The organism is Rhodobacter sp. 4.3.4 (assembly GCF_058724655.1).
In genome coordinates this window covers 1-55,477 of record NZ_JBZXDU010000004.1, presented here as the reverse complement: position 1 = coordinate 55,477, position 55,477 = coordinate 1, and the positions used below count along the sequence as shown (strand labels likewise).

General features: G+C 62.0%; 53 protein-coding genes and 1 pseudogene (1 of these 54 cut by a window edge). 19 read left to right on the top strand and 35 right to left on the bottom strand.

Annotated elements, in window-relative coordinates:
* On the bottom strand, window positions 1-498 hold the start of the coding sequence (locus AC4PTB_RS18985; protein ID WP_492192771.1) for a relaxase/mobilization nuclease domain-containing protein. 1,380 nt of this gene lie to the left of the window's left edge; 498 of the gene's 1,878 nt are visible here — the first part of the coding sequence; the start codon lies at window positions 496-498; its stop codon lies beyond the left edge, outside the window.
* A complete protein-coding gene (locus tag AC4PTB_RS18980; protein ID WP_492192770.1) occupies window positions 495-914 on the bottom strand; it encodes a plasmid mobilization protein in 420 nt (139 codons plus the stop codon). Before AC4PTB_RS18980 ends, AC4PTB_RS18985 begins: the two co-directional genes overlap by 4 nt.
* 1,276 nt (window positions 915-2,190) lie before the next feature.
* On the opposite strand from AC4PTB_RS18980, the gene AC4PTB_RS18975 reads away from it, so the two are divergent.
* Complete coding sequence (locus AC4PTB_RS18975) at window positions 2,191-2,955, top strand: nucleotide-binding protein (RefSeq protein ID WP_492192872.1); 765 nt, start codon at window positions 2,191-2,193, stop codon at window positions 2,953-2,955.
* A complete protein-coding gene (locus AC4PTB_RS18970; protein ID WP_492192871.1) occupies window positions 2,952-3,614 on the top strand; it encodes a hypothetical protein in 663 nt (220 codons plus the stop codon). Before AC4PTB_RS18975 ends, AC4PTB_RS18970 begins: the two co-directional genes overlap by 4 nt.
* Before the next feature lie 8 nt (window positions 3,615-3,622).
* Here AC4PTB_RS18970 and AC4PTB_RS18965 read toward each other — a convergent pair whose 3' ends face one another.
* Window positions 3,623-4,048 (bottom strand): hypothetical protein, encoded by a 426-nt coding sequence (locus AC4PTB_RS18965; protein ID WP_492192870.1) that lies wholly within the window; start codon window positions 4,046-4,048, stop codon window positions 3,623-3,625.
* Between the two features lie 124 nt (window positions 4,049-4,172).
* Here AC4PTB_RS18965 and AC4PTB_RS18960 point away from each other — a divergent pair, with 124 nt between their 5' ends.
* Both AC4PTB_RS18960 and AC4PTB_RS18955 read left to right on the top strand, forming a co-directional pair.
* On the top strand, window positions 4,173-4,370 hold the full coding sequence (locus AC4PTB_RS18960) for a hypothetical protein (RefSeq protein WP_492192869.1): 198 nt from the start codon (window positions 4,173-4,175) through the stop codon (window positions 4,368-4,370).
* A gap of 78 nt (window positions 4,371-4,448) precedes the next feature.
* Entirely contained in the window at window positions 4,449-4,679 is a 231-nt protein-coding gene (locus AC4PTB_RS18955; RefSeq protein ID WP_492192868.1) for a WGR domain-containing protein, read from the top strand.
* 69 nt (window positions 4,680-4,748) lie between these two features.
* On the opposite strand, the gene AC4PTB_RS18950 is transcribed toward AC4PTB_RS18955, so the two are convergent.
* Window positions 4,749-5,648 (bottom strand): LysR substrate-binding domain-containing protein, encoded by a 900-nt coding sequence (locus AC4PTB_RS18950; RefSeq protein ID WP_492192867.1) that lies wholly within the window; start codon window positions 5,646-5,648, stop codon window positions 4,749-4,751.
* Window positions 5,649-5,751: 103 nt separating this feature from the next.
* Between AC4PTB_RS18950 and AC4PTB_RS18945 the strand changes: the two genes are divergently transcribed.
* The 6 genes and pseudogenes from AC4PTB_RS18945 to AC4PTB_RS18920 all read left to right on the top strand — a co-directional run bounded on the left by AC4PTB_RS18945 (window position 5,752) and on the right by AC4PTB_RS18920 (window position 11,967).
* The gene (locus tag AC4PTB_RS18945; protein WP_492192866.1) at window positions 5,752-6,855 is read left to right on the top strand and encodes a glycine cleavage T C-terminal barrel domain-containing protein; all 1,104 of its coding nucleotides are present in this window, start codon (window positions 5,752-5,754) and stop codon (window positions 6,853-6,855) included.
* 7 nt (window positions 6,856-6,862) lie between these two features.
* Window positions 6,863-8,441 (top strand): annotated as a pseudogene (locus tag AC4PTB_RS18940) (AMP-binding protein).
* On the top strand, window positions 8,438-10,114 hold the full coding sequence (locus tag AC4PTB_RS18935; protein WP_492192865.1) for an acyl-CoA dehydrogenase family protein: 1,677 nt from the start codon (window positions 8,438-8,440) through the stop codon (window positions 10,112-10,114). The pseudogene AC4PTB_RS18940 and the gene AC4PTB_RS18935 overlap by 4 nt, the downstream one beginning before the upstream one ends.
* A gap of 9 nt (window positions 10,115-10,123) precedes the next feature.
* Complete coding sequence (locus AC4PTB_RS18930; RefSeq protein ID WP_492192864.1) at window positions 10,124-10,930, top strand: crotonase/enoyl-CoA hydratase family protein; 807 nt, start codon at window positions 10,124-10,126, stop codon at window positions 10,928-10,930.
* 366 nt (window positions 10,931-11,296) lie between these two features.
* Entirely contained in the window at window positions 11,297-11,560 is a 264-nt protein-coding gene (locus AC4PTB_RS18925; RefSeq protein WP_492192863.1) for an antitoxin, read from the top strand.
* A complete protein-coding gene (locus AC4PTB_RS18920; protein WP_492192862.1) occupies window positions 11,557-11,967 on the top strand; it encodes a type II toxin-antitoxin system VapC family toxin in 411 nt (136 codons plus the stop codon). Before AC4PTB_RS18925 ends, AC4PTB_RS18920 begins: the two co-directional genes overlap by 4 nt.
* Window positions 11,968-12,318: 351 nt before the next feature.
* Here AC4PTB_RS18920 and AC4PTB_RS18915 read toward each other — a convergent pair whose 3' ends face one another.
* The 7 genes from AC4PTB_RS18915 to AC4PTB_RS18885 form a co-directional block, all read right to left on the bottom strand.
* Window positions 12,319-13,740, bottom strand: coding sequence for an SNIPE associated domain-containing protein (locus AC4PTB_RS18915; protein ID WP_492189564.1), 1,422 nt, complete (start codon window positions 13,738-13,740; stop codon window positions 12,319-12,321).
* 145 nt (window positions 13,741-13,885) lie between these two features.
* A complete protein-coding gene (locus AC4PTB_RS18910) occupies window positions 13,886-15,805 on the bottom strand; it encodes an AAA family ATPase (protein ID WP_492189565.1) in 1,920 nt (639 codons plus the stop codon).
* Window positions 15,806-15,849: 44 nt separating this feature from the next.
* Window positions 15,850-16,311 (bottom strand): hypothetical protein, encoded by a 462-nt coding sequence (locus tag AC4PTB_RS18905; protein WP_492189566.1) that lies wholly within the window; start codon window positions 16,309-16,311, stop codon window positions 15,850-15,852.
* Window positions 16,308-16,727 carry a coiled-coil domain-containing protein gene (locus AC4PTB_RS18900; protein WP_492189567.1) on the bottom strand — a complete coding sequence of 140 codons (420 nt, stop codon included), beginning with the start codon at window positions 16,725-16,727 and terminating at the stop codon, window positions 16,308-16,310. The genes AC4PTB_RS18905 and AC4PTB_RS18900 overlap by 4 nt, the downstream gene beginning before the upstream one ends.
* 19 nt (window positions 16,728-16,746) lie before the next feature.
* The gene (locus AC4PTB_RS18895; RefSeq protein WP_492189568.1) at window positions 16,747-18,558 is read right to left on the bottom strand and encodes a hypothetical protein; all 1,812 of its coding nucleotides are present in this window, start codon (window positions 18,556-18,558) and stop codon (window positions 16,747-16,749) included.
* Complete coding sequence (locus AC4PTB_RS18890) at window positions 18,551-20,062, bottom strand: hypothetical protein (protein WP_492189569.1); 1,512 nt, start codon at window positions 20,060-20,062, stop codon at window positions 18,551-18,553. Before AC4PTB_RS18890 ends, AC4PTB_RS18895 begins: the two co-directional genes overlap by 8 nt.
* Entirely contained in the window at window positions 20,059-21,303 is a 1,245-nt protein-coding gene (locus AC4PTB_RS18885; protein ID WP_492189570.1) for a tyrosine-type recombinase/integrase, read from the bottom strand. Before AC4PTB_RS18885 ends, AC4PTB_RS18890 begins: the two co-directional genes overlap by 4 nt.
* A gap of 260 nt (window positions 21,304-21,563) precedes the next feature.
* On the opposite strand from AC4PTB_RS18885, the gene AC4PTB_RS18880 reads away from it, so the two are divergent.
* Both AC4PTB_RS18880 and AC4PTB_RS18875 read left to right on the top strand, forming a co-directional pair.
* Window positions 21,564-22,598 carry a thymidylate synthase gene (locus AC4PTB_RS18880; protein ID WP_492192861.1) on the top strand — a complete coding sequence of 345 codons (1,035 nt, stop codon included), beginning with the start codon at window positions 21,564-21,566 and terminating at the stop codon, window positions 22,596-22,598.
* A gap of 8 nt (window positions 22,599-22,606) precedes the next feature.
* Window positions 22,607-23,539 carry an alpha-glutamyl/putrescinyl thymine pyrophosphorylase clade 3 protein gene (locus AC4PTB_RS18875; protein ID WP_492192860.1) on the top strand — a complete coding sequence of 311 codons (933 nt, stop codon included), beginning with the start codon at window positions 22,607-22,609 and terminating at the stop codon, window positions 23,537-23,539.
* Here AC4PTB_RS18875 and AC4PTB_RS18870 read toward each other — a convergent pair whose 3' ends face one another.
* The 12 genes from AC4PTB_RS18870 to AC4PTB_RS18815 form a co-directional block, all read right to left on the bottom strand.
* Window positions 23,540-24,643, bottom strand: coding sequence for an ImmA/IrrE family metallo-endopeptidase (locus AC4PTB_RS18870; RefSeq protein WP_492192859.1), 1,104 nt, complete (start codon window positions 24,641-24,643; stop codon window positions 23,540-23,542).
* On the bottom strand, window positions 24,640-24,936 hold the full coding sequence (locus tag AC4PTB_RS18865) for a hypothetical protein (protein WP_492192858.1): 297 nt from the start codon (window positions 24,934-24,936) through the stop codon (window positions 24,640-24,642). Before AC4PTB_RS18865 ends, AC4PTB_RS18870 begins: the two co-directional genes overlap by 4 nt.
* A gap of 250 nt (window positions 24,937-25,186) precedes the next feature.
* Window positions 25,187-26,113, bottom strand: coding sequence for a DUF2493 domain-containing protein (locus tag AC4PTB_RS18860; RefSeq protein WP_492192857.1), 927 nt, complete (start codon window positions 26,111-26,113; stop codon window positions 25,187-25,189).
* Window positions 26,114-26,437: 324 nt separating this feature from the next.
* Window positions 26,438-27,502 (bottom strand): DUF7146 domain-containing protein, encoded by a 1,065-nt coding sequence (locus AC4PTB_RS18855; protein WP_492192856.1) that lies wholly within the window; start codon window positions 27,500-27,502, stop codon window positions 26,438-26,440.
* Window positions 27,502-31,815: a strawberry notch-like NTP hydrolase domain-containing protein gene (locus AC4PTB_RS18850; protein WP_492192855.1), complete on the bottom strand. Its 4,314-nt coding sequence runs from the start codon at window positions 31,813-31,815 to the stop codon at window positions 27,502-27,504. The genes AC4PTB_RS18855 and AC4PTB_RS18850 overlap by 1 nt, the downstream gene beginning before the upstream one ends.
* 265 nt (window positions 31,816-32,080) lie before the next feature.
* On the bottom strand, window positions 32,081-33,307 hold the full coding sequence (locus AC4PTB_RS18845; RefSeq protein WP_492192854.1) for a type II restriction endonuclease: 1,227 nt from the start codon (window positions 33,305-33,307) through the stop codon (window positions 32,081-32,083).
* A 1-nt stretch (window position 33,308) separates the two neighbouring features.
* Entirely contained in the window at window positions 33,309-33,749 is a 441-nt protein-coding gene (locus AC4PTB_RS18840; protein WP_492192853.1) for a very short patch repair endonuclease, read from the bottom strand.
* A 31-nt stretch (window positions 33,750-33,780) separates the two neighbouring features.
* Window positions 33,781-35,007 (bottom strand): DNA (cytosine-5-)-methyltransferase, encoded by a 1,227-nt coding sequence (gene dcm / locus AC4PTB_RS18835; protein ID WP_492192852.1) that lies wholly within the window; start codon window positions 35,005-35,007, stop codon window positions 33,781-33,783.
* Window positions 35,008-35,324: 317 nt separating this feature from the next.
* Window positions 35,325-35,648 (bottom strand): DUF736 domain-containing protein, encoded by a 324-nt coding sequence (locus AC4PTB_RS18830; RefSeq protein WP_492192851.1) that lies wholly within the window; start codon window positions 35,646-35,648, stop codon window positions 35,325-35,327.
* An 870-nt stretch (window positions 35,649-36,518) separates the two neighbouring features.
* Window positions 36,519-36,854: a ubiquitination-like system serine protease family protein gene (locus AC4PTB_RS18825; RefSeq protein ID WP_492192850.1), complete on the bottom strand. Its 336-nt coding sequence runs from the start codon at window positions 36,852-36,854 to the stop codon at window positions 36,519-36,521.
* Window positions 36,854-38,248 carry a ThiF family adenylyltransferase gene (locus AC4PTB_RS18820; protein WP_492192849.1) on the bottom strand — a complete coding sequence of 465 codons (1,395 nt, stop codon included), beginning with the start codon at window positions 38,246-38,248 and terminating at the stop codon, window positions 36,854-36,856. Before AC4PTB_RS18820 ends, AC4PTB_RS18825 begins: the two co-directional genes overlap by 1 nt.
* Window positions 38,245-39,426: a multiubiquitin domain-containing protein gene (locus AC4PTB_RS18815; protein ID WP_492192848.1), complete on the bottom strand. Its 1,182-nt coding sequence runs from the start codon at window positions 39,424-39,426 to the stop codon at window positions 38,245-38,247. The genes AC4PTB_RS18820 and AC4PTB_RS18815 overlap by 4 nt, the downstream gene beginning before the upstream one ends.
* An 83-nt stretch (window positions 39,427-39,509) precedes the next feature.
* On the opposite strand from AC4PTB_RS18815, the gene AC4PTB_RS18810 reads away from it, so the two are divergent.
* From AC4PTB_RS18810 to AC4PTB_RS18800, 3 genes are all read left to right on the top strand, one after another.
* On the top strand, window positions 39,510-39,890 hold the full coding sequence (locus tag AC4PTB_RS18810; protein ID WP_492192847.1) for a helix-turn-helix domain-containing protein: 381 nt from the start codon (window positions 39,510-39,512) through the stop codon (window positions 39,888-39,890).
* A 2-nt stretch (window positions 39,891-39,892) separates the two neighbouring features.
* On the top strand, window positions 39,893-40,819 hold the full coding sequence (locus AC4PTB_RS18805) for an ImmA/IrrE family metallo-endopeptidase (RefSeq protein WP_492192846.1): 927 nt from the start codon (window positions 39,893-39,895) through the stop codon (window positions 40,817-40,819).
* 171 nt (window positions 40,820-40,990) lie between these two features.
* Window positions 40,991-42,138, top strand: a protein-coding gene (locus tag AC4PTB_RS18800) for an IS3 family transposase (RefSeq protein ID WP_492192845.1) whose coding sequence is annotated in 2 segments (ribosomal slippage) — window positions 40,991-41,246 and window positions 41,246-42,138 — 1,149 coding nt in all. Because the reading frame shifts where the segments join, the coding sequence is not laid out codon by codon here.
* 59 nt (window positions 42,139-42,197) lie between these two features.
* Here AC4PTB_RS18800 and AC4PTB_RS18795 read toward each other — a convergent pair.
* Entirely contained in the window at window positions 42,198-42,620 is a 423-nt protein-coding gene (locus tag AC4PTB_RS18795; protein WP_492192844.1) for an antirestriction protein, read from the bottom strand.
* A gap of 156 nt (window positions 42,621-42,776) precedes the next feature.
* On the opposite strand from AC4PTB_RS18795, the gene AC4PTB_RS18790 reads away from it, so the two are divergent.
* The gene (locus AC4PTB_RS18790; protein WP_492192843.1) at window positions 42,777-43,412 is read left to right on the top strand and encodes a hypothetical protein; all 636 of its coding nucleotides are present in this window, start codon (window positions 42,777-42,779) and stop codon (window positions 43,410-43,412) included.
* A gap of 21 nt (window positions 43,413-43,433) precedes the next feature.
* Here the strand turns inward: AC4PTB_RS18790 and AC4PTB_RS18785 are convergent, their stop codons facing one another.
* The 6 genes from AC4PTB_RS18785 to AC4PTB_RS18760 all read right to left on the bottom strand — a co-directional run bounded on the left by AC4PTB_RS18785 (window position 43,434) and on the right by AC4PTB_RS18760 (window position 46,230).
* Window positions 43,434-44,312 (bottom strand): DUF7007 domain-containing protein, encoded by an 879-nt coding sequence (locus tag AC4PTB_RS18785; RefSeq protein WP_492192842.1) that lies wholly within the window; start codon window positions 44,310-44,312, stop codon window positions 43,434-43,436.
* Entirely contained in the window at window positions 44,309-44,746 is a 438-nt protein-coding gene (locus AC4PTB_RS18780; RefSeq protein WP_492192841.1) for a hypothetical protein, read from the bottom strand. The genes AC4PTB_RS18785 and AC4PTB_RS18780 overlap by 4 nt, the downstream gene beginning before the upstream one ends.
* Before the next feature lie 71 nt (window positions 44,747-44,817).
* Complete coding sequence (locus tag AC4PTB_RS18775; RefSeq protein WP_492192840.1) at window positions 44,818-45,024, bottom strand: hypothetical protein; 207 nt, start codon at window positions 45,022-45,024, stop codon at window positions 44,818-44,820.
* Window position 45,025: 1 nt separating this feature from the next.
* The gene (locus AC4PTB_RS18770) at window positions 45,026-45,403 is read right to left on the bottom strand and encodes a DUF6915 family protein (protein ID WP_492192839.1); all 378 of its coding nucleotides are present in this window, start codon (window positions 45,401-45,403) and stop codon (window positions 45,026-45,028) included.
* A gap of 10 nt (window positions 45,404-45,413) precedes the next feature.
* On the bottom strand, window positions 45,414-45,908 hold the full coding sequence (locus AC4PTB_RS18765; protein ID WP_492192838.1) for a DUF6878 family protein: 495 nt from the start codon (window positions 45,906-45,908) through the stop codon (window positions 45,414-45,416).
* Between the two features lie 157 nt (window positions 45,909-46,065).
* Window positions 46,066-46,230: a hypothetical protein gene (locus tag AC4PTB_RS18760; RefSeq protein WP_492192837.1), complete on the bottom strand. Its 165-nt coding sequence runs from the start codon at window positions 46,228-46,230 to the stop codon at window positions 46,066-46,068.
* Between the two features lie 785 nt (window positions 46,231-47,015).
* Between AC4PTB_RS18760 and AC4PTB_RS18755 the strand changes: the two genes are divergently transcribed.
* Both AC4PTB_RS18755 and AC4PTB_RS18750 read left to right on the top strand, forming a co-directional pair.
* Window positions 47,016-47,348, top strand: coding sequence for a helix-turn-helix transcriptional regulator (locus AC4PTB_RS18755; RefSeq protein ID WP_492192836.1), 333 nt, complete (start codon window positions 47,016-47,018; stop codon window positions 47,346-47,348).
* Window positions 47,338-48,648, top strand: coding sequence for a type II toxin-antitoxin system HipA family toxin (locus AC4PTB_RS18750; RefSeq protein ID WP_492192835.1), 1,311 nt, complete (start codon window positions 47,338-47,340; stop codon window positions 48,646-48,648). Before AC4PTB_RS18755 ends, AC4PTB_RS18750 begins: the two co-directional genes overlap by 11 nt.
* A gap of 90 nt (window positions 48,649-48,738) precedes the next feature.
* Here the strand turns inward: AC4PTB_RS18750 and AC4PTB_RS18745 are convergent, their stop codons facing one another.
* Entirely contained in the window at window positions 48,739-49,062 is a 324-nt protein-coding gene (locus tag AC4PTB_RS18745; protein WP_492192834.1) for a DUF736 domain-containing protein, read from the bottom strand.
* 739 nt (window positions 49,063-49,801) lie between these two features.
* Between AC4PTB_RS18745 and AC4PTB_RS18740 the strand changes: the two genes are divergently transcribed.
* On the top strand, window positions 49,802-50,047 hold the full coding sequence (locus AC4PTB_RS18740; RefSeq protein WP_492192833.1) for a hypothetical protein: 246 nt from the start codon (window positions 49,802-49,804) through the stop codon (window positions 50,045-50,047).
* Window positions 50,048-50,123: 76 nt separating this feature from the next.
* Here AC4PTB_RS18740 and AC4PTB_RS18735 read toward each other — a convergent pair whose 3' ends face one another.
* The 4 genes from AC4PTB_RS18735 to AC4PTB_RS18720 all read right to left on the bottom strand — a co-directional run bounded on the left by AC4PTB_RS18735 (window position 50,124) and on the right by AC4PTB_RS18720 (window position 55,477).
* Window positions 50,124-52,265 carry a ParB/RepB/Spo0J family partition protein gene (locus tag AC4PTB_RS18735; RefSeq protein ID WP_492192832.1) on the bottom strand — a complete coding sequence of 714 codons (2,142 nt, stop codon included), beginning with the start codon at window positions 52,263-52,265 and terminating at the stop codon, window positions 50,124-50,126.
* A 112-nt stretch (window positions 52,266-52,377) separates the two neighbouring features.
* Window positions 52,378-52,881, bottom strand: coding sequence for a JAB domain-containing protein (locus tag AC4PTB_RS18730; protein ID WP_492192831.1), 504 nt, complete (start codon window positions 52,879-52,881; stop codon window positions 52,378-52,380).
* Between the two features lie 141 nt (window positions 52,882-53,022).
* The gene (locus AC4PTB_RS18725) at window positions 53,023-54,222 is read right to left on the bottom strand and encodes a DUF932 domain-containing protein (protein WP_492192830.1); all 1,200 of its coding nucleotides are present in this window, start codon (window positions 54,220-54,222) and stop codon (window positions 53,023-53,025) included.
* Window positions 54,223-54,415: 193 nt separating this feature from the next.
* Window positions 54,416-55,477, bottom strand: a complete 1,062-nt coding sequence (locus tag AC4PTB_RS18720) for a RepB family plasmid replication initiator protein (RefSeq protein ID WP_492192829.1) — start codon at window positions 55,475-55,477, stop codon at window positions 54,416-54,418.

Here is a 55,477-nt window from a genome sequence, read left to right as displayed (position 1 = left end):
CGAAGCGACATAGCGCCAGACGTCGCCATAGTCGCCAGACCCGAAGACCTCTTGCCCCCATTCCCGGGCGATGGCCTCGGCCTGGCCAACTTCGACCCCGCGCGGGAAGCTCAGAACGATATGGTCGGTATGCCCGCGCTTGGGCGCCCCGCGCCATGTCGAAGACCAGCTCTGGGCCACTTGCGCCGCTTTCCGGGGATCGAAGTCGCGTTCATATCCGGCGAGGTTGCACCAGGTCGCCTCAACGCCTTCTTCCCGGGCGACATAGTCCAGAAGGCGCCTGAGCTCCTGCGGCGTCCGGGCCGAACCGCCAGCGATGCGTTTGACCACCGATTGCCAACTGCGGGGCGTGGAGGCATTGCGCAGGAGCCCGCGTGTACGACGCTCCTTGGGGGAACCAAGCCGACCAGCCGCTCCGCCGCCACCGGCACCCCGCCCACGGCGCTTCCCATCAAGCACATGGCCAAGAACGAGATCTTCGACGCTGTCGCGGGTCATCGGGCTTCCCCTTCCCGGGACTTCTGAGCAGCCGAAGCCCGAGCTTCGCCCCCAGAACCAAGACCCTCCGACCGTCCAGCGGCGGCAACCAGTCGAACAACCTGCTCTGCAAGATCATCGACCCGGCCCAACACTTTCCGCAGAAGCGCGCTGTCACCTGGGTTCCACTTAAGCTTGCCGCCAGCTCCAAGCCGGGCCAGCTGGTTCAGGTTTGTCCCGACCGAAGACAACTCCCGACGTGCTGCGGCCAAAGCCGCCTGCTCGTCTGACCGCAAAGCCAGAAGACCGCTTGCCTGTCTGACCAGATGCCGGATTGCCTCGGAAACCGTCAGACCATGTGCCTCGGCGGCCATCTGCAAGGCGGCCCGCTCCTCCAGAGCCAAGCGCACCGTCAGCGTCACGTCGAGCCGACCCATGCTCCGCCGGTCCATCGCAGCCTTGATCCGTGCCAGGGACTGACGGGACCGACCGAGGGCCGCAGCGACCTGGGCCACGCTCTCACCCGCGGCCAGACGCGCCTCTGCGGCAGTCCTCTCGGCGTTGGAGAAGCGGGATCGTGGCATTGCTTGCAATACACCTCTATTGCATTCGATGCGCCACATGTAACACACACTACCGTTCCTGCCAACCGTCCTCACCGGCCGGTTTCCGCTCCTCCGAAGAGGAGCCCGCTTGCGGAAACCGGACAGCCGTTGAGGACTCCATATGGCGACAGGGGTCGGCGGCTCGCCCGACGACTGCATCCCTGCGCCCTGGCCGAACGGCCTCAGCTGAAGGGAGCACCAATGCGCGACGGCCCTTGAAACGCTGGGGTTTTCGATGATCAGCGCGCTCAACGCGAGCGATCGAAACGGATCGGGAGCCACATGGAGAGGCGCCGAGATTTCCCGGAAAGGGGGAAGGTAAGGCGGTGGGGTCTCGGGGCCTTGGGTCAAGGCTGCTGGTGCGTTCGGCGGAGGCAGAGTTGCTGCGGCCAGGCCAGCGTGTGATAGGCGGAGGCCATTTCAGGCCCCCAACTGCGGTCCAATGCGAACACGCACATGGGCAAGCTGCCACCTGGTCACACAGGCAGACATGCAAATGGCTCGGCGATCCCTCGCGCTGACGAGCGTCCCGGCATCCTTACAAGCGGTCACTTGGCCACCTGGTCCAAGTGGCCCGCAGCCCAGTGGTCATGTTGGTGAGATGCCAAACTGGTATCTCTGCAAACGGGCGGGTGGTCGACCTTGCCCACGGTCATGCAGGCAGATCGGCGGGTAGGCAAGTGGTCCAGCCTGCAGTCCGCCATTCAGGTTTCCATGCGCCTTGTCGGTCCGGCAAATGGTCCGGCGGGCGTCCGGTCAAACAGGCAACCGGTCAGACATGCAAACAGCCAAACAGTCGGCCCGCCAGACTGTTCAGAAGGGAGACGCGGCGAAAGCCCCGACATGCTGCGCCGCAGCAACAGGCATCTCCAAATTCCTTAGGAAATATGAAGATTTGCGGACAGGCCCACAACCTCCGGCGCAACCTGTTTGACGATCACACAACCATATGCCTATTGAGCGCACCGGTCGCGCGGCAGAAATGTGAACTCTTACAGAGGGTTCGCCTTCTAACCTCACGCGACCATGGGTGCTGATTTCCCTTGCGGCAATTGGTTCGCAAGCTCGGCGCCCGTTGATGCGTGTTGCGATTGCGGGGGGTGTTTCCATGCAAGTCATTACCATCGTCCAAACCAAAGGCGGTTCGGGCAAGACCACCACGGCGATGCTGATTGCCTCGGCAGCGCTGGACGCCAGGCGTCGTGTGACGCTGATCGACGGCGACGTGAATGCCCAGTTGGGCCGCTGGCGCGACAGCTTCGATCTCGCGGCCTGGGACGGGCCGAAGAAACCCACCTGGCCCGAGGCGCTGTCGATCCTGTCGCCACCAGATAGCGTCCAGGGATTGCTCTCGCTGCTGGAGACAGAAGAGGCGGCGGGTACGGATCTCGTCATCCTCGACACACGACCCGGCACCCATGCAGACACCGAGGACTTCTGTCTGCTCTCCGACCTGGTGCTGATCCCGGCCCGTCCGGTTTATGCCGAATGGGAGATGACCCACCGCGCAGTCCTCTGGATGGATGACCTCCGCGCCAGCATCGCCGAGGGCGAGCGCTTCCCGGAGGTCCGCGTGCTTGTGATCGATGCCGGTCCGAAAATCATCGACGCCGCCACCCGGGAAGGGGGCATGAGCCTGCTGCCCAAGCGGGATCAGGACGTACTCATGGAAATCCTGCGGCTCGACCATCTCGATGTGATCGTGCCACACTCCAAGATCCTCGAGCAGTTGGGTTTCCACGGCCCACTCGGCCCGGCCGCCGCCGCCAATGCGCGGGCACCCGGTGGGCGGCTCATGGCGGAAGCCATCATGCGCCAACTTGAAGTCGCGGGGTTGGTCCTCGCTGGGATCGACGAGGTAATCCCCGGATGAGCCGCTTCAAACTGCCACCGCGCGTAGCTCCGTCACCGGCCGCTGGCGAGCCGGGCATGCAGAATGCTGCCTCTCGGCTGAGGTCCTCCCGCGAAGCGCAAGACCGGCTCCTGGCCGAACAAAGGAGGCAGGGCAGCGAGGCAGTCGGGGTTTCGCAGTCGCCCGACGTCCCGTCCGGGGCACGCAAGTCCGCGAATGGGCAGGCAAACGCTGTGCCTTCTTCTGCACCGGAAACGCTGGCGGAGCAGGCTGGAAATTTCCGGAAAGAGAAGAAGGACAAGATCGTGGTGATGTTCCGTCTGCCCAAGAAGCAGGTGGGACGTCTGTCCGGCATGCCGATGGCCGAAGGCCTGAGCGACGCCTATGTTCTGAAGGCCTTCGCCAAGGAGGGCAGGGCGGCGTTGCGCGCTATCTCCTCGGCCAATGATCTCAACCCGCTGATCGCCACTGCGAAGTCTTTCCGCGCGATCGATGTCGCGGAGATGACCGTTGGCGAAGCCATGACGGTCTATGTTCAGCCCGTCGCATTGAATGCGATGCAACTGGCCTTGGGCGATCCGCTGATGGTTCTGCCCAAGGCGACCATCGTCGGGGCCTTCTTCGCCGCGATCGTCATCGGGCTGATCGAGGCCCGGCAGGCGAAGAAGGCTTCGTCATGACCGGCGCGTCACTCGCAGGCAAGATCCGGGATCGGAGCGGTCTCGACCGACATGCTGGCTTTGCTGGTAACGATGGCGAACGACCCGCCAGCCTTCACCATCGCCACCATCTTCGACCAGTCAGCGGCGTCGGTCTGGGTCTGGAAGGCATGGCCCGCTTTGACCGGAAGGCGAGCTTGCTCGCCGGACTTCGCCAGGAACACGACCATCGTCGGATCAGTGTCATTGGCCAAGTCCACCGCCACATTGGCGTTCGAGTCCGGCCCGAAGACGCGGTCCGGGTCGCAATAGATCCGGACCTCGCCGTCCGTCGTCTTGAGGCTCAGCGCGCGCAGACCGCGCTGGACGGTGTCGGTCCAGGTGTCGAGCGCCAGCGCGGGCGTGACCGCGATGAACAGAAGAGCAGCAACAAGAATGGGGGACGGGAATTGCATAGGGGGGAGGGCCTTTCTTTGGACGTGACGCTTCTGCACTACATCACTTATGATCTCATTACATATGTTCTGCTTGTGCGCTTGTCCACCATCAGAGCGACCGGAATTGCCAGGGGTTCACACCATGAGCAATGAAGCCAAACCCATCCTCGTCGGTCGCCTGTGGCGGGACCCGGACTGCGCCGGGGAGCCGCTGGCCGAACAGCATCGGCGGCCTGACGGTCAAGTGGTAGTATCCTGGGCGGTCGACCCGGAAACCCTTCGAGGCCCGGTCTGGCTGGAGGTCATTGGCGAGGAACCCGGCGATCCATCAGGATTGTGAATCGATCAGGGCATCCGATTCACAATCCTGATTGGACGGCGGCGGTGGCGCGGCGCATCCTGGGCCAAGGAGGAGCCCATGTCTTGCCAGTTGCTGCACCGCATCGATACCGATCTCAACATGGCCCGGTTCTACCGGGTCGAAGTCACGCCAGACCTGTTTGGTCAGGTCATTGTCGAGCGACGCTGGGGGCGCATCGGAAGCAGGGGCCAGTATCGAATCGCATCCTATCCGACGACTTCTTCGGCGGAACAGGCTGCTTCTACGCTGGTCCGAGTAAAGGAGCGGCGGGGGTACAGGGCAGCCTGATGACTGACGTCTGAAGAACTCAATCCAGAACCCGTGCGGCTCGGTGTGAGATGGGGGGAAATCTATCGCTCACAACTTATGACTCCAGACTGGCCGCTCCCCTGCTGCTTGCCCAACAAGCCATTCAGTGAAGGCTTCGGCATCGCCGTGACGGGAACCGCCCGCAGGCTCGACAAGGTGGAATGCCTCGCCAATGGGCACGGATAGAGAAAACGGCTTGATCAGACGGCCCGAGACGACGGCGTGACTCGCAAGGGATGAACGGCCAAGCGCGATCCCGCCACCCTGGGCTGCCAGTTCGAAGGCCGTCAGTGAGGTATCGAGATGCAGGCCGGACCCTGCGTCCACCGCTGCAGCCCCTGCCGCTTTCAGCCAGATCCCCCAGCCTTCGTGATAGCCCAGCACATGCAACAGGCGGTGGTCGCGCAGGTCGTCTGGCGCGAGCAGCATGGTTGCGGGGGCGCAAAGCGGGGTCAGGCTTTCCCATGTCAGCCGGTGGCTGTTGCAGCCCGGCCAATCCCCCGTGCCGTATTGGATGTCGAGGTCGATATCCTCGGCATCGAAAGGCTCGTTCCAGACGCTGGACAGCAGGCGGACCGGCCGCTTTGGGTGCTGTTCCAACCAATCCGGCAGGCGGGGCATCAGCCAATTGACCGCGAAGGACACGGCACAGCGCACGGTCAATGCCTGTGTCCGGCGCTGACCAAAGACCTCTCGCGTGCCGATGGCCAGACGTTGCAGCGCGTCTTGCACCTTGGGCAGGTAGGCCGCGCCGGATTTCGTCAGCTCCAGCCCGCGCGGACGGCGGATGAACAGGGGCTGGCGCAAGTGATGTTCCAGCGATTTCACATGTTTGGAGATCGCGGCCTGGGTCAGGTGCAATTCCGCGGCAGCATGGGTGAAGCTGAGCGTGCGCGCGGCGGCCTCGAAGGCGCGCAGCCAGGTCAGGGGGGGCAGGTCAGGGGCCATGCAAAACCACGGTATAACTGTTTGTAGGGGCATTGCCCCTGAATACGTCGTTTGACCAAAACATGCCAGCGGGACCATTCAAGGGGCAACCAAGGGAGGCTCCATGTTCCAAGTATTCCCCACGGCGCGCCTGCGCCCATCGCCGTTTTACGCGTCCGCCGTGGCCGAAGGCATGACGGCGGCCAGCATCTACAACCGGATGATCATGCCGACCTCCTACGGTGACCCGGAAGGGGAATACTGGCGGCTGATCAACGGCGTCTCGCAATGGGATGTGGGGGTGGAGCGGCAGGTGCAGCTGAAGGGCCGCGATGCCGGGCGGCTGGCGCAGATCCTGTCGCCCCGCGATCTGTCCGGCTGCAAGGTGGGGCAGGGCAAATATGTGCCGCTGTGCAACCATCGCGGCACGATCATCAACGACCCGATCCTGCTGAAATTGGCGGATGATCTGTACTGGCTGTCCATCGCCGACAGCGACATCTGGTTCTGGGCCAGCGCCATTGCGGCGGAACGCGGTCTGGATGTGCAGGTTTCCGAACCCGACGTCTCGCCCATGGCGCTGCAAGGCCCCAAGGCCGAGGACGTGGTGGCGCATGTCTTGGGCGATTGGGTGCGGGGGCTGAAATACTTCTGGTTCCGTGAGACGGAAGTGGGCGGCATCCCCGTGGCTGTTCAACGCTCGGGCTGGTCGAAGCAGGGCGGGTTCGAGATTTATCTCAAGGACGGCAGCCGCGGGACGGAGCTTTGGAACATCTTCAAGGAGGCCGGTCAGCCGTGGGGCATTGGCCCCGGCGCGCCAGCCACCGCCGAGCGGACGGAAAGCGGCCTTGTCTCGGTCGGCGGCGATACGGACGATATGACCAACCCGTTCGAGGTGCGTCTGGGCAAATATGTCGATCTGGATGTTGCCGATGATGTGGTGGGCATTCAGGCGCTGCGCCGCATCAGCGCTGAAGGCGTGAAGCGTCACCAACTGGGTCTGGTATTGGAAGGTGCTGCCCCTGCACCTCTGGGCTTCCGCCGCGAAGATATCAACCGCAACGGTCAGCGCATCGGCATGATGACCAACTGTGTCTGGTCGCCGCGGATGAAGGCCAACATCGGCTACGCCCTGGTCGACGCGGGCGTGCCGGCAGGCGAAACGGTTCAGGTGCAGCGCGACACGGGCCCGGTCAACGCGCAGCTTGTCCCCTTGCCCTTCCTCTGAGGCCGTCATGCGCGCGCATTTTGAAGCCCCTTCGTGGCAACCCGCCAACCATGTCGCCCTTTCGCCTCTTTCGTTCCTGAAGCGGGCCGAGAAGGTCTATGCCGACCGCCCCGCCACCACCTGCGGAGAGATCACCCGGACGTGGGGCGAGGTCGGCACCCGCTGCCGTGCCGTCGCGGCTGCTTTGGCCCTGCGCGGCGTCAGCCTTGGGGACACGGTCGCGGTCCTTGCCGCAAATGGGCCCGAACTGTTCGAATTGCACTATGCGGTTCCCCTGCTGGGCGCTGTGCTGAACGCGATCAACACCCGATTGGATGCGGAAAGCGTCGCCTATATCCTGGACCACTCCGACGCGGTGATGGTGATCGTCGATCCGGCACTCAGCACGCTTCTGAACGATGCCTTCACCCACCTTGGCCGGACCCTGCCGGTTCTTGACCTTGAGGACTATGAAACCCTGACGGCCCATGCACCAATGGCCTGGGCGCTGCCAGCTGACGAGGGGCAGGCGCTGGCGCTGAATTATACTTCCGGCACGTCTGGCAAGCCAAAAGGGCGTCATCTATCATCATCGCGGGGCCTATCTGATGGCGATGGGAACGGTGGCAGGCTGGGCCTTGCCGCCGAACCCGACCTATCTGTCGGTCGTGCCGATGTTCCACTGCAACGGCTGGAACCACCCCTGGGCGATGGCCGTAGTCGGGGGCCACATGATCTTTGTGCGCGAGGCGACACCGACCAAGCTTCTGGCCGCCATCGCCCTGCACCGCGTCACGCATTTCGGCGCGGCCCCCATCGTGTTGCAAATGCTGTGCGATCAGGCCCGCGAACCCTTTTCGCCGAAGATCAAGGTGCTGACCGCTGGAGCCCCGCCTCCGCCATCCGTCCTGGAAAAGGCCGCGCTCTTGGGGATGGAGGTGATGCAGGTCTATGGCCTGACGGAAACCTATGGCCATATCGCGCAATGCCTGTGGCAAGAGGATTGGGACGCCCTCCCGCCCGAGGCCCGCGCCGAGCGGCAGGCGCAGCAAGGTCTTGCCTTTCCGATGGTCGAAGACATCCGCGTGGTCGACCGCGCCAGCGGGCTTGATGTGCCCCAAGACGGGATGACGCAGGGTGAGATCGCCATTCGCGGCAACACCGTGATGAAGGGCTATTACAAGGACGATGCGGCCACGGGTGAGGCCTTTCAGGGCGGCTGGTTCTGGTCTGGCGATGCGGCGGTGGTGCATCCCGATGGCTATATCCAGATCCGCGACCGGCTGAAGGATGTCATCATCTCGGGCGGCGAGAATATCTCTTCGGTCGAGGTCGAGGCGGTGCTCTATCGCCATCCGGCGGTTCAGGCCGCTGCCGTCGTCGCGCGCCCCCACGCCAGATGGGGCGAAAGCCCCTGTGCCTTCATCGAGTTGCGCGAAGGCCCGGCCCCCTCGGCCGAGGAGATCATCGCCTTTTGCCGCGAGCGGATTGCCCATTTCAAAGCGCCGAAGACCGTGGTTTTTGGTGAACTGCCCAAGACCGCGACCGGCAAGATCCAGAAATATGTGCTGCGTCAGGCGGCCCGCGTCATGGGTGTGCAAACATGACCTATGCAGCGCCGCTGAATGATCTGCTGTTCAACATTGCCTACATCGCAGGTGGCGGCGCGGACCCTGAACTCGCGGCCGCTGTGCTGGGGGAACTCGGGCGCTTCTGCGCCGAGGAGATCGCCCCCCTGAACGCATCGGGTGACCGTACGGGTTCCGTTTGCACGGGAGGCGTGGTCCATACCGCGCCCGGCTTTCGCGAGGCCTATGCGCAATTCGTCGCGATGGGGTGGCAGGGCCTCTGCCATCCCGAGGCTTTTGGCGGGCAGGGCCTGCCGCGCGTCATGGGTGCCGCCGCGTCAGAAATCCTGAACGCCGCCAATATGAGCTTTGCACTTTGCCCGCTCTTGACCGATGGCGCGATCGAAGCCCTGCGCCATTTTGGCGACGAGGAGATGAAGGCCGCCTACCTGCCGCATCTGGTGGCAGGCCGCTGGACCGGCACGATGAACCTGACCGAGCCGCAGGCGGGCAGCGATCTGGCGCTGCTGCGCAGCAGGGCCGAAGGACAGACGGACGGCACCTATGCGATCACCGGCACAAAGATCTTCATCACCTATGGCGAGCATGATCTGGCCGAGAACATCGTCCACCTTGTCCTTGCCCGCACCCCCGATGCACCCAAGGGCATCAAGGGGATCAGCCTGTTTCTGGTGCCAAAGGTCTTGCCCGATGGCGCGCGCAACCGCGTGACCTGCCAAAGCATCGAACACAAGCTGGGGGTTCGGGCCAGCCCGACCTGCGTGCTGGAGTTTGACGGCGCGACGGGGTTCCTGATCGGGCAGGAAAATTCTGGCCTCGACTACATGTTCACCATGATGAACGCTGCCCGCTTTGCCGTGGGCGTTCAGGGCGTGGCGATTGCGGATCGCGCGACACAGCAGGCCACCTCCTATGCAAAGGCCCGGATTCAAGGCCGTCCGGTGGATGGCAGTTCGTCCGCTGCGGTGGCGATCATCCATCACCCGGATGTCCGCCGCATGCTGGGCCAGATGCGCGCCACGACCGAGGCCTGCCGATCCTTGGCCGCCTATGCCGCAGGCCTTCAGGACCAGGGCGACACCGCGCTGGCCGAATTCCTCGTGCCGCTTGTCAAAGGCTATTGCACCGAAATGGCCGTGCAGGTCGCCTCGACCGCGGTGCAAATCCACGGCGGCGCAGGCTTTATCGAGGAAACCGGCGCCGCGCAGCATTACCGCGACGCCCGCATCCTGCCGATTTATGAGGGCACCACGGCCATTCAGGCCAACGACCTTCTGGGCCGCAAGACGCTGAGGGATGATGGGACCACCGCGCGCCGCCTTGCCGCGATGATCGCTGCGACCGAAGGGGAACTGCTTTCGGGAGCCAACGACCTGCAAGACATTGCTGGCCTGCTGACCGCCTCTCGGCTGGATTTTGAGGCCGCCGCCGCCCATTTGCTGACCGCCGAACCGAATGCAGCCTTTGCCGGTTCGGTGCCCTTCCTGATGCTGGCTGGCAATCTGGTCGCAGGCTGGCAGATGGCCCGCGCAGCACTGGCGGCACAAGGAGCCTTGCAGACCGACCCCACCTTCATGACCGCCAAGATCGCCACCGCGCGGTTCCATGCCCAGCACATCCTGCCCGACACCGCCCTTCAGCGCGCCCGTATCTTGAACGGCGCCGACAGCCTGCTTTCCATGACCTTCTGAGAGGCCGCAATGACCCCGAAACTCGACCCGACCCAGTTCCATAACCTTGCCCTTCAGGCGCAGGACGACGGCGTCCTGATCGTCACGCTCAACCGCCCGACCAAACGCAACGCGCTGGATTCCCATTCGATCGAGGAGCTGGTCACGCTGTTTTCCACCGCTCCCCGCGCCGGGGTCCGCGCTATCGTGCTGGCTGCGGCAGGGGACCATTTCTGCGCGGGGCTGGACCTGGTCGAACACCACCAGGCCGACCGCAGCCCGGCGGAGTTCATGCATCTTTGCCTGCGCTGGCACGAAGCCTTCAACAAGATGGAATATGGCGGCGTGCCTGTGATCGCTGCGCTGAAAGGTGCCGTGGTCGGCGGCGGTTTGGAACTGGCCAGCGCCGCACACATCCGGGTGATGGACCAGACCACCTATTTCGCCCTGCCCGAGGGCCAGCGCGGCCTCTTCACCGGCGGCGGAGCCACGATCCGCGTTACCGATCTGGTCGGCAAGGCGCGGATGGTCGACATGATGCTGACCGGCCGCGTCTATCAGGGGCAAGAGGCGGTCGACCTTGGTCTGGCGCAATATCGCACCGAAGGCTCCAGCCTCGACAAGGCGCTGGAACTGGCGCGCAAGGCCGCCGAAAACCTGCCTCTGTCGAACTTCGCCATCTGCTCGGGGATCAGCCACATGCAGAACATGTCAGCCCTGGACGCCGCCTATGCCGAAGCCGTTCTGGCCGGAGTGGTCAACACCCAACCCGAAGCCCGCGCCCGTCTTGCCGCCTTTGCAGACAAAAGCGCGGCCCGCGTGCGTCCGAACAGCTAAGCCAGTCTTCGCGGCGATTGGCCCTTCCAATCGCCGCAGAATATGCGGTGAAAATGATCCGTGCCACTCCCACGATCTCCTTTGCGGAAGTGGCGGTTCCCGCCGTCGTTCACGCGACGGAGCCGCTGGCGTACATGGCCGCCGGGTGGGTTATAGAAGCCTGTTCTATAACCCACGGGCTCACGCGAAGTCCGAAATGGGTGTAATTGGGTGTGAGAATGGCGAGCGCCGGGCTCCCGGTCACTCCGCAGCATTTCGGAGGATCGTGTCTGACTTTTCCTAAAAGGACGTGTCAGGGCGAGCACTGGACCTTGAAATTCGCGTCCCTCCTATGTATATGTCACTGCATATGCAAAGAAGGCCGCCATGCCCCACGCCCAAGATCACCCGTCCGGCCGCGAGGCCAAACTCTTCCGCAACAACAAGAGTCAGGCCGTTCGCATTCCGGCCGACTTCGAGATGCCCGGCGACCGCGTGTTGATCCACCGCGATGGCGACCGCCTCATCCTCGAGCCGGTGCGGCGCAAGAGCCTTTTGGCCGTCCTGGCCGAGTTGACGCCGCTTGGGCCGGAAGACCAGTTTCCCGACATCGACGATAGCCTGCTGCCTCTTCGTGAGGTGGATCTGTGAGCCCGCTCTATATGCTGGACACAAACATCGTGTCCGACCTCGTCCGCAGTCCCCAAGGCGACGTCATGCGGCACATCGTCAGAGTCGGACCTGACGCCGTCTGCGTCAGCATCATCACGGCAGCAGAGCTGCGATATGGCTGCGCCCGGAAGGGGTCGGCAATGTTGCTCGCGAATGTCGAAGCCATCCTTGGCAGCATCCAGGTCTTGGCCTTCGATGTCCCGGCTGACGCAGAGTATGGCCGGATCCGCGCCGAGCTGGAAGCGGCCGGCAATCCCATCGGCCCGAATGACCTCCTGATCGCAGCACACGCCTATGCACTCGGCGCGGTTATGGTCACCGCGAACACCGCCGAATTTACCCGAGTCCGGGGACTCTTGGTCGAGAACTGGCTGGCTGCTCCATGACAGGGTTGGGCGCCGGATCATACGACGCAGCATGATATAGCTTCCATTTTGTCCCGCTATTACAATGACTTATAAAAAGACCGATAATTCTGAGAATGCGACACTCAAAACTGTGTGTGTGGTGTTTGCCGCTTACTGGACAGAAGACCGGAGCAGTATTGCAGGCTGCTCAGCCAAACTACCGGTGGTTTTGCGGCAGTTTTGAGGCCGGTCGGGCGCCGAGCGGTAGTTTCGCGAATGCGCCAGTAGTGCGGAGACCCTGGCCCGACGCCACCAGCAAGCTGGAGTGGACCGAGTCTCGGCCGTGAGATCGCGCGGCGCCGCTTGCTTTCAAACCAGGTGCCTGGCAGGTCAGAGCGACGCCGGAAGAGCGTCTCGCGCAGGTGCCGCCATATCCTGAAGCGCCTGGTTTCGGCGGGCGAGGGTCTCGTGCCACTCCTGTGCCTCCCGATCCTTGAAGAAGGCGGCAGATGGCGCTAGGCGTGTGACAGCTTCTTCGACTTCCTCAAGCTTCACGCGGAAGAACTCCTTTCGGAAGTTGGACATGTTGATTCTCCGGTCGGCGAACTCGCGGTGAAGCGCTCCTTCTAGGGTCGGCGCCTCGTCGCTGTAGATCATCGCATGGGTGTCGAAAGAGAAGGGCACAGAGGCATCGCCCAGCTCTCTCACCCTGTCGTCCGGGTCCAGGCGACGGGTGAGGCCGATCTTTACCACGTCCTCGCCGAAGGAGCCGATGTTCGAGATGATGTAAACGTAGCCGGACTTCGTCATCTCGGCCATGGCGCGAGCCCGCTCGCTCGCGCTGTGCGCTTCCGCAAGAGAGGCTTCGAGTTCGGTTATGCGGCGACGCATCTCATCGGTCGCAGAGCCAGCCTCCGCCTCTTTGCGTGCTTTGTCGAGAAGCTCCTGGTATTTCCGTTCGGCGCGCTCTGCGGACTCTGCCTCGGCCAGCAGTTTCTTCTCCTCACGCTCCATCCGGGCCAATTCGGCACGTTCGTCCTTCTCGGCCTTCAGGCGCTCGCGACATTCATGTGTCAGCCGCAGTTCCTCGATCTTTAGCGCAACATAGGCGTCGCTGATCGAGAGATTCATCGAGCTGTTCTCGCGGTTGATCGCGGCCGCTGCAGCCACGATCCGCTTCTCCATCGCCACCGCGTTGTTCCATCTGGTGTTTGCGATGGCAGCTTCACACTCGTTGTTGAAAGCACGCATTGTCAGGCGCACCTGCCGATTGACCATTGTCTGACCCTTCGACCGGCTTCCATCGACAGTCCAGCCCGTCGGACAGATGGTGGCAGATCCCTGCGTAATCATCGCCTTCTGACGCTCACGCACTTCCTTGATGCGGGACTTGTAGGTCTCGCTGTCGCCAAAATCGAAGTGCGGCTCGTAGACGCCCAATTCAGCGAACGCGAGTCGCTCGTCGTAGATCGCCACCTGTTGTTCAAGTCGATCGAATACCTTGCGTTTCTCAGCATAGCTGGCACGCAGGTCTTCTACCCGCCGGTTCTCATCAGCAGCAGCGGCTTCTAACTTCTTTAGTTCATCGTCGACAGACAGGATAGGCGCAAACCGCCCGCGCATTTCGTCTAAGATACCCGACAACCGCGCGCATTCGTGCGCATTCTCGTTTTCCAATTCGATAATCCTGCTCGCGCCGCGGCGCGCCTTCCGGGCGCAAATCAGCCACAGGATAAGGAAGAGTGGCGTTGACAGGAACCAGACAAGGATTCCTAAGGTCATCGGGTCGGTGAGGCTGATCGTGTTACCCATGGCAATCTCCCATTAAATAAATCACGTAAATTGAGCGTGGACATAAGAAGAATGCGGCGGAGTTCCGTGATCAGCGCATCAAACTCAAATTCATTCACGCCAAACTTCCCTCACACACGGTCAGAATCTAACCCTAGCGCAAAACCTATGCCTGCTGCAGTCTTTTATCCAGCCCGGTGGAGCGTGTGGTGGAACAAGGAAGGTTCTCTATAGCAGTCGCGAAGACACGTTGATCACCCAATATTATGACCTGTTCCGTCGCACGCGTGATGGCCGTGTAAATCAGTGTCCGGTCCAAGAGGCGGGATGGGAAGACCGGAATGATGACGCGCCGCCACTGAGACCCCTGGGCCTTATGGACCGAGATGGCATAGGCCAGTTCTACGTTGTCCGCGTCGGCTGCATCGAGTTCGAACGGTTTGCCATCCAGCGTGACGTGTCCGATGCCGTCGATCACCGACTGGACGCGGCCCATCGAGCCGTTCATGAGTTCCCGGTCCCAGTCGTTCCGTGTCCAGATGATCGGATCGCCCTCGGCAATGTCGCTACGACCGGGGAAGAGGGCGCCGTCGGTGGCGCGCCGGCGCAACTCATGGAAGTGACGATTGATGGCGTCTATTCCGGCCGGTCCAGCCTTGACCGGAGCAATGATCTGGGTGTCGCTGGAGTCGGCACCCGAGGATCGCAGATCCCGTCCGATCTCGCTGATGACGCTAATCGCGTATTCGGGTGCGGTGGGGATGAAGGAGACGCCAGGGCGGATCCCCTCATAGGTTGCGGGGGCAGGGGTTTTTCCCAGCCGCACTGCCTCGGCAACAGAGGGGATGCCGCTCGCATCAGATTGACGAAGGACCCGATTCAGCACCACATGAGGTATGCGCTCGGTCTGGCAGAACACGTGGAATGTCAGGCCGAAGCCGATCGGGGGTAACTGGGCCGGATCTCCCACCAGCATAAGGTTGGCGTCTCCTAGCACCTTCAGGATCCGCCACAGTGTCGGCAGGTCGAGCATCGACGCTTCGTCGACGATCACCATGGCGCCCGGCGGCACCGCTTCGGCGTCGGAGCGCGCCATGGATTGAAGAAAGCCGGCGATGGTTCGGGCCGGACGGCCGGTCGCAACGGCCATGCGCTGCGCTGCGCGACCGGAGAGCGCCATCAGGTGCAGGGAGCGGCCGAAAGACTCCGCGAGGTCACAGATGCCGCGGAGAGACGTGGTCTTGCCCGAACCGGCATATCCGCCGAGCACCATCACCCGTTGGGAAAGCGCTGTCCGGATCGCCGTTTTCTGCCTGTCGGTAAGGGGATGGAATTGACTGGCGTCGAAGGCCTCAATTCGGGCTTCGACCAGCTTCGGGTCCGGTTTCGGAACCACCAGGTCGTGATAAGGTTCAGAGCGTAGGCAGTCGGTGATGGTGCGGGCGATGAACTCTTCCATCACCGCAGCTCCGAACGGCTGCAGGCCATCGCTAAGCCGACAGGCTCCGCCGCTCTCCACCGCGGCGTTGATCGCCGACAGCGCGGGGTGTCCGGCGGGCGCCGCTGCGCTATTGAGGAGCTTCGCGACGCCCGCCTCGACGTCGCGTTCCGCCGCGAATGTATCGTTCCGGTCCAGCGCGGCGTAGAGCACCGCTTCGACCGCCGCCACTGCGCGCCGCGGATCGTCTGGCGCGATGCCAAGGGCCGTCGCAATCTGCTCGACCCTGCGCCAAGGCAAGAAAGCAGTTAGGAGGTAGGGGTTCTCCCTGAGAGCCTCGACCCCTTCGCCACCCCAGCACCGGGCAACCCGGATCGCGGTCAGAACTCCGACGGCCTCGACCACCCCGTTTCGCTCCAGCCAGTCAAGAAGATCGGCCTCCGGTGCCTTAACGTCGAAGGCAGCGAAGGTCGTCTCGGCCAGATCGTGCCCTAGGATCTCGATGATGCCGGGATCCCGAACAGCCAAGGCGTCGCGCAGATAACGTCCAAAGCGATCGGCGAGCCGCGCCGCCAACGCCGTGCCGATCCCGCGGAAATCGCTGTCCGCAGCCATGAAGTTCGCGAGCGCGCCGTGGAGTTTCGGCATCGGGATGATGCTGGTGGACTGATCTTGACGCTTCGGAGATCGGGTCACTCGCCGAGGTCCTCAAAGAGCGGTCCGGCGCCCGTTGGGCGGGAGCGGCGACCAGCGGTGATAAGGTGTTCCTCAATCAGGCACTGCTGCCGCATGCGGGCGCGCAGTGCCGCGTTGCGTGCGGTCATCTCGCTGAGGCGCCGTTCGAGGAGGGCAACCCGGCGCTGCTCCTCGCGTAGACGTGCCAGCGGGACCATGGCCTCGGGGGAATTGTTTACAGTGCTGTCGGCTCCTGCCTCCTCGATGCCGGTCAGTCCCTTGGCCTCTACCGCCGCCTCGATCATGGCACGGGCGTTTCGGTTCTTGTAGAGGATCTGGCGGTCAAAGCCACAGGCGACGGCCACGGCCGATACATTCAACTTACCGTTGCGCACGGGCAGGGCCTCGACATGGGCAAGGTAGTGCTCGAGTCGCGCCTCGTACTCCCGGGCCATGTTGAGTGACGATTTCCCGGTCATGTCCGGCCTCCACGCGTCCTGGGCGTCGTCGGGTTGCGGTTGATCGGGGCAAGCGGCCGGTCGAGATCGCCCTCCGGGATCTGCCGCACGCGGGCCCCGTTGATAAGCCGAAGATTTCGTTCGAGAAGCGTTCGGTTCTCGGCCTCGAGACGGTGGATCTCGGCCTCGAGGCGGTCGATGTGTGCCTGAAGGGCGTCGATCTTACGCGTGGTCGGGCGCGGTCCCAGGACACGCTGGCGAGGGGCCTCCGACTTGGCGAGGCGCGCCTGTTTCAGATCCGGAATGCGGCGCAGTGCCTCCACGGCCCGCTCAATGCCAAATTCTTTCAGGACGAAGGTCCGCACCTCTGGCCATGATGGCACGTCCGATCGGCCGATGATCCAGTCCGCGGTCATCGCAATCTCGGCCGCGCTCATGTGGCGGTTGGGTCTCAGCCTACTCATCGATAGGCCCCGAGTGGTACGGGACCGTTCGGATCCGCGCCAAAGATTTCCCCGGTGCCACCGGATCAAACTGTGGTGTGGGTGCCATCTTAGCCACCAAGATGGGTGAGCCATCGACCACATCAGCGCTTTCGAGGATTGCGACCAGCTGTTCGAGACGGGCAATCTTGCGATCGAAGGTCTCCATCCAGCGCGGCGAGGCGCGAAGGCCCCCAGCGATCCGCTCCCGCGCCCGAGCCTGCAACTGACGCTCGCGCTCCAGTTCCCGTCGGATGTTCGCCAGCTTGACATCGGCCCCCTTGATGCAAACCAGATGGGTGCAGTTCAGGCACTCCCCGAACATCTGGCAGGGGTTCTGCCGCAGGGACTGCAGGCACCAACCGAAGGGCGTGGTGTGCGCGGTCTCTTTAATCTGGGCGATATCGAAGGCGGTCTCGCTGTCAATCGGGATCGGGGCAAGGCTCTCAATGTCGCGCGCCTTGCGGATCCGTGTCAACAGTTCTCGGGCGGTCTCGTGGTCGTAGGTGCTGTTCTGCCGAAGGCTTTTTCGTCCGGACCAGAGCGCGATGTCGGCAGGCGGCACCGAGGCCTTGGCGGCGAGCGTGTTAAGGTAGTGGCGAGGCTTGTGGGTATTCACGATCAGCGGCGAGCCGTCCGGCAAGCGGATTCCCATCTCCTCGAAGATGGAGGTGGAAGGTTCGCCCGGAAAACCCTGAAGTGCCGCCATGATTTGGTGGTAGGTGATCGGTTCCACGCGATCGAGCCGTCCTGCGTCCGAGACCGTCACGAAGATGCTATGCGGATGCGCCACCATCAGCGCCCGCTCGTAAGGGATGTGCGCGTCGCCGGGGAGGAACGGCCAGTCCTTTGGCGTCTTCCCAAACTTCGCCTCGCCTGCGGCCGCGGCGCGCGCGAGGCGACGGGCGGGCTCGGTATGGAGCTTGATGCGCGCGAGTGCCTCCTGCGCAACTGCCACCATCGCCTTAGGTATGAACTTGATCTGAGGCGCGCCACCCTTCTTCGGCCACCAGCGCAAACCCGCTTGGTAGCCGTCGCCAGGATCGAGCACCGCATCACAATCCACTGGCAGCTCAAGGATTTCCGAGATGCGAGCCGGGGCGCAGCAGAGCAACGCGAGCACGGCGGTAGTGACCTGCTGACGCGGCGTCTGGGCGTTCACGAAAGCCTCGGTCACGGCTTCGAGCTCGTCCCGGCTGAAGGTGCGGTCGTCGTCGTAGGCGCTGAGGCGGGATTCCATGGAAAAGCGCCGCCCGCCACTCGACCACTCGAATGGCGACCGGACCACGCCCGCCGCGTTCAGCGCCTGCGCTACCCATTCAAGCGCCTTCGCGCGCTGTTCGACACCATAGGGTTCGCCGCCTTCCGCGCGGATGCGGTCGATCGCGGCATCTAAGAAGGCCGGCGTGACATCGGCAGGCTCGTTAACCCCGGCCTCCAGCATCACCGCCGCCAGTACGCGCATCATCACGACCGGCTTGGTATATTTCCCGATCTGGCGCTTTCGGCCGAACTCTTCCGCAATCTTGAAGGCGACATAGGCGCGAGCGAAGGCTCCGAACGCACCAGTCAGGTCCGGCCCCTTTGAACGGCCACCTGCAAAAGTTACATAAGTGGGCGCGTTAACACGCTCCGGCTTTGCGAGACCCGTCAGGTCCCACGCCGGAGCCTCCCAGACGATGGCGGAGGCCGCCATGAAGGGCAGGGACCTCGCGGCCGCGACATAGTCGACAAGATTTTCGTCGCAGTCCTCACCGCGCGGGCGGAACGTAATTATCTCAGCCATCAGCGACCTCCTGTTGCTTGATCGCCTCCAGAAGGTCCATGATCGCCACGATCGTCGCGGTACGGGCCTCGGCCACTTCGGCGTGGCCGGCCTCGATCAATTCGCTCTGCCGGGCGAGAAGGGCCGCCAGCAAGGACTCATGTGGTGCCCCGGCCCAAGCCCTGAACTTGCGGCAGGTGTAGCAGGCGATCGGAGCCACTCCGGCGTCGATTGCCTGACAACCACCGATCTCGCAAGATCCGACCCCGGTCAGGTCCTTATCGCGAAGCACCGCATCCGGATATTGCTGCGCCTGTCGGTCTTTCGCCTCCCGCACGATCTTCCCAAGGAACCGGTCGGCAATCGGGATGAAGGCCTCGCCGACCAGTCTCTCCATGCGCTGGAAGTGATCGATCCCCGCGTCCACATAAGCTTGGCAGCTTTCGGGGCTGGAATGGCCGGCGTTGGCGGCGATCTCCAGAGCGTTGCAGCCGTTCATGGCGAGACCGGTCAGTACCGTGTGCCGTTCACGCTGCGGGTTCACGACCAATATGCGGCCGCTGATTGGGCTCGCCACAGCGAGGCGGGCAAACAGCCTCACGAAGACTTTCTGTATGCCGCTTTTACCTTGATGGTGTTCCAACCCAGATGAGACAGCGACGACCATGCGTTTTGGTGGGAAGAGTTGCGCGTCTTCCGGATCCTGTCCGTGGGCTAAACGAGACAGGACATTGCTCTCGATATGAAGGAACAGCACATCCGCCAGCCCCTGGGTGATTGGCTTCCACGGCATGAACGCGCCGCGCTCCGGAATCCCACGCTGTTTCAGAAGCGGGATCCGAACCTCGACGCGCTCTCCGTTGCGCCGTAGGTCGCATACCTTCATGGCCGCAAGTTGTGCTGGCCTCATTCCAAGGCCACGGAACATCCGCACCACCGTATAATCGTACAGGTCGACCTGGCCCGAGTTGAATGCTGCGTCGAGCGCCGCTTTCAGCGCCGCGTCCTCGGCAGGACGATAGGCCCCAGCATCGGGGTCCCATGTGCGCACCGCATCCTTGTCATTCTTCGGTGGCACCCGAATCTGAGCGATGAAGTCGTGCGTCTCTGGCAGGATTCCGGGCAGCTTCAGCGTCCTCCAGGTTTCTGTAAGGATACGAAGCTGTCCGAGGTGCGCGACGTTGCCGCGCGCGCACCAGTGAGCGACATCCTCCGCGTCGATCTCTTCGACCGGCCCATCGCGACGTTGCTGTGCAAACAGAACAAGGTTTCTGAACTGGCGGAAGGCTGCATCGACTGTTTTGAGATTTCGGGTGCCGACCATGGTACTCATCAATCGCTTCGCGGACGTGAGCAGGTCGTCCGACAGGCTATTTCTCAATAGGGTAAAGTCGATATTGACGGCACCGCTGAGGGTGCGGAATGCCCAGAAATCCTGCTCGGGATCGAACGGTGTGCCATCCGAGGCAAACGCTTGCCGATATTCAGACCGAACTACAGGCGTCAAAGTCGTGGGAAATTTCACGAACGGCTCTCCTGAACTCGGAGTCCTGCCTTGAAAGCGGCTTCGGTCAAGTGATCGCCTCGGTATTCAGCAGCCATCTTGCTCAGATAGGACCAACCGCCAAGGAAGTTGGCGAAGCGCGCGAAGTCCTCGGCGCTGATCCGGGCTGCAATTGCCCAGTCGGCCAGGTTCTGAATCCAGCCATGCCGAAGGTGGTGTGGCGTCAGTCCTTCGATTCCGAGATGCTGTCCGAGTTCGTGGACCACTCGGCCGACGGTGCGATCGGAGATTGGCGTCCCATGTGTACAGTTGTCGTGGCTCAGGAAGACAAAGGGCGAACCGCGCTTCTCTGCCGCGTCGCTTCCCGGGCCCAACATGTAGTCCTCCAGCGCTTGCGCAACAGTGGGGCCGAAGGGCACGATCCGGTCGAGGGTCTTTGCATTAGGCTCACGGGTCCGCGGGTCTTCCGGATCGTCATGCCGTCGCTCCACCCGGATCTCGCAGGCTGCAAGATCAATGTCCTCGGGCTTTAACTGCCGTGCTTCACCTTGACGAATGCCGGATGCCACCAATAGGCAGACGAGGGCCCAGTTGCGCCGCGCCATCGCTTCCGTCTTCCAGACGTCGAAGGGGTCGCCCGCGGCAGCGAAAGCGGCAACGCGAGCTAGATCGGCAGCCTGTATAATGTTTCTGATCCGCGAGGACTGGATCCTTGGCTGGTGAACCGCTATGCGAGCGGCCATATCCTTGCGCGCGACAATCCGCTCGGCGAGCTCCAGCGAACGCTTTCGAAGATGGGCCTCGGACATGCGCCCAACGAAATCGAAATAGCGGGCAGCCGTCGCCAAGCGCCGACACTTCAAGGTATTACTGACGATGTCGGCCTTCGACATGGTGAGACCGCGGCGCATCTCCGTTACCTCGGGCAAAGTGATCCGTCGCAGAGCCGCGGTCTTCAGCCCGCAGGCTTCCGCCAGTGTCTCAATCTCGTCCAGACCGAAATACTCGCCAGCCTCGAGCCGCGCATTCAGGTCGATGCGCTCCCGAAGCGCCCAGAGCCCGAGGTGAACCAGATCTGAGGCTTCCGCGCCCATGGTCTCTGACGAGTGGCCATGTGAACGCCGCGAGAGAGCCAGCGCCGTCGGGTAGTATGCCGGCGCGCCGGCATCGTCGATAACGGTGACAAAGCGTTCGCCATCCGCGAGGATGTAGCGCTGTACGCGACAAAAATACCGGTTCGTGGCAGGGGGAACATAAGACATTCGGCGCGCCTCCGAACGAAATAAGAACACATTCGGCAAGCTCATGCAATCACGTCACTAAGAGGGCAAAACTACCGCTTTTCGTGGTGAGATTCTGATAAGAGAGATTATGTAATTTGTTCGGTCAAAATCGGGGAACGGCTGATGTTTGGGCAGTTATATAAGCGATGCTCTTCTTTCCGACAACTGCGGCCGTTGGCGATGACATACGCTTGCGCATGGGTTATCAGTAAGGCCATCAGCCAACAAGATTGTCAGACATGTTTCATCTCAAGAAGGCAACCTTCGACGATCTGCTGCGTGAGACCTATCTTCGTCTCCTCAAAGACAAAGGCGTCGAAGAAGTCAGCTCGACAAAAGGCCGGAGTCTAGAGGTTTTTGGTGTAGGCCTTGAGCTTTCCAATCCGCGGGCGCGCCTCAGCCGATCCCAAGGCCGCTCAAGAGTATTCAGCGCCTTAGGCGAGCTCCTTTGGTACTTATCCGGATCCAATAATTTGGACCAAATCGCCTACTATATTAAGGGCTACACGGCCGCTTCAGACGACGGTCAGACTCTCAACGGTGCGTATGGTCCACGAGTTTTCAAGACCCTCGCGGATCAGTCATCAAGCCAGTGGTCCCGTGCCATCAGGCGACTAAAGTCGGAGCGAAATCAGGGAACCCGAAATGCAGTCCTGCAAATAGCCTCCCCAAGCGATTTCTTAACAGACACAAAGGACAGGCCCTGCACGTGCAGTATCCAATTTGTCGTGCGTCGAAGGACGCTACACATGATGGTGCACATGCGCTCAAATGATGTCTATTTGGGACTGCCCCACGACATCTTTGCCTTCACGATGCTGCAAGAAATCGCCGCACGTGAAATCGGCGTGGGCCTTGGTAGCTACCTCCACTCGGTTGGCAGCATGCACTTGTACGCAGATCCTGACGCCTCGATCCCTGGGTCGGGTAAACTCGACCATCGCGCCGATGCGCAAGCCTACATCGACGAAGGTCTTTTTTCCAAGAGAGCGATGTCACCAATGCCTCAGGGCAATCCTTGGCCATACATTACCAGGGTCCTCGAGGCAGAAAGGGCTATTAGGAAAGGTAACATCGATTTCGAGCTTGATCCCGTGACGCCAAAGTACTGGCAGGACATCGTCTCACTGCTTCGGGTGCACGGCGCTATCCAACACATGAAGGACGAACCAGTCGAAGCACGACGGGCCTGCATCCAAAGGTACCTTGATGGGCTTCATCAGCAAGATTTTGCACTATATATCCGAGACAAGCTCGAAACTCTGGGAAAGTAAGCCTCGACATGGTCAGAAGATGTGCCGACCGACAGCAAGCGCTCCGAGCTGCCCTCACAGCTTACGAGGCGGATCATGGACCGTTGCCTGGACTGGCAGCGCAAGGCGCGACGGACACACTGATCCTACAGCTGATCGCGAGCCTTCGCCGAACGGAATTCATTTCGGTGCTCAAGTCGCGCAGACATTCCATCGGAAGAATGGACCCTCACCACGCATTGTTCGACCCGATAACGGCATCCCACCTTCTCAATCGTCAGGGCCAACTTGATGAGGCCGTTTGGCTGTGCTTCATAGCTACGCACTTCGGGAAGCATGCCCATGATAGATGGAAACTGGCTGCTAATGTCTACGGTTCCTTCGGGCAGGGCCCAACCTGGACGAGCGCCAACTATTTGGCGAATAAGCAGACTTTTGAACAAATGCTTCAGCGAAATGGGGCGATTTTGAACGATGCGTCCCGCGCGGGACGCTACTCGAACCATCGTCAGTATGTTTCCCGTCAACCCGACGCAATTGCCCGAACTTTCGACGAAATGTCTCATTGGCTCTTTGCTAACGGCTCCTTTTCTCAGCTCGTTCGGAACGTGCATGTGAAAAGCGGACAGAACCCGGAAGCAGCCTTCGACGAGATGTATCGCTCCGTCAGGTCAGTAAATTCGTTCGGGCGTCTTGGGGCGTTTGACTTCCTCACTATGATCGGCAAGCTCGATCTTGCTCCCGTTTCTCCTGGGTCTACGTACCTAGACGGCGCTACTGGTCCACTCAGGGGAGCGCGCCTTCTCTTTCACGGACGGACCGATTATCCACGAACAGGAAAGCAGCTTCAGGCCGCGTTTGACCGCCTCGACGATTATCTTCAGGTTGGGAAGCAACCGCTCGAAGACAGCATCTGCAATTGGCAAAAGAGCCCGAGCGTTTTTGTACATTTCCGCGGGTAACTACCGGGCGACTGGAACCAGCGCGTCGGCGTCCCAAGAAAACCGCTTCTTTAGGAAGGATAGCTTACCATGAGGAACAACTCCTGCCTTCTCTAACTGGCCCACTATGACGCCAACCGCGACCTTGGCTGATCGCGCGGCTAACATTACATTGTCTGCATTCGGTTTCTTGCGGAGGAGATCGTCCCAAATCTCGCTAGGAACTAACAACTCTGATGCCATCTCGTTGGCCTCTTTCTCATCGCGAGCAATCTGTGTGGATGTTCTGTCTGTGTCATAGGCTACGTGCTCGCCATGACCGAGTAAAACATGGCACGCTTCATGGTAAAGCGTAAACCAAAAGTGGTCGTCTGACAAATGACGAAAACTCAAATGAATAATAGGATTGCCCCTGTCGAGCATCCATGTGGCGCCGCTAGCACGGCAACCGGTCGGCGCGCGCGCTGTGGTAAAAGCGACACCGCAAGCATTTAGGCGCACACGAATTCGCTCGACCAAGTCACTTGGAGATTTGACAAAGCCAAGCCGTTTTAGGCTCTTCATCGCTTCCAAAAGAGAGCTCTTATCGAAACTTGATAAATCTTGGTTTTCCCCGTGAATCTCACCGACGCGTTTCCAGACCAAAGTGGCGTGATCGTTAGACTCAAACGATGAGGATGTCCGAAAAGAGACAACATCAAGACCGGATGTATATACCGCTTTCCACTGCGCTAGGTTCTCGCTTCCAAAGAACGCTAAGACTTCAGTCCTTAAGTCCTCTTTGCGGATTGCATTAGAAATCCATCCAAACTTCCGCATCTGTGCGACGGGCAGAGTGCGGAGCCAAGTCGCCCCATCATCATTGCTGTCACTAGAAACGCGTGCGGCTTCGCGAACGTAGGATTGATCTTTTCGGATCCAGAAATCGGGCGTCGAACCCAAGCACTGAGAAAGACGCTTGGCCGTTGCTTCCGAAATCCGATACGTCCCAGACAGTAGATCTTCCAGTTCGTCAGATTGGAGGCCAAGCTCGATCGCTAGTTCATCGGCGGCAAGCTCTCTGACGCTCATCAGGCGGGCGATGGTGTCGCCTGGAGGGATGGCCCAGTCAGGCTCGAAGGTCATGCTATCACCCTGTTACCGTCAAGAATACGCATAAGGCAGAACCGATGCGCCCGCCCCCAGTCTTCTTTGCGGGCTACATCTCTCATGCGCGGCTCGACTTCAAGCACCACTGACGGCACAACCGAATATTCTAGTAGCACCCGAGCGCCTATCGACACGCGATCTGGGAAGATGGGCACCTCAGAAAAATCAGCCGCATCGACCAAGTCCCGCAAAAGTACGTGAAAGCTGTGTGCGGTAGCGTCACCCAACTTCCGAACCGCATAAGCTTTGCTTAGGGCGATCTTTCTCATCGCATCAGTTTGAAATCCTGGTTCCAAGCACGATCCACCAGCTACGCATAGGATGCAACTGTCCGATGCCTTGCCACAACATATCGATCCAACCTCTACATCTTGGATCTGAGGGTAAGGAGAATGCACACAGCTGTCGAGCGTATTCCTCTGCCCAGAGACACTTTTGGGTGGTGAGGCGCGAAGAGCCGATCGCGCCATTATAGAGGCGCAGGTCAAGCAATCCTGCCGCAGAAGAGTTAGGCAGCGCTCACGCGCTGCCCGTCGCCATGCGGTAGACCGGGATGCCCATCTTGCGGGCCTTGTCGGCGAGGTTGTCCTGGATGCCCGTGCCCGGGAAGACCACGACACCGATCGGCATGCAGTCCAGCATCTGATCGTTGCGCTTGAAGGGCGCTGCCTTGGCGTGTTTGGTCCAGTCCGGCTTGAATGCGACCTGCGGCACCTTGCGGTTGGAGGCCCAGGTGGCCGCGATGCGCTCGGCGCCCTTAGGTGATCCACCGTGCAAGAGCACCATGTCGGGGTGCTTGGCGTGGATCTGATCGAGACGGTCCCAGATTATCCGGTGATCGGTGGTGTCCCCTCCCGAGAAGGCAACCTTGGGTCCGGGTGGCACCAGGCTCTCCGTCTCGGCGCGCTTTTTGGCGGCGATGAAGTCGCGGCTGTCGATCATCGCGGCGGTCAGATGGCGATGGCAGGTCCGCGAGCCCGAGCGCGGTGACCAGTGGGTGCCGGTGGTCCTGAGGTAAAGGTCAGCAGCGGTTTCACGGAAGAGTTCCAGGCTTTCCCGCCGGTCGATCAGGCTCCGCCCGATGTCGATCAGGGTTTCGAGCTGGACCGATTTCACCTCGGAGCCGTCCTGCTCGCGCTGGAGGCGCTTCTGCGCCTGCTCGTTGTCGTCGAGCCTGGTCTCGATCCGCTCGGCGGCGCGGTGGAAGGTGTTGACGGTCGACCAAAGGATTTCGTTGAGGTCGGCATCGAGGCTCGTGTCGGCCATGGTGGCGATGAGGGCGTCGAAGATATCGGCGACGGCGGTCTGGATGACGTGATCCTCGGGCGTGATCCGGGGATCGGCCTCGTCCGCACCCGGACGGTAGCCATAGAGTTGCAGGGCTTCGATCGCGTGATCGGTGGGCGATGAGGCGTGATCGGGTTCGAACTCGTCGTGGGCGTACATGGGATGCTCCTTCGTCTGGACCGCGTCCGTCGCGGCCTTCTGGCGACGAAAAGCCCATGGGCGGTCCGGTCTGGCAGCCCGAGCCTCTTGCGAGGGCCCTGATGGCCAAGCCCGACTATTTTGCCTCGCGATGCAAAGGCGGAGAGACGGGGTCCCCGCGCGACCTGTCGCGTGGGGTGGATCGCCGCCGGCGGAAAATAGTCGGGCGCCGCCATTGCCTGACCGGACCGTTTATGGGCCGCTCGCCCTCTCAAAGGCCGAGGCGCGGTCCCGATGAGGAAACCGCATCCTCGTTCGCCCATGAGGAGGTCGAACCCTGCCCGATCACCCCCTTCGCCGCATCAGAGGATCGGTTCCTGAGAAACGGCTGACGTCCTCGGGGGCGAGTTGCACCCGGATATGCGCCCTGATCGCGTCCAGACCGCGGGTGGTGAGATCGTCGTTGAAATCCCCCGCCATGGGCGACAGCGTCAGAGCCTCGATGCCAGCCTCATGCGCCCGGGCGATCAGGCTATCCCTTGCACCATCCCCGGCGGGATCGTTGTCGCGGACGATATAGAGCCTGCGCAGATGTGCCGGAAACTGGAGGGCTGCGAGGTGTCCGGCCGAGAGCGCGGCAACCATCGGCATCTTTGGCAGAGCCTGACGGAGGGAAAGCACGGTCTCGATCCCCTCCCCTGCTGCCATGACCTCTTTGGTCCCGCCGAACCGAACCGCGCGGCCGAGGAGTTCCCCCATCGCTTTCCGCTGCGTGTCGAGAGGTGCCTTACCGCTGCCATCGCGTGCGAGCCATGTGCGGTGCACGCCTGTGACCTTGCCGTCGAGGTCGGTGACGGCGGCGATCATGGCGGGCCAGGTCTCGGTCTGATCCTCGCCCTGCCCCCGATAGTAGCAATTGGGGTGGAATTTGAGGGCGCTCGTGTCGCGGAGATCGGTGATGCCCCGGCCCCGCAGATAGATGGCTGCCAGTGAGCCTTTGAGCGGAGTGGACATGCTCAGGAGCCGACGTGCCGCTTCAGAAGATCCAGTTGGTGCGGCTAATTGCTTCGGTGTCGTGGTCTTCGGTGCGGGGTCCTGCCTCGGAAGACTGAGAAAGCGCCGGGCCTCCTCGAGAACATCGGGGAAGTCGCTGAGCCCAAGGCATTCGCGGATCACGTCGAGAAGGTCGCCGTGGCTTCCTTCGGCCGGATCTTGCCATTTACCAGCCGCGCCCTTCCCCGCAGTTGGCCCCTTGAGGCGGACGAACATCGAACGGCCGGCGGCGTTGCGCACATCGCCGACCAGCCAGTAATTGCCCTGCCTCCGCCCGTTCGAGAGATAGTGGCGGCAGACATCTTCGGCTTGTTCACCAAGGCGCTCCGCCAGTTCTGCGGCATCAATACGGGACATCAGGCAACCTCGCGCTCAGAAATGCGGGAGATAGGCCAGAGGTTGAAGAGCTTGGCAAGCACTCCCGCTCCATCCGTCCCAACCGGCACGAAAAACCGCAGTTTCCACGAGATGATCTCGCTGAAAAGGCCGTAAGCCCGCAGGCGGTCGCGCATGCCTTCAGTGAAGCCGGTCAGCTCGATCCGGTTCACGCCCATGACGCGGGCACGGCGGAGCTGCAGGCCCTCGGCAAGATCGAGGATGGTCTTGCCGAGGGTCAACGCCGCATAGGCCTGCTCGGGCGTGAGGCTCGCCACCCCTGCCCCGGTCGCTGTGGCGGCCCAGGCAGGAGAGACCCTGCGCCCGATGATCCGCTCGCCATCATCAGTCTGCAGACGGTATACCCTGGTTTCGTCCTGGGGCAGGCGCTTCCAGACCGGGAGGAGAAGACCCGAGACGACATGCAGGGTGCTCTCGGTGAATTCGGGCACGTCGGCGACCTCGGCGTTCCAGGCGGCGGCGAAGGTTGGGCGATCGGTCTCGACCCAATTCGTGCCGCCCATCAGCCTGACTGCGATGTTCTGCGCTTCCGAGGGACGGACCAACCGGACGCGGCGCTCGATATCGCCGTCATCCAGCATGATGCTGGTCGTCGGGATTTGTACTGCTGCCCGGCCAGAATTCTCATTGATCAAGAGTTTCGCGCGGGGATCGTCGAGTTCGCCCAGGGCCTCATCCAGCAGGCGGGGCAGGTTCCGGCGGCGTTCCGTGATGGAGAGAAGCCGGGTCTCGGCCCCGGTCGTTGGGTGAGTGTAGATCACCTGACGGTCGGTGACGGTGAAGCTCTCGGCCCGCAGGGTTTCCAGCCCGATGTCATAGGTGCCCGAGGCCATGGCCCCGTCGATCCGAGCCTCCAGAAGCTGCTCGAAAGCAGAGAAGAGGATGCCCTGCAGCTCGATGGTCAGCGCCAGGAGCCGGTTCAGAAAGGTGGTGATCGGCGGCAGGTCGTCCTTGATGCCGTTGGTATCCATCAGCTTCAGGCCGGTCGCCGCCTCGAACTGCTGCAGCGAGCAGCCCTCGATCTTGCCGCGGACGATCAGCAGGTAGAGTTGGCGCAGGGCGTCGCGGGCATAGGGGCTCTCGAGATTGTCCTCTGGCCGGAACAGACCCTGCCCTCCTGTCTGCCGCTGGCCGCGGGTGATGGCGCCGAGCGTGTCGAGCCGACGGGCAATCGTGCTCAAGAACCGCTTCTCCGCCTTCACATCGGTGGAGATCGGCCGGAACAGGGGCGGTTGCGCCTGATTGGTCCGGTTGGTGCGGCCAAGGCCCTGGATGGCCGCGTCCGCCTTCCAGCCGGGCTCGAGCAAGTAGTGGACCCGCAGGCACTGGTTCTTCGCCCCGAGATCGGCGTGATAGCTGCGCCCGGTGCCGCCAGCATCGGAGAAGATCAGGATGCGTTTCTGGTCATCCATGAAGGCGGCGGTCTCGGCCAGATTGGCCGATGGAGCACGGTTCTCGACCGCGAGGCGCGCGGCAGCGCCGTCGCCCTTGCGGATGATGCGGCGGGACCGGCCCGTCACCTCCGCCACAAACTCCGTCCCGAAGTGCTGGAGCACCTGATCGAGCGCGCCGGGCACCGGCGGTAGCGAACCAAGCTGCTCCAGCATCTCGTCGCGCCGCCGCACCGCTTCGCGGCATTCCACCGGCTGGCCGTCGCGGAACACGGGGCGCGACGACAGGTTGCCCTCGCCGTCCGAGAAGGGCTCGTAAAGCTGAACCGGGAAGGAGTGCTGGAGGTAGCTGCCAACGTACTCCCTGGGAGTGACATCAACCGTCAGGTCATTCCATTCGTCGGTCGGGATCTCGGCGAGCCGCCTTTCCATCAGTGCCTCGCCCGTCGAGACGATCTGGATGACCGCGGCATGACCCACCGCAAGGTCCGCCGTGATCGACCGGATCAGGGTCGGGGTTTTCATACTGGTCAGCAGGTGGCCGAAGAAGCGCTGCTTGGTGGATTCAAAGGCTGATCGCGCGGCCGACTTGGCCTGCCGGTTCAGCGTACCGTCTGAACCTGTGATGTTGGCGGCCTCCATCGCCGCATCGAGATTGTTGTGAATAACCGCGAAAGCCCCGGCATAGGCATCATAGATGCGACGTTGCTCGTCGGTCAGCTGATGCTCGACCAACTCGTACTCGACGCCGTCATAGGAGAGCGACCGTGCCGTATAGAGGCCGAGGGCACGCAGATCACGGGCCAAGACCTCCATGGCCGCAACGCCCCCGGCTTCGATGGCCTCGACGAATTCGGCCCGGGTGGCGAAGGGGAAGTCCTCGCCGCCCCAGAGGCCAAGGCGCTGCGCGTAGGCGAGGTTGTGCACTGTCGTGGCCCCGGTCGCCGAGACATAGACGACGCGGGCATCAGGCAGAGCGTGCTGCAGGCGCAAGCCCGCCCTGCCCTGCTGCGAGGCCTCGACATCGCCACGCTCGCCCTTGCCGCCACCGGCATTCTGCATGGCGTGGCTTTCATCGAAGATGATGACCCCGTCGAAGTCGCGCCCGAGCCAATCGACGATCTGTCGGACGCGCGAGACCTTCTCGCCCCGTTCGTCCGATCGGAGCGTCGCATAGGTGGTGAAGAGGATGCCTTCCGACAGGGTGATCGGCTTGCCTTGGGCGAAGCGCGACAGTGGTGTGACGAGGAGCCGCTCCTGTCCGAGGGCCGACCAGTCACGCTGCGCATCCTCGATCAGCTTGTCGGATTTCGAGATCCACACCGCCTTGCGCCGCCCGCGCAACCAGTTGTCGAGGATGATGCCAGCCGACTGACGGCCTTTCCCTGCCCCGGTGCCGTCGCCCAACATGAAGCCGCGGCGGAAGCGGACTGCGCCGGCATCCCCGTCGGCCGCAGCGCTGACCTTGTCGAAGGTCGCATCGACGGTCCAGGCGCCGGCCAGATGGTCGGCATGAGCCTCCCCGGCAAAGATCACCGTCTCAAGCTGCGCGTCAGAAAGGCGCGCAGAGATGTCAGACGGGAGCTTTGGCCGATAGGAGGGGCGCGGCGGCGCGACCGAGGCCATGGCCGCCGATTGCACCAATTTGGTCGGGTGCGGCACGGCACCGGGGATAGAGATCGACTGAAGCCGGTATTCTTCATAGATCGCATCGGACAGGCGCGCGGTCTCGGGCGGCTCTGCGTCGATCGCGTCGTAGACCAGATCGACGGCATTCGCCGTCTTCGCTGGGAGACGAGCAGCTGCGCTCAACGAACCGCGAGCGGGATAGCCCCGAACCGAGCGCGCAGCAGCAGGTAGCGGCGATGTGGGAGGTTTTGGCAATTCGACGGTCAGGCGCGGTGGAACCTGCGCCTCAATCCAGCCGAGGAGTGTCGCGACATCCCGCGCCATGCCCGACGACGCCGGAAAGTGGGTGGGATCGGCCGCAGGCATCTTGTCGATCACCGTGAGCCGCGTCGAAAACGTCGTGCCATGGCGGGCATAGACCGCGCCATCAATCGCCGCAGAAAACACCACCGTTCCGACCCCCTGCAAGCGGGCAAAAGCATCGCGCCAGGCGGGCTGATCGGGGACGAAGTTCGCGCCGGTGATCGTCACGAGTCGGCCACCGAGTGCAAGGCGCGCCAGGGCCGAGGCAATGTGGCGGAAGGCTGCGTCCTGCACGCGCCCCGTGACATTCGCCATCGCCGAGAAGGGCGGGTTCATCAAGACGACGGACGGGATAGCCGCTCCGTCCAGATGGTCATGGATCTGCGCCGCATCGAAGCGGGCAACAGGAAGGCCCGGAAAGAGAGAGGCGAGCAAGTCGGCGCGGGTAGCGGCGAGCTCGTTGAGGATCAGCTGACCGCCCGCGACCTCGGACAGCACTGCGAGAAGGCCGGTGCCCGCCGAGGGCTCGAGAACGATGTCCTGCGGAGTGATGGCGGCGGCGGTCAGAGCTGCCAGCCCAAGGGTCACCGGGGTGGAGAATTGTTGCAGCGCCTGGCTTTCCTCGGAGCGGCGGGTCTGGGTGGGCAAGAGGCCCGTGATCTTCGACAGCACGGCCAGACGCGCTGCAGGCGTATCTGACTTGCGGAAGATGGCCGGACCGAACTTCCGCAGGAAGAGGACCGTCGCGGCTTCGCAGGCCTCGTAACCCGCCTTCCAGTCCCAGAGGCCGGACGCATCGGAGCCGCCGAAGGCAGTCTCCATGATGCCGCGCAGGGCATTCGCGTCGATGCGCTGCCCGCGCTCGAGCGGGGCCTGCAGCATCCGGGCGGCCGACAGAATGGCGGAGGCGGTGGGCGCTTGCGCCTGCACCGCCGGGGACAAATCGTTCATATTGGAAACCTCGAGAGCCTGAACCGGGGTCAGCCCCGGTCAGCGCTCTCTCAACCGCCGGGACTAAACCCGTTCCGGCCCTCCTCTCCCTCTTCCGCGCCAGGGACAGTCGCCCGAATGGGGGGAGACAGCGACCGCTGGCTCCAGTCCGAAGGACGAGGGCCCGGTCCCGGCAGAAGGCCGGGGGGTGCCAGTCTCACCTTTGAACTAAGCACCCCGGTTAGAAATTCTCTCGACGCATGAACTTGTTCGCAGCAGAGCTTACCTACCCCTGCACTAGGCCGAGGAACGTTTTTACCGGCATGAGCCAGGGCTGCTGCTCCGGATGAAAGGTCTCATGGAGGCTGCGCGGTAGCACCAGTTGTAGCGACTGCGCCTGCATCTCGGCGGTCTGTGTCCTGGAAATTGACGGCTCCAAGGTCAGGAGGTGCTTGCTGGTGATCCGGTCCGCTTCAGCCAGAACTTGCCTCCATCTGTCTTTGCAAGTCGTCTTCACCGCAAGCATCCTGAGCGATGCCACGGGGAACGCGGGATCCGCATACTCCGCCTCGCCAGGGAACAGGAAGTCGGCAGCATTGCGTTTTTCAGTCGTAGCCTCACGTTTGTACCTGATCTGCCACGACTTCAGCAGGGCTTCCACATGATGGGCGAAGGCAAACCCGGCACGGGATTTTCGTCTGTTCTGAACGCTCAGCGAAAATGAAAGGAAGCCATCGACGTCCGCTTTCTCTCCATCGAGAAACCCCGTCCGAAGGCGCTCCGCGACGACGATACGCTCCATGTGCCGGAACAGGGCCTCTTCGTGGTCCATCCATGCAACGAGCGCCCCATCGGGATCATCGCGCGGGTCAATGCCTTTGATCGTCTTTCGCGCGAACTCAGAAAACGCCACCGTGCCTGGAAAGGTCGACCCAAATCTCTCGATGAGAAGGCCGAGCGCATCGGGCTCCGGCTCTTGGGCTTCGATCCCTAACTCCTCGAGGATGAATTTGGCGGCAAGATCGATACCTCTGCCGCCATCCGCTCCGAGATCACGCTGACTGAGTTCGTAATCGTTTGTCAGTTGCAGCCCGAATAGCCAAAGCAGCTTCTGTTCGGCAGAGCTTCCCGACGGGCACAAGATGGCCAGCACTTTGCGCTCGGCCGTCATGCACAGAAAAAGGGTGTCTCCGGCCTTCGCCTTGTAGACCACTCCCTCTGCTGCAGCCGGATAGTAAAGCCGGTATTCCGGGGTCCGGTGCGGCTGCTGCTTGCGACTGTTGTACCAGGTTCCCGTCAGCTCCAGCCGAAGGGGAGCCTCCTGTTCGTCGTCCATCCAGATATAGGTGATCGGGATCTTCTCGCTCTCGTCGGGTGTTCCAACAAAAGCACGAAAGATATCGACACCCTGGAATTCATGACCTCTTGAAACTGCGGGATCGACTTCTGTGCCCCGAAGGACCTTTGCTCCCGCCCCGGCAAAATAGCCCGAGAGATACCCTCTGCCCGCCAAATTAGACCTGCTTTCTTTCCTCGTCCCGATTCCGCGATCTCAGATCAAGGAACTGACCTTCAGAGGAAAGCCAGACGCTCAGACTGTCAATCACCTCTTCCAGCGGCAGACGGTGCTTGCCCCTTACCGCACATTCCCAAACTACACCTGTACGCCATCCGGCCCCCTTGAGCAGCGCAAAATTTGCCGCATCTCGCGCGATATTTCCGGCAATCTTCTTCTGCCAAAAAGCCTCACGTGTCGCCGGCCACCGGAACATCGGGCAGTCGTGGCCGTGCCAGAAGCACCCGTTGACGAAGACCACCGCCCGATGCTTTGCAAACACGAGGTCAGGCTTGCCCGGCAACGACTGTTGATTCAGCCTGAACCGGAAACCCTTTGCATGCAGCGCGCGCCTGATCAGGATTTCCGGCTTGGTATTCTTCGACCGGATCGCGGCCATGTTACGGCTACGGGTCGCTCTGTCGTGGACGTCAGCCAACTTTCTTGAGCGGCTCAGCCGCCATCAGCGCCTGAATATGCGGGGCCATTACCCGTGCCACTTCTGCGAAAACTGGCACGGCAACCGAGTTCCCGAATTGCTTGTAGGCCTGAGTGTCTGAAACAGGAATCCGGAATTCCTCGGGATACCCCATCAGCCGCGCGCACTCACGCGGCGTCAAACGTCGCGGATTCTTGTCAGGCCCCCTGCTGATCAGGATCTCGGACCCGTCCTTATAGTACCGGGCAGACAGCGTGCGCGCGATGCTTTCGCCATTCACCAACCCGAAGCCAAACCCATTGCCCTTGGCCTGGTGCTTCTTTGCATAGTCCTGCAGATAGGCCCAAAGCTTGTCGGTCAATGTGTACTTCTCGTTGACCAGAGCATCGGGGCCTTGCGTGAAGTGCCCCTCAACCTCTTCTGTCCCGTTTTCCGGATGTAGAATGTGCTTCATGCGCTTCGACCCATAGACCGGCAGCACGACATCATCGAAGTTGAACCCCGTCTTCTCGCGGAAACCGACCATAACGATGCGTTCGCGATGCTGGGGCACAAAGTGACCTGCATCGATGATCCGTGTTTCAAGAGAATAGCCCAACTCCTCGGTGAGCTTGCGCCGGATCACCTCGAAGGTCCGACCCTTGTCATGGCTTTTCAGGTTCTTGACGTTCTCAAGAAGGAAAGCAGCGGGGCGGTGGTGCTTCAGGATGCGCAGCACATCGAAGAACAGCGTGCCCTGAGTTTCATCGGCAAACCCATGGGCGCGGCCGAGGGCGTTCTTCTTTGAGACGCCTGCGATCGAGAAGGGCTGGCAAGGAAACCCGGCGACAAGAACGTCATGCGCGGGGATGTCGTTCTCATCGACCTGACGGATGTCACCGGCAGGAAGATGGTTGTCAGGGAAGTTCGCCATGTAGGTCTGCTGGGCATACTTGTCCCATTCAGACGTGAAAACACAGCGCCCACCGGCGCCCTCCATCGCGCGCCGCAGCCCTCCGATCCCAGCGAAGAGGTCGATGAAGGTGAAATTCTTTTCGCCGATGGCAGCCTTGCGCTTGCGCTCGATTTCCATATTCAGGAGCCGAAGGACGCTTTCCCGCGGTGCTTCCTCTCCGCGCTTCCAGCGGTAGATGTGCCCCTCAGAATAGCCGAGGACGTGAGCTGCTTCAGGCACGGTGTATCCGGCCTGAGCCAGAAGTGTCGAAAAGTCTGCGGCCATCGGTTGTCATCCTCTGGGAATTTTTCTGACACAATGGCGGATATCGCCACATAGAGCAAGAACATTGAGGGGGTTTTCTAACCGTGAACATGGAAGGAGCCGCCAAGCTGAGGCGCTTCGCCAGAATGCAGGGTTGTCCGCTCACCGATCCCTTTGCCTTTTGAGACCACCCGGGCGAAATCGACTTCGGTCGACATCAGGCCGACGGCTGCCTGGATCGGTCGGATTGCCTGCTGTTGACCGGTTACGGCAAAGATCACCGCGACCGAACTGTCGCTTTGGCCCCGGTCTTTCGACCGGGGCCTTTGCTTTGGCGATCAGTCGCCGCGGCGGGAGTTGGGGCGGGACCAGATGAGGGTCGAGCCCTCGCCGTCTTCGTCATCGAAGAGGTTGGCATAGATCGGGGCGGCGAAGCTCGGATCGTCCAGCTTCAGGCCGAGGTATTCGCGGCCCTCGTTCGACTTCTTCGTCCAGGCGGCGCCGATCTCGGCGCGGCCGACCAGGACCCGGTGGGAGGGCGCGTTTTCGCCCGAGGCCCGCAGGTCGGGGACGAGGCGCACGCTCTTTGCCTGCAGGCTGAGGGTGAAGATTTCGCCGGTGTATTCGGTGCCGGTCTTCTTGAAGGTGCCGATGGTCGCCATGATCTTTCTCCGTTTGCTCTGTTTCGGGCCCGCGTCCTTGCGGCCTCGATGGCGATCGAAGAGGCCGGAGGCGACCGATGGCGCACCCCCACCCTCGTGGGGGCTGGACAGCACAGGAGGAACTTTCTTGCCTCGCGAGGAATGACGGTGCCTGCACCGGCAGGGGAAGAAAGTTGTGACGACGCTGTTGCACCAAAGCGGTCGAGGCGAAGCCGTCCTTCGGGCAGATCAGCCCATCACCAGAGGCCGTTTGGACGCGGGGGCTGGGACAGACGGGGAGAGGAGATCAAGGCGACCCTGAAGGCCCGGCAGGAGAGACAGGACTGGCACTGCCGGCGGTTTGAAACCCCTCGGCTGGCATCAGGCCAGTATGCGCATCCCCCCTGCCCTGCTGCCTTGCGCCACACACCGCTCCTCCGCCGGGTCAAGATCTGCCAGCGTGATGGCAGTGCCACGGACGAAATTCGAACAGTACCGCGACTGAGCTTAGCGGCTCAGTCCGAGTATTGGGACACTGAACTGTACAAACCTCGATGATGACGAGGAAGGTGAGGGTTCCTGCTGAGCCTCCCATCCACTTCCGTTACCGCAACCGTGATAGCCAAGGCAAAGGATCGTCGAAAGAGCCGAAGGCCGTCGCGCAAGCACCGCGCATCGAAGACCTTAAGGAGATGGCGGCAATGCGGACCTAGCAGCCGTTCCCGACGCCTGCACCCTAGTCGAAAATAATCTAGGCTGAGCGGAGCCGGAACTGTATCCGAGAGTGACTTGGGCCGCTCGCTTCCCCTTTCCTACAGTCGTCCCCATGATCCGGAGGGAAGGTTTACCCAAATCCGCGGGAAGGAATTGAAGCGATCTCTAGCGCCGAAGTTAATCGCACCATTGTACCCGACCCCGCCGCACCCAAAAGTGCGACCGGCATCCAGTCTTGCGCCACACGGAGGGAGACAATGTCGGCCTGCCCTCTCGATCCAAACGAATGTCCCAGCGAGGCTTGGCCTCGGCGATGACCAAGAGTTCGATGATGTCACCGCAACCACAAGGGCAGCGCATGCCGACGCACCAATCCTCGTCGTCTTCGCGCGCCAGTACGAGATCACGGTGTGGCATAGAATGAGGCAGACTGTCCCCTTCGATCACAACCAGTCGCCGCGCGGGTCCGAACCGTGCCCAAACGTCGCGCCACCACTTCCGAACGTTTATCATCAATCCGCCCTCCGCGGCTTGAACAGTGGAAGGCCAAGCAGCGGCTCCAGGTCACCGCGCGCCAAGAGGCCAAGACTAGAACTGGGAAATGCGCCTTCCGCGGTGAACTCTTCTTCACCGGCAGCCAAGCTGAACTCTGTGCGGGCATAGTTCCCGTTGGGGTCCAAGCGGAAAGGGTAAGCTCGCGCAATAAACTCATTCATCGCTGCCGAGGCGACCCGCATATTGAGCGTGATCACTGAAGGGGCCTCTTCTATCGCGCCTTTGATGTAACCGGCTTCGAGTTCGTCCTGGTGCGCTCTGGGAGCAGTGTGGCGCAGGTACTCTGCGCGCAAACTAGCGGGTGAGTAAGCTTCACGATCCAAGAGCGTGGAACCGCCTGGCTGGACGTAGTCCACCCGACCGCATACATCAGCGATCGCCATGCCTCGTGCCGCTTTGCGGAGTGGGATCACCACTCCCATGTCGAAGAGTGGAAGCAAAAACGCCTGAGAGATGAAGTCCGCCATCTGGCGAGCCTCAAGCGTATCAACGCAGCAGAACAGTACATCGGCTTGGCTGGCCAACAGAACTGCCTCCCGGCTCGCAATGGATGCCGGTATGGCCGTCGCGACACCCTCGCCGCGATGACTGGCGACTGCGGAAGCGAACATTTCGACCTTGAGTCGGCGCTCAGCGACATCAGCTTGGGTGGAGTTCAATATACGATTCAAGTTGTGTGCTTCGATGCGGTCGAAGTCGATCAGGTCAACTCTTCCGAAGCCGAGACGGGCGGCTTGTTCACCTATGATCGAGCCGGTGCCCGATACCCCGATTACGACAGCACGCAGGCGCCCAAGCTCGCGGGTCATACCGCTTGTGAATGCGACAGGCCGATCAGCGAATCTGGCCCTTGGAAACTCGCTATTCCAGATCAGGTCGATGTCATCACCAATCACCGACACGAGATTGATCGGCCAGCACGTTCCGTCCTGGGCGTACAGGCGCCCGCGCACCCGCCCATCCGGGATCATGATGGCGGAACCGTGAAGCGAGCCGAGGGCCTCAAACAGGCCAGGCATCACCCGAGCGTCGCTTTGGTCGTCAGCTTCGGAGAAGTCGAACAGGCCGCCAGGATGAGAATGGATCAAGACGAGGGTCAGATTCTCCGCCTCGGCCAGATCGATCGCCTCTTCGATCCAAAGACCAGGCCAAACGATGCGGTCGGGTTCACGCAGCGCGCAGTCCTCATAAGGCACGAGGACCGCTTTGCGGACGAGGAGGCGCTGACGAGGGCCCGGCACGCGGGCACAGACAAGAATTGCCGCAGCCTCACAGCCATCGCCAGGGAAGAGATGCCGACGGACGCAATCACGCGTCGCTCCGGCGAAGCTGAGCGTCCAGGTCGGGATCATTCCCCGACTTCCTTGCAGAACGCCGCCTCGACGAGCGCCAGATGCGTGACGACATTGTCGGACGAAGGATTCCACTCCGAACCCGGCCCACGATGGCGCGACCAGCCATTGTAGGGAACGCCCAGAATCGTCGCCGGAATGTGAGTGCAATCGATCGCGCGCCCCGACACGAGCGCAAGCGGCGGATAGGTGTAAAACATATCGATCTGGGCCGCTGGGTAAGTCGGCGGGATCTCAAGGGCAAGGCGTGTCTGAGTAACGCTGAAGCCTGCCGGAACGGGATAGTTGTGGATGACCAGCCAACGCCTCCCCCCGTCAATCAGTGTCTCCCACCGATAACCGGTGCGATCGAGATAGGCTTCATCCACCTCCAGCACATCGAAGTCACGACGAGGTGCCGGATGCGCCTCACCGTTGTTAACTTCCTTTGGCGTCAGCCGGATCTTCTCGATGCCAGGGGTGCGCAGATCGACAATATCGGTCAACGCGACTTCGCGCTTCACCTGACCCGCCACCTTCAGGAAGATGTGCCAGCTCTGGCCGATATCGAAGCCGGCCTTGGTCATCGCGTCGCTCACGACGATGGTCGGCGTGTCGGAGACAATGGTCACACCCTGGATATTGAACTTCCACGAGGGCTTCTGGCCTACGAATGCTTCGACCCCGCGTCCATCCAGATCGACCAAGCCATGATCATCGATCTCCCGATCGGGTTCATCAGCCTGCTTCAAGTAGATCGCGACGCTAGCAGGCAGCTGGCCGAGCTTGCGAACGATGGCGCCCGAGACGATGCGGCACGGCCACTGGAAACGCTTACCATCAATCGTGATGAAGTAGTCACGATCGGTCTCTACGATCACGAACCGGCCATCGTTATGCTTCAGGTCCACGGTCTCGCTCGGGCGAACATCCTCAAGCTCGCCGTTGGCAAGCACCTGCAACACAACGGCGTGCTGCTTCGGATTGAAGCCCGCCGCAGCGGCGAGCTGGGCGCCGGTCGGCGTCAAGTCGTCGATCGTCACGATTCGATAGGTCAGGGTTTCATCCGCAACCTCGATGCGGCGGCGCTTTCCGCTATCCGCGGCGTCTTCACTCAACTCAGTCATTTCACACTCCAGCTTTTCCGGCCAATCACCGATATCGCTAAAGTGGGAACGCTTGCTAAGTTTGTCAAGCATCAACTTTGCTCGCTTGACGAACTTATCAGTGTGGCCGATATTCCATATGCCGGACTCCGCGTCCGGCTCGCGGAGGAGCCCACATGACCGACGGGGAAACCGATCATACGGTCCGGCCAACCAACCTCGGCCAGATCATAAAAAAGGCCCGTACCGATCTTCGGATGTCGCAACGCGACGTTGAGGAAGCTACCGGCAAGGAGGTTTCGAATGCTTACTTGAGCCAACTGGAGAGCGGAAAAATTACGAAACCCTCTCCACACATCTTATACGCCCTCTCGACCGCCTTGGCGGTCCCTTATGAGACGCTGATGGAGCGAGCGGGTTACATCGTGCCGGCGGCCCAACGCCCTGCCGACGTCAAGCATGGGCGGGCCGCAACGTTCGCGGTTGATAATCTAACGGCCGATGAGGAAGCCGCCCTCTTGGACTACCTCGCATATCTACGCACCAAGAAGGGCTGAACATGCGGCGACCGGACGATTGTAGCTTAACCCAAAGTCAGCTCGCCCGCGTTCGCGCCGAGGCCGAGCGCGCGCTGCGCGAAGCGGGCGCGCTCGGCGTCTTCCCAACGCCCGTGGACGCGATTATGACAGTTGCGAAGGTCGAAGAGGTCAAAGAAGACCTCCTTAACCCTAGCTTCATCGACAAGCTTCGGTCGGGCGCTGAAAAGGCTGGCGGAGCCCTCAAGCGTGCCCTGGGCAAGGTGATGGGTCTGTTCCACGCTAGCGCCGGTCTGGTCTTCTTGGATCAGACGATGATGGCCGTGAAGAAGCGCTTCGTGTTGCTGCACGAGTCCGGACACGGCTTCATGCCCTGGCAACGTCCGATGTACGCTTTGGTCGAGGACTGTGAAAATTCTCTGGAGCCCGATGCGGCTGAGCTTTTTGATCGCGAGGCCAATGTCTTCGCTGCCGAAGTCCTGTTCCAACTCGACAGCTTTCGCGACATGGCCGAAGGCGAAAAGTTCAGCATTTGGACGCCGGTCAAACTCTCGAAGAAGTTCGACGCATCGATTTATGCGTGTGTGCGCCAGTACGTATCCAAGAACCATCGCGCCTGCGCCGTCGTGGTGCTGAACATGCCGGAATTCGTTGAGGGAGATGGCTTCCGCGCCACCCTAAGGCGCCCAGTTCAATCTGATAGCTTCACAAAAATTTTCGGCAATCACGACTGGAAGCCTTTCTACACGCCCGATGACGATATCGGCGCACTGATACCGATCAACGGCTACAAGTCATCCGGCCAAAAGTCCCTTGTCCTGCTCGACCGCAACGGTGAACGCCATGAATGCGTCGCGGAGTCCTTCACTCAGACCCACCAAGTCTTTGTTCTTATTCATGTGATTAAGACGCTGGCAGCGCCGCGACCCATTTTTCTCGCGACGGCTTAGGTTGCGTCTGCAAGCATCGAACTGTAAATGAAAGAGCGGTCGGCCGCCTATCGGCAGCTAAATGCAAACACCCCCCGACGAAACCGCCGGAGGGTGCAAATGTCAGATTGGCCTGCTGCCGGTTTCGTGGACACGAAGATAAGATCGTGACCGAGGAACTGGAGAATAGATATGAAGAGACGGAAGTTCAGCCGTGAGTTCAAGATCGAGGCCGTAAGGCTGGTGACGGACCGTGGCGTGGCGGTGGCGCAAGCCGCCCGCGACTTGGATGTGGCGGAGAGTGTTCTGCGCCGCTGGATGCGGGAACTAAGCGCGACACCGGCCACGGCGTTTCCTGGGAACGGGCAGATGCGGGCCGATCTGGCCGAGATTGCAGCCCTGAAGAAAGAGGTCGCGCGTCTGCGTGCGGAGCGTGACATCCTCAAGAGGGCCGCAGCTTTTTTCGCGCGCGAGGCGACATGAGGTTCGCCTTCATCGCCAAGCACCGCCACATCTGGCCCGTCAGCTGGCTGTGCGACGTGCTGGAGGTCTCGCGATCCGGCTTCCACGCCTGGCTCAACCGCCCGACCAGCACCCGCGAGATCCATGACGCCAAGCTCGTCACGGCGATCGAGACAAGCTTCAAGGCCAGCGACCGGACCTACGGCGCGCGCCGCGTCTGGCGCGATGTTTTGGAGGAGGGGTTGGCCTGCGGGCTTCATCGGATCGAACGGCTGATGCGGATCAATGCCTTGCGGGCGCGGCCCAAACGCCGTGGAAAGCCGAAGGACGACGGAGAACGGTCGGTCATCGCCGACAACATCCTCGACCGGGACTTCCAGGCCGACCGGCCGAACCAGAAGTGGCTGGCCGATTTCACCTATATCTGGACGGCTGAGGGCTGGCTTTACGTCGCGGTCGTTCTCGACCTCTTCTCCCGGCGCGCCGTCGGCTGGTCCATGAAGGCGGAACGGGATACGTCGCTGGTCATGGATGCACTGATGATGGCCGTCTGGCGCCGTGGAAAGGCCGACGCGCTGCTGCATCACTCGGACCAGGGCTCGCAATACACAAGCGAGCAGTTTCAACGGCTTCTGGCCGACAACGGCATCACCTGCTCAATGAGCCGCGCGGGCAACGTCTGGGATAATTCGGCGATGGAGAGCTTCTTTTCCTCGCTGAAGACCGAACGCACAGCTCGCAAAGTCTACCGCACCCGAGACGAGGCACGCGCCGACGTCTTCGACTACATCGAGCGCTTCTACAACCCGCGCAGGCGGCATTCGAAGCTGGGCTACCTCAGCCCCATGGAGTTCGAGGTCCGCACTATGCTAGCTTAACCTGCTGTCCACGAAACCGGCAGCAGGCCAGATGGTGGTAGCCTGTGCGATCCTGGCCGTCAGTCGATCGCCTTGAAGATCTCACCCGCCTCGGGATGGTCGCCTGCGAAAGCGTAGAGCCGCAGATAGGCCTCGGACAACTGATCCGCCTCATGTCGAAAGGAGAGGTGCGACAGGGCGAAGAGGGTGGCAATGATCCCAGCCGCTTCGGCCGAGACCTCGCCGACATAGCCGTTGGTCTCGCAGAAGAGGCGGAACCGCTTGTCGGTCGCAGGCGAGAGGAAAAGCGGCTGGCCGTCCTGCTCGTGGAACTGCCAGAGGCCACCGGTGTAGTCGTCGGGGGCGAGCCAGGCCATGAACTGATAGACGGCGCTCTCGCCGATCAGCATCAGGGGTGGGCTGAACAGGGCCGGCAGAAACGCTACGCGGCGCGCCTCCGGCACAAGGGTCGCGGGGCTTGAGGTGGTTGCAGCGTCGGTCATGGAAGATCCTCCAGGTCAGGGGTGAAATGCACGCTTTTGCGGCTCTCCTGACTCGCCCAAACGCTCCCGAATTCCCGCCCCACTCTCGCTCTTTGGCCGGGCCGAAGCGGCAGGCGTGGGGTGCCGTCAGGCGGCGAGGGCTCGATCGACGGCGCCATGCGCGAGATCGCGCCAGAACGGATCGACGAGGCGGCCCTCGAGAGCGCGAGCTTGGGTGCGCAGCGTCTTAGCACCGGCGGCATCGCCGATGGCTTCAGCGTTGCGGGCGTCGGCCCGAAGTCGGCAGGCTTGGCCGATGACCTGCCGGGCCTCAGCATCGCAGCGAACCGGATCGCACCAGCAAACCCCGCCAGATTGAACCGTGCCGCCCAGCACGAGACAGCCTTCGGCATCGAGGATGGTGACAAACTGCGGCGCCAGCCGCAGATCCGGGTCACGATCCGCAGCGATGTGGCGCGGGGTGACGCAAGACACGACCTGCGCCATGGCGGCCGCGAGGGTGCCGAAGGCGCCCAACTCGACCTCGCGTTCGATCTGCACCTGATCCAACGCCGGATCATCCCAATGCGCGAGGCAGAGGCAGCGGACGCGAAGCGGCAGGCGATCCGCCAGGCGCAAATGGGCAAGGGTGTCGCGGACCAAGATGTCACGCGGCGCGCGAACGGCGGACTGGGGCAGCGGCAAGTTCATCGGGATAACTCCGCGACGGGCGGTTGGAGCCTCTCTCCCACCCTGAAACCCGTCACAAACTCCCCCACCCAACTCTTCCTCCTGTCGGGTATCCGGCCGTGAAACTGGGCACCCCACTACACTTCAGCCCCCGGCCCTACCCCGCCGGCCAATGAAGCTCGACGGACCGTCATAGACGGCATGGCGCGCTTCATCGATGACGAAGCCGAAGGGGCCAACTTTGTAGTCCGCAGACGGGACCAGAAAGCGGCGCTCCTCGGCCTGCAGGTCGCGCCGCCCGCCCCGCGTCGCGACAACCTCGGTGAAACCGGGATGGTGATCCGAATAGATCGCCGAGATCACGACCCAGTCGTCGGCGTGGAGCTGGGCGAAGGTCTCGGCATCTCGGGCGCGGGACTCACCGGGGCGTAGCGCCCGACCGTGGATCGACTCCCAGACATCGGGCCAACTGTGGCGCAATGTTTCTTCGGCCTGCCGTTGTTCGAGGCCCGTGAAGAGATCGGGCCAAGCCGTGGCGACCGCAGCCCAGGCAGCATCTTCCTCGTACCAACCGCCCGCGCCCCGCAGCAGCGGATGCACGTTCGCATTGCGCTTCGCAGACAGGTGGAACCCACCATGACCAGAGGTCGAGTGGAACACCACGCCCTCGCCGTAGCGGACCGCGCCCTGCGACGGGCCCCAGGGCGTACTGGCATGGGCACGAAATTCCTGTCTACCGAGCGCGGCCTTCTCGGTCTGATGCTCGGCTTGTTCTTTGACGAAGGCACGGAACGCCGTCTCATCGGCGATGTCCCCGCCATGGCCGTAGAAGTCGGAGCGCTTCCACTCGGCAAGGGGCTTGGTCAGTCGCCAGCCGCTGCCGAGGAAATACCCACTCTCCCGCTTTGGGATCATGGCATAAGCGGAATCGCCGATGCGAGCGACCGTCAGGCCATCGGCGCTCTGGCCGAATTCCGGGATGGGAGAGGAAGCGGTGGCGCGGGGTGTGACAGCAGTTCTCATTGGACCAGCGCTTCCACCGCGTCGATGTCTTCGCCATTCAGGGCAGCGGTCAGCCATTCATGGGTGCTGATCCAGCCGATGCTTTTGCGCGCGCCGAGGTCGATGACATGGGCACCGCCCCCAAAGGCCTCCAATCTCGGACGGGAACAGGTCAGAGCGAATTCGAAACCCCATAATCCGGTCAGGTCGATCTCGGCGGCAAGGCGCAGCACGAAGGCTATGACCGCTTCGACATCGCCCTGCCCGTCATCGTGAAACCAGAGAACTGAAGTGCCGGGACCATCCTGCAGCGCGAGGGCGAAGCCGGAATAGTTCGGATCGTCGGAAGCCTCGTCGGCCGCGCAGAGGCGGGTGTGAAGGTCGAGTGCCTGGACAGCTTTCTCGGGCGTGCCCGCGTCCAGAACGCAGGAGAAGTGTGTGAAATAGTCAGCCACGATGGGCTCCTTTCAGGAGGGGATGACCTGGGCGCAATTGGCCCGGGAACAGAGTTGAGGAAGGGAAGCGATCAGCCCGCTCCAGCGGGCTGAAGGTTTTCAGCGGCGAACCGTGCTGCGGCATGGGCCTGCAAAAGCTCGCGGTAGTAGCGCTTCCTCGCCGCGCGCCAGCTGCGGACCGCGAGCGTGTCGGGGTGCAGTCGCCGAATTGCGGTGCGCAGCACCGTCAGCTCCGACACATCCGGCGGCAGGCCGAGGTTCAGATAGGCCCGGTTCATTTCAGCTGATCTCCCGCACGGGGAGGGCCAGATGCGGATCGACCTCGGCCTCGATCTTCTGGGTCCGGCCCATCCAAGGCTCGGCCCGGATCGACCGCGCCCAGTCTGCAAAGCTCGGGATGAAACCGAGGTCTTCCTTCACATGCTGCTCGCCGACCCAACGGGTCGGGATCACTCGGCCGGTGGAGAGGGTCAGGGTCTTGCCGTGGATCTGCTCCAGCAGGAAAATTCCTTCAGCATGATGGCGCAGCGCCCTGTGCCGAAAGTCCGCGAAGATGAGTTTCGATGCATCGAAGAACTCGTGAAGGGCCAGATAGTCCTCGACCGAGCCGCCCCATTTCTTCATCGAGGAGAGGGCGTGATGATACGGATGTGCCATCGCAGCCCCCTCAGAAATCATGGGTGTAGAGTTCGGACGACGTGAACCGTTCGTTGAACTCGAGGTGGATGGTCCGGGCGCGGGCATCGATGCAGAACTCGCCATAGGCGCCATCGTTGTCCTGCCAGCCAGAATGGGTGGACGAGAGGAGGTCATAGACCAGTTCTTCGACGGCGCCTTCGAGGGTCAGGCGGCGTTCGGTGGGCGCGCCGATCTGCCAGTCGATCCCGGCAAAGGTGATCTGGGCGGCAGGCAGGGTGACGCTTTGGTCGGCATCATCGCGGGCGTCGATGCTTTCGATCTGGCCGCTGTCACCCGACCCGTCAAAGCTGACGAGGACGTGGGCGATGCCGAAGAGGCGCAGCCCGTCGAAGAGCGCCTCCTTGTTCCTGGCGTGCAGCGCCACTTCAGCGGCGTCACGCTCGGCCTGTTCGGTCAGGATCCGCGCCAGGTCGGGCGCGATCTCGGCCGGGGCCGCAGCGCGGCCGGGAAGATGGATGGTCATGTCGTGTTCTCCGGGAGAGGGCGGATGGGGGACGAGCCCGCCGCCGCTCTCTCTTTCCCCGGCGGGCTCCCTCTGCCCGCTCCCTTCTCGACCTCTCCCTTGCCGAACCCTTCGGTTCGGCGCCGTTCCCCCGGAAGGGATGAGGCGCTTTCGCGCCTCATTGCCAGGGATCGATTTCCAGGGTGATGAAGCGGGCATCACCGTCGTATTCATCGGACGGCATCGCCCCGTGGGTGCCGTCCCCGGCCTGAAACACGACGATCGCGACCATCAGCGTGGCGGCGAGGCTGGCGGCGTAAGCGGTGGCATCCTTCTTGGACATGGGGTCGGCTCCTGTCTTTGGGGGCGGAGGACCATCCCCCGCGCGACAGGCGCCCGAAGTGTCTGACCGGATCTGCAATCACCCTCGTGCGTTTGGCTCGTCCAAATCCGCGAGGGCGGCACGCTCGCGTAGCCGACCCCTCTGGGGTTGAGTGTCAAAGAGACGGATCAGACCAAGGACAGCGAATGGAAGCGGGGGATGGGGCTTTGACCCTGCGAGGAGCCCCTGCCGCGTCCGAGGGTGCCCACCGCTTGCCAGCCTTGCCGCCACGCGGGATCCGAAGATCAGCGAGGTTCAGGCCGGAAAGGGAAAGCGGAACGCTGCAACTGATGAATATGGGCGGGCCTGCCTGTCCCCCTGGAAATCGCTGGCATCAGGTCGAAGCGCCGAACCCTTCGGCACCTTCCTCTTTCCGGCCAGACTGGCCGTCGCGCAAGGGATCGTTGCCCGAATGGGGGGAGACTGCCTGGCAGGCTCCCGTCGGCACGACCAGAGCCCGGTCCCGGCCCTGCCGGGATGTGCCATGGTCTTTTCTCTTGATCTCAGAGGCTTCGGCAGGTGGAGGACACCTCTTTGCCAAGGCCATCGATGTAACTTTACTGCGCAGTAAATATGGAGACACGGCTGAATTTGTACCGCTATGCGAACGTAAACAGCCATGATCAACCCATATGGGCATTAAACTGACCAAGACTTGACGGGAGTTCCAGGAAGAGTAGAATGAACAGTTAAATACCCATAAGGCGCCCTCGCGCTGGTTAAACTGCCCAAAGAGGCTCTCCAAGATGAAGCGAATTAGAAGCTACTCCAGGGTTACGACAGAAGCTCTGTCCCTCTTCGGCAAGCTGATCAAGGCGACGCGGCTGGACCGCAGGCAGACATCAGAGGAGGTTGCTGAACGGGCAGGCATTAGCCGCACGACCCTGCGCAACATAGAAAACGGCAGCGCAGGAACTGAAATTGGCGCAGCCTTCGAAGTCGCAGCACTTCTCGGAATCCGGCTTTTTGACCTCGATCCATCTTCTCTTGTGCTGCATACGGCACGCCTCGATGAAAAGCTGACGTTGCTGCCGAGGGTCGCGCGCGCCCCGAACACGGAGATAGATGATGACTTCTGACTCCGCGCAAATCAAAGGGGCCTTTGTCTGGATATGGCTGCCGGGCAAGGCCGATCCAGTCGTCGCGGGCCGGCTTGCCCAAGTTCAGGACCGTTTTGTCTTCAACTATGGTGCCAGCTACCTGGCCCGCAACGATGCGATCCCGATCTACGAGCCCGAACTTCCGCTTGACCGGGGACTGATTGAACCGCCCGCTGGGTTGTCGATGGCCAGCAGCATTCGCGACGGATCCCCGGACGCCTGGGGACGTCGTGTCATCATTAACCGGCTAACCGGAGCAAAAGCTGCAGAAGCCGCCGACTTCTCGGAACTCACCTTCCTGCTTGAGTCGGGTTCGGACCGCATCGGTGCGCTGGATTTTCAGGAGTCCGCGACAAACTATGTGCCGCGCCTTAAGGCAAACGCGCCTTTCGACGAGCTTATCGAGGCCGCGGCCATGATCGAGAAGGGAGTTCCACTGACCCCCGCTCTCGATCTCGCACTCAACCACGGTACGTCGATCGGCGGAGCCCGCCCTAAGGCATTGATCGATGACGGCGATCGCAAACTGATCGCAAAGTTTTCGGCAAGCGCCGATATCTATAGCGTGGTGAAGGCAGAGTTCATTGCCATGAAACTGGCTTCAGCTTCAGGCCTGAATGTAGCACCCGTCACTTTGATCCCCGCAGCAGGCAAGGACGTTTTGCTGATCGAGCGTTTTGACCGCGTAAAGGCCGCGAACGGCTGGCACCGGCGGGCGATGGTTTCTGCCCTGACAATCCTCGGCCTTGACGAGATGATGGCGCGCTATGCGTCTTACGCCGATCTTGCCGAAATCATCCGGCACAGGTTCACCGATCCGAAGGAAACCCTGCGAGAACTTTTCGCGCGGATATGCTTCAACATCCTTTGTGGCAACACCGATGACCACGCGCGCAACCACGCCGCATACTGGGACGGCAAGATGCTGTCGCTGACCCCTGCCTATGACATTTGCCCGCAAGGTCGAACGGGATCCGAGGCCACTCAGGCAATGCTGATCACGGGGGACAACCGAAACAGCACGCTGGCAAGTTGCCTGGCTGCGGCGCCAGCTTTCCTACTGGACGAGAACACAGCGACAAAGATCATGCTGCAGCAAATCACGACGATCGCGAGCCAGTGGGATCAATTCTGTGACGAGGCGAAGCTGAGCAGGACAGACCGCAGCCTTTTTGCGGGGCGTCAGTTCCTGAACACCTATTGCGCTCAAGGCCTCGGCAAGGAAGCCGCCGCATTGCGCGAGACGTTCGAGGCCGCTCAGGCAAGAATCCTTGCCTAAGCGCAAAGCTTGCGCATTCAAGAGGCCGCGTCCGCTCGGGGCGGCAGACCATCGGCCCCGGTCTTTCGACCGGGGCCTTTGCTTTGGCGATCAGTCGCCGCGGCGGCTGTTCGGGCGGGACCAGATGAGGGTCGAGCCCTCGCCGTCTTCGTCATCGAAGAGGTTGGCGTAGATCGGGGCCGCAAAGCTCGGATCGTCCAGCTTCAGACCCAGGTATTCGCGGCCCTCGTTCGATTTCTTCGTCCAGGCGGCGCCGATCTCGGCGCGGCCGACCAGGACCCGGTGCGACGGAGCGTTCTCGCCCGAGGCCCGCAGGTCGGGGACCAGGCGCACGCCCTTGGCCTGCAGGCTGAGGGTGAAGATTTCGCCGGTGTATTCGGTGCCGGTCTTCTTGAAGGTGCCGATGGTCGCCATGATCTTTCTCCGTTTTGCTCTGTTTCGGGCCCGCGTCCTTGCGGCCTCGATGGCGATCGACGGCCCGGAGGCGACCGATGGCGCACCCCCCTTGCGGGGGCTGGACAGCACAGGAGGAACTTTCTTGTCCCGCGAGGAATGACGGTGCCTGCACCGTCAGGGGAAGAAAGTTGTGACGACGCTGTTGCGCCAAAGCGGTCGAGGCGAAGACGTCCTTCGGGCAGATCAGCCCATCACCAGAGGTCGTTTGGACGCGGGCTGGAACAGACGGGGAGAGAAGATCTAGGCGACCCTGAAGGCCCGTCAGGGGGGACAGGACTGGCACTGCCGGCGGTTTGAAACCCCTCGGCTGGCATCAGGCCAGCATGCGCATCCCCCTGCCCTGCCGCCTCGCGGCACACACCGCTCCTCCATTGGGTCAAGATCTGCCAGCGTGCTGGCAGTGCCACGGACGAAACTCGAACATGGCCGCGCTTGGGCCAATCGCTGGTCGATCCAAGATGCTGCACCGGGACCACTTTGCTCTACCCGATGACGATCTGACGGCGAGTATCTTCCCTGGCCCCCTGCCCCTTCGCCGCGCCCCTGATCGCTCTGCAAAGGCTTGGCGAAAGCAATGGACGAGGGGTCGAAATCCGGCGCCCCATCATTAAAGGCCGATTACCCGCATACCCTTGCGGGTGTTTTCAATCAGCAGGGCCGGCTAAAATGGGCTCAATCATGCTAAGAGGAAAATCCTATGAAAACCTGGGCTTCAACAATAGCTGGCGGCTTCGCGGGCTGGGACGCACCCTATGCTCTGCATCCAAATGATAAAACTCGGGCCCTTGAAACGATGGATGCCATGCGCTCCGAAGGAATTGCCTGGCCCGAAGCCGAGCGGGCGTTCCGGCAGTATCTCGACGGGGTCGGCATGCGCGGCGAAAAGCTGGAACGTCAAATGCAGAGGGTCGCCGCATTTGTGCGTCCAAGGTTGCGGGACTGAGCAAATAGGTCAAATTATTTTACCCATCTCGCATCCGCATAAAAAAACGGGGTGACCGAAGCCACCCCGTCTTGGGTCATTCCGCAGCGATCAGGTGCTGCTGTTCGTCTTCCTCCTCAGCCTGCGGGTCGTCGTCCGCCGTCAGGAACGCGGGCAATTCATCGCTGACGCCGTCCGAGGCATCTTCGACCGCGGCTTCGAGATCCTCCATCCGAAGGGGCTCGGGCAGCCAACCGGAACCGTCGAGCAGCCGTTCGGCCTCGCGCGCCATGTCGCCCTTCTTCAGATGGTCGATCAGTTGCGCGGCACCCTCGCCCACACCTTCGCGGACGGCTGCGAGGATGCGGCTCTTGGTGACGCGTCCGAGGTAGTTGGCGACGGTCGGCTTCCAGCCTGCTTCGACCATGTCGAGACGGGTGGTGCGGGCCAGACGATCCGCCTCGCGCAGGCGACGGTCGAGTCCGTGCTGGCTGATCCCCATGCCGCTGTAGGGATTCGGACGCTCATAGAGCGCGGTCACCCCGAAGCTGAGGCAATGGGCGAGAAGTGCCTGGCGGCTGGCTTCGTCCAACCCGTGCAACCAGTCCCAGAGCACGTCGTCGCCCTGCCCCAAGGGCATGTCCGAGCGCCAGCCGGCGTGACGTGCATCGATGTTCTGGGCCGGGTAGCTGTCGGCCAGGTCGGCGGCCTGCACCGGCAGGTGGATTTCTCGTACAGAGGCCTCGACGGCAGCCCCGGAGTTGCGGTTTACGAAGCAGTCCAGCGTCAGCTTGTGCAGGAGCGCCGTCATCGCGATGCGCGGGTTGTTGGCTACCGCATCACGCAGGGCGAGGGTGCGATGGGCGGTCAGTTCGATGACCAGCCGCTCGGGCAAAGGCTTGATCCCCTCGCCTTCATCCTCGTCGTCATCACTCGGGCGGGTTTCGCCGGCGATGGTGATCTGGGTGCCCGGGCTGGTCGCTGCGTGCCCAGCTTCGGGATCGTCTCCGTGACGAGAGGAGGCTTCGTCGCTCTTGTCTTCTGCCACCGCCAGCACCTCGTCCTCGGGCAGCACGAAGCCACGTTCGATGAGCAGGCTGCCATCACTGTCGATGCTGACAAAGGCCCCTGCCCTGCCGACCTGATCGGGATCGAAGGCCATCGGGCGGCTGTCGAAGGCGCCCAGGGCGCGCTCGATCTCGCCCAAGCGCTGATCGACCTCCTCGGGCAGCCCATCGGCTTCACCATACTCGGCTTCGAGCCGGTCGTATTCGTCGCGCAGCGCCTCGCGGGTCGCCCGCTCTTCGTCCGTCAGGTCGATGGTGGCGCCCAGAAGTTCGCGCAAGCCCATCGTGTGGCCGTAGGGGAAGCCCACGGCTACCTCGATCCATTTCCAACCCTCGCTGGCGATGGCCTCGGCCTCCGTCTTCAGCTTCTCGCCCACCATACGTTCGAGCAGCACCGGGTCCTGCAGCCAGCCGCCGTCGTCCTGTTGGAAGAGATCGCGCAAGACGAAGCCGCCTGCCGCCTCATAGGCCTCGAGCCCCAGGAAACGGGCGCGCTTGTCCGACGCCCGCACAGCAGTCTCCGTCAGCATGCGGCGGATCTGGTAGGGTTCCTTGGACCAGGAGTTCTTGACCGCATCCCAGACCTGCTCCTGCCGCGCGTGATCGCCGGACACGGTGAACGCCATCAGCTGTTCCAGCGTCATGCCGTCCTCGGCATAGATCTCCAGGAGCGACGAGGCGACGGTCACCAGCCGCAGGCGCTGCTTCACGACCTTCGCATCGACAAAGAATGCCGCCGCGATGGCCTCTTCCGTCATGCCCTTCTCGCGCATGGCCTGGAAGGCGCGGAACTGGTCCAGCGGATGCAGCGGGGCGCGTTCGATGTTCTCGGCCAGCGAGACCTCGTCGATCAACACCGAGTCATCGGCGGCGCTGACGATGCAGGGCACCGGCGCGGTCTTGGCGAGCCGCTTCTGCTTCACCAGCAGTTCCAACGCCCTGTAGCGACGGCCACCGGCCGGAACCTCGAAGGTGCCGGTATCCGCTCCGTCCTCGCCCAAGACCGGGCGGACATGGAGGCTCTGGATCAGGCCGCGACGGGCGATGGACTCGGCCAGTTCATCGACCGAGACCCCAGCCTTCACGCGCCGGACGTTGGACTGGCTCAGCACCAGCTTGTTGAAAGGGATATCCCGCGAAGACGCGAGGGTGATTTTCTGCATATTGGTCATCGGACCGATCTCCCGACGGGTCCCGAGAGCCTCTCTCTCGGTCCAAACCCGTCGAAAACCCCCTGCCCTGCTTTACCTCTCTGACCCGCCCGGGCCGCAGACCGGCGGGCGGTCATTCGAGATCCCCCCGGCCACGCAGGCTGACTTCCCGGCCCGCGCCGGTGATGATGTGGTCGTGCAGGGTGAGGCCGAGCGCGGCGCAGGCCTTCTGCACCTCCTTCGTCATGGCAATATCGGCATCGGACGGCTCAGGATCGCCCGAGGGGTGATTGTGGACCAGGATCAGGGCCGAAGCGTTCAGGTCGAGCGCGCGCCGGACCACTTCGCGCGGATAGACCGGCACATGGTCAACCGTGCCGATGCCAAGACGCTCATCAGAGATCAGGCGGTTCTTGCGGTCGAGGTAGAGCACATGGAACCGCTCGACCTCGCCGCGGACCACGAGCGCGCAATAGTCCATCAGCGCAGCCCAAGAGGACAGCACCGGGTTGCGGTTGATGTGGCGGGCAAGGATCTCGCGAGCGGCAAAGACGGTCGCCTGCTCCTGTGCAGTGAGTTCAACCCTGCCAGATCGGCGTGGGGTGAAAGTGGCGGGGTGTTCGGCAAATCGGGTCATGTTGTAACTCACTGACTGATGCCCGCCGAAATCGTCCGGACAGCATCTGGCTGCCGAGGCGAAGTGGCCGGACATAGAAGAATAGGAAGAAGCGAGGATCGAGGCAGAGGGCGTCAGAGCCCCCTGCCCTGCTCCTGATGCTTAGCCGACTCGATCGAGGAGCTTCTTGGCGCGGCCCTCCATGTCGAGACGCGCGTCTTGCTGGGTCTTGTCGCGGGCAAGCCGCGTGATGCCCTGCACGAAGTCGAAGATGCTCTCAGGCGGGCGACCTTCCTCCATCAGCACCTTTTCGATGATCTTGCTGGACTCAGCCTTGGAGAAGCCGCGCCTTTTCAAGAAGTCATCCCGTTCCTCATCCGTCCGCGCCACGATCTGCTGCCGCGCGGCCTTGATGCCATTCACAAACCCCTGCGGCGAGGAATTGGCAAACCGGGTCAGCGCCGGTGCCGCCTCATGGGCGAAGCGCGATGCCGCGTATTTTGAATGGCGGATGGTGATTTCCTGAAAATCTTCGACGCCCCAGAGGTTGCGGTTCTGGCACACCGCCCGCAGGTAGAAGCTCGCCATGCCGAGGGTTTTAGCCCCCACCTCGGAGTTCCAGCAATAGAATCCCCGGAAGTAGAGATCGGGGGAACCGTCGGCCAGCCGCCCCGCCTCGATCGGGTTGTGATCATCAACCAGGAACAGGAAGACATCCCTGTCTGAAGCATAGAGCGTGGTCGTATCCCGGCTGATCTCGACATCGGGGTTGTAGACGCCGGTCGACCAGTCGAGCACGCCCGGCACCTTCCAGCGCGTGTCACCCGTGCCGTTGCCAGCGATGCGCTGCACGGCCTCGACCAGTTCGTGGTCATGGATCCGGCCATAGTCAGGACCGGTCACCGCGCGCAGTTCGGTGCGGCCATCTTCGGTCTCGAAGGTTTTCACCTGCTCGGCGCGGTGATTGCTCAGTCCGTACTGCAAATTGATCCCTGCCAGGGGCGCGGGCAGCTGCCGCAAGTAGGAGGCCGGAGCGCCCACGATGCTCGCAAGCTGGCCGAAGGCCCAATGGGTCGGCGCGACGGGCTCCTTCGCTTTCGGCAGGACCAGGTGCAGCCGCTCGGCGCTGTCGCGCGAGGCTTCGACCCGAATGTCGGCTGTCTGCACCACCCGGCTGCGGCTGCGCTCGGATCGGCCCTTCACCGATGCCCAGAGATCGTCGAGCGAGAGATACCGCTCGTCGTCGGGCCGGTTGAACCATTCGGACGACACCCGCCCGTTCCGCTCCCCATGAGAGACATCCACTTTCCAGCCACCAGCCCGAACCGGCCGGACGGGGTCCAGAATATCCACGTTGTTCATGACAATCACTCCGTGACGGCCGCCGGGAGCCTCTCTCCCGGCCTTGGCCTGTCACTGGAAACTCAGCCAAACTCGAACTCTTAGCTCAGCCACCGGGACCAACGATTAGCCGAACCAAGTGATCTTCCTCTTGGAAGTTCTTCTTAACAACTTGTTTATATTATATTTTGTAGAAAATTGCCAGTTGGCAACTCTAAATCGGATTCGCCTCCGCGTACTTTCTGAAGAACGCAAGAAATGCCCTGTCTGGGTCATCCGCCGGAGGCTTCCCGGCTGCCCATGACCGCCATTCGCCCTCCACAAAATAGATATCATATCCGGCATGCCGCAGACGGGCAGTCTCATAGGTCTCAGTCCGGAGCGGTGTTCCGCGAGACTGCAACCACGCAGGCCGCGGCTTAAGCTCCGGCGCCTTGGGCCTAGTTTCGTCTGAAACCACATTGGGCTCCGGCGGCACAATTTGCTCGTCCGTTCCGGCCGCCTTCACACGCCGTCCGACTTTCGAGAATTGAAGCGCCCTGCCCGCGGCACCTGTCGCATCCTCGTCCTTCCGCCACCATTTGAGTTCAACATGCGTAACGCTACGGCCAGACTTGATGGGTTCAACGGCAACCATGAAATCTGAAAGGTCGTTCACCTCAGCGACGGCAGGGTCGAGGGCACGGAGTTTGAGATTTGACCATGATGTGAGCTTGCCTTTGGGAACGCCCAAAATGCCCCGCAGAGCTTCCAGTGAGAAACGCTCGGAAGACCGCCAGCGGAGGTTCCCGCGCTTCTGTACCATCTCGTAGAGAGTCAAAGCATACTTGGACGAAAGGGCAAACATCACTTCGCGTTGCAGTCGAGCGAAGACCGTAGAGTTCCCAATGATCTTTCGAAGACGCGCGGGAATTTCGTACTCGATCAACCCGTCTGAACGAAGCGCCTCAATGTTGCCGCCCAGCAGCTGAACACGCTCAATGGCTGGTCCACCGTCCCAGTTGACGGAAACCTTCACCACAGCAGACATCAGTCGCTCAAGGCTCTCGCCCACTCGATCGTTGGAATTGTGTTTGCCACGGAGTGCCGCCTTCGAGATGACGTGACTGACGGGCTTATCGATTGCATCCCAGGCGTTTTCGAGGAGCTGATTGTAGATCCGTCGGTCGTTAAGGCTGAGTGGAGTAACCTCGATCAAGTCAACCAGTTCACCAGGCTTGATCAGGCTATCGGCGCTTGGCCGAGCATCGAGGGTGCGATAGGGTTTTTCAGCCAT

Excerpts from the sequence above, each read along its gene's own strand:
- AC4PTB_RS18930 (WP_492192864.1), top strand. The coding sequence starts at position 10,124 with ATGACCCCGAAACTCGACCCGACCCAGTTCCATAACCTTGCCCTTCAG.
- AC4PTB_RS18755 (WP_492192836.1), top strand. The coding sequence starts at position 47,016 with ATGAAGCGAATTAGAAGCTACTCCAGGGTTACGACAGAAGCTCTGTCC.
- AC4PTB_RS18910 (WP_492189565.1), bottom strand. The coding sequence starts at position 15,805 with ATGCCGAAACTCCACGGCGCGCTCGCGAACTTCATGGCTGCGGACAGC.
- AC4PTB_RS18805 (WP_492192846.1), top strand. The coding sequence starts at position 39,893 with ATGCGGCGACCGGACGATTGTAGCTTAACCCAAAGTCAGCTCGCCCGC.
- AC4PTB_RS18970 (WP_492192871.1), top strand. The coding sequence starts at position 2,952 with ATGAGCCGCTTCAAACTGCCACCGCGCGTAGCTCCGTCACCGGCCGCT.
- AC4PTB_RS18865 (WP_492192858.1), bottom strand. The coding sequence starts at position 24,936 with ATGAGAAAGATCGCCCTAAGCAAAGCTTATGCGGTTCGGAAGTTGGGT.
- AC4PTB_RS18740 (WP_492192833.1), top strand. The coding sequence starts at position 49,802 with ATGAAAACCTGGGCTTCAACAATAGCTGGCGGCTTCGCGGGCTGGGAC.
- AC4PTB_RS18730 (WP_492192831.1), bottom strand. The coding sequence starts at position 52,881 with ATGACCCGATTTGCCGAACACCCCGCCACTTTCACCCCACGCCGATCT.
- AC4PTB_RS18840 (WP_492192853.1), bottom strand. The coding sequence starts at position 33,749 with ATGGCCGCGATCCGGTCGAAGAATACCAAGCCGGAAATCCTGATCAGG.
- AC4PTB_RS18810 (WP_492192847.1), top strand. The coding sequence starts at position 39,510 with ATGACCGACGGGGAAACCGATCATACGGTCCGGCCAACCAACCTCGGC.
- AC4PTB_RS18850 (WP_492192855.1), bottom strand. The coding sequence starts at position 31,815 with ATGAACGATTTGTCCCCGGCGGTGCAGGCGCAAGCGCCCACCGCCTCC.
- AC4PTB_RS18855 (WP_492192856.1), bottom strand. The coding sequence starts at position 27,502 with ATGTCCCGTATTGATGCCGCAGAACTGGCGGAGCGCCTTGGTGAACAA.
- AC4PTB_RS18935 (WP_492192865.1), top strand. The coding sequence starts at position 8,438 with ATGACCTATGCAGCGCCGCTGAATGATCTGCTGTTCAACATTGCCTAC.
- AC4PTB_RS18870 (WP_492192859.1), bottom strand. The coding sequence starts at position 24,643 with ATGACCTTCGAGCCTGACTGGGCCATCCCTCCAGGCGACACCATCGCC.
- AC4PTB_RS18925 (WP_492192863.1), top strand. The coding sequence starts at position 11,297 with ATGCCCCACGCCCAAGATCACCCGTCCGGCCGCGAGGCCAAACTCTTC.
- AC4PTB_RS18720 (WP_492192829.1), bottom strand. The coding sequence starts at position 55,477 with ATGGCTGAAAAACCCTATCGCACCCTCGATGCTCGGCCAAGCGCCGAT.
- AC4PTB_RS18895 (WP_492189568.1), bottom strand. The coding sequence starts at position 18,558 with ATGGCTGAGATAATTACGTTCCGCCCGCGCGGTGAGGACTGCGACGAA.
- AC4PTB_RS18900 (WP_492189567.1), bottom strand. The coding sequence starts at position 16,727 with ATGAGCGCGGCCGAGATTGCGATGACCGCGGACTGGATCATCGGCCGA.
- AC4PTB_RS18825 (WP_492192850.1), bottom strand. The coding sequence starts at position 36,854 with ATGATAAACGTTCGGAAGTGGTGGCGCGACGTTTGGGCACGGTTCGGA.
- AC4PTB_RS18735 (WP_492192832.1), bottom strand. The coding sequence starts at position 52,265 with ATGACCAATATGCAGAAAATCACCCTCGCGTCTTCGCGGGATATCCCT.
- AC4PTB_RS18955 (WP_492192868.1), top strand. The coding sequence starts at position 4,449 with ATGTCTTGCCAGTTGCTGCACCGCATCGATACCGATCTCAACATGGCC.
- AC4PTB_RS18815 (WP_492192848.1), bottom strand. The coding sequence starts at position 39,426 with ATGCTTGACAAACTTAGCAAGCGTTCCCACTTTAGCGATATCGGTGAT.
- AC4PTB_RS18875 (WP_492192860.1), top strand. The coding sequence starts at position 22,607 with ATGGTCAGAAGATGTGCCGACCGACAGCAAGCGCTCCGAGCTGCCCTC.
- dcm (WP_492192852.1), bottom strand. The coding sequence starts at position 35,007 with ATGGCCGCAGACTTTTCGACACTTCTGGCTCAGGCCGGATACACCGTG.
- AC4PTB_RS18965 (WP_492192870.1), bottom strand. The coding sequence starts at position 4,048 with ATGCAATTCCCGTCCCCCATTCTTGTTGCTGCTCTTCTGTTCATCGCG.
- AC4PTB_RS18775 (WP_492192840.1), bottom strand. The coding sequence starts at position 45,024 with ATGAACCGGGCCTATCTGAACCTCGGCCTGCCGCCGGATGTGTCGGAG.
- AC4PTB_RS18785 (WP_492192842.1), bottom strand. The coding sequence starts at position 44,312 with ATGAGAACTGCTGTCACACCCCGCGCCACCGCTTCCTCTCCCATCCCG.
- AC4PTB_RS18880 (WP_492192861.1), top strand. The coding sequence starts at position 21,564 with ATGTTTCATCTCAAGAAGGCAACCTTCGACGATCTGCTGCGTGAGACC.
- AC4PTB_RS18820 (WP_492192849.1), bottom strand. The coding sequence starts at position 38,248 with ATGATCCCGACCTGGACGCTCAGCTTCGCCGGAGCGACGCGTGATTGC.
- AC4PTB_RS18830 (WP_492192851.1), bottom strand. The coding sequence starts at position 35,648 with ATGGCGACCATCGGCACCTTCAAGAAGACCGGCACCGAATACACCGGC.
- AC4PTB_RS18960 (WP_492192869.1), top strand. The coding sequence starts at position 4,173 with ATGAGCAATGAAGCCAAACCCATCCTCGTCGGTCGCCTGTGGCGGGAC.
- AC4PTB_RS18770 (WP_492192839.1), bottom strand. The coding sequence starts at position 45,403 with ATGGCACATCCGTATCATCACGCCCTCTCCTCGATGAAGAAATGGGGC.
- AC4PTB_RS18750 (WP_492192835.1), top strand. The coding sequence starts at position 47,338 with ATGACTTCTGACTCCGCGCAAATCAAAGGGGCCTTTGTCTGGATATGG.
- AC4PTB_RS18950 (WP_492192867.1), bottom strand. The coding sequence starts at position 5,648 with ATGGCCCCTGACCTGCCCCCCCTGACCTGGCTGCGCGCCTTCGAGGCC.
- AC4PTB_RS18905 (WP_492189566.1), bottom strand. The coding sequence starts at position 16,311 with ATGACCGGGAAATCGTCACTCAACATGGCCCGGGAGTACGAGGCGCGA.
- AC4PTB_RS18885 (WP_492189570.1), bottom strand. The coding sequence starts at position 21,303 with ATGTCTTATGTTCCCCCTGCCACGAACCGGTATTTTTGTCGCGTACAG.
- AC4PTB_RS18795 (WP_492192844.1), bottom strand. The coding sequence starts at position 42,620 with ATGACCGACGCTGCAACCACCTCAAGCCCCGCGACCCTTGTGCCGGAG.
- AC4PTB_RS18945 (WP_492192866.1), top strand. The coding sequence starts at position 5,752 with ATGTTCCAAGTATTCCCCACGGCGCGCCTGCGCCCATCGCCGTTTTAC.
- AC4PTB_RS18980 (WP_492192770.1), bottom strand. The coding sequence starts at position 914 with ATGGGTCGGCTCGACGTGACGCTGACGGTGCGCTTGGCTCTGGAGGAG.
- AC4PTB_RS18745 (WP_492192834.1), bottom strand. The coding sequence starts at position 49,062 with ATGGCGACCATCGGCACCTTCAAGAAGACCGGCACCGAATACACCGGC.
- AC4PTB_RS18860 (WP_492192857.1), bottom strand. The coding sequence starts at position 26,113 with ATGTACGCCCACGACGAGTTCGAACCCGATCACGCCTCATCGCCCACC.
- AC4PTB_RS18915 (WP_492189564.1), bottom strand. The coding sequence starts at position 13,740 with ATGGGTAACACGATCAGCCTCACCGACCCGATGACCTTAGGAATCCTT.
- AC4PTB_RS18725 (WP_492192830.1), bottom strand. The coding sequence starts at position 54,222 with ATGAACAACGTGGATATTCTGGACCCCGTCCGGCCGGTTCGGGCTGGT.
- AC4PTB_RS18975 (WP_492192872.1), top strand. The coding sequence starts at position 2,191 with ATGCAAGTCATTACCATCGTCCAAACCAAAGGCGGTTCGGGCAAGACC.
- AC4PTB_RS18790 (WP_492192843.1), top strand. The coding sequence starts at position 42,777 with ATGCGCGAGATCGCGCCAGAACGGATCGACGAGGCGGCCCTCGAGAGC.
- AC4PTB_RS18765 (WP_492192838.1), bottom strand. The coding sequence starts at position 45,908 with ATGACCATCCATCTTCCCGGCCGCGCTGCGGCCCCGGCCGAGATCGCG.
- AC4PTB_RS18760 (WP_492192837.1), bottom strand. The coding sequence starts at position 46,230 with ATGTCCAAGAAGGATGCCACCGCTTACGCCGCCAGCCTCGCCGCCACG.